The following is a 52,491-nucleotide window of genomic DNA, read 5'->3' as shown; positions in this document are numbered from 1 at the left end:
TCCAGCACCTGGCGCTGTTCCCGATGATGACCATCGCCGAGAACATCGGCTACGGGCTGCGCCGCAACGGGCTGCCCAAGCCCGAGATCGCCAGGAAGGTCGACGAGGCGCTGGAGCGCATCGGCCTGCCGGGCATCGGGAACCGCAAGGTCGACGAACTGTCGGGCGGCCAGAAACAGCGGGTCGCCATCGCCCGCTGCATGGTTCTGGAGCCTGACGTTCTGCTGCTGGACGAACCGCTGGGCGCGCTGGACCTCAAGCTGCGCGAACGGATGAAGGTCGAGCTCAAGGCGCTGCAGGCGGCCTTTGACACCACCTTCGTCTATATCACCCACGACCAGTCCGAGGCGCTGGTCATGTCCGACCAGATCGCGGTGATGAACCACGGAAGGTTCGAGCAGATCGGCACCGGGCAGGATCTTTATTACCGGCCCGCGACCTCCTTTGTCGCCGGCTTCGTCGGAGATACCAACCACTGGTCCGGGCAGGTCACCCGGGTCGAGGGCGATGAGATGGAGATCCGGACCGACAGCGGGCTGCTGCTGCGCGGGGCCAGCCACGGGCGGGCGCTGAGCACCGGCGACAGCGCGCAGATCTTTGTCCGGCCCGAGTCGATCCGCATCGCCTATGACACCGAGGAACTGACTCATTTCGACAACCGGATGACCGGGCGCGTCTCGTCGATCCTGTTCAACGGTGCCGCCAGCCGGATCATCGTGCAGGATCCCGACGGGCGCGAGGAGATCGAGGTCAACCTGCCGCAATCGGGCGAGTTTTCCACCCTCGCCCGTGGCGCCGAGGTGCATATCGGCTGGTCCGGTGCGCAGGGCAACTGTTTCGCCGCCGGAGGCCGATGAATGCGCGCACAAGCGAAACTGGGCCTGTTCCTTCTGCTGTCGCCGCTGCTGCTGTGGCTGACCCTGCTGATCCTGATCCCGCATGTGGACATGCTGCTGGTCTCGCTGCGTGAACGCATCGGCGTCGGGCAGTACCGGATCAGCCTTGCCAACTATTTCACCTTTTTCAGCGAACCGCTCTACCTGAGGACCTTCCTGCGCACCGCAGTGATGTCGATCATGGCCACCGCGATTACCCTGCTGATCGCCTTCCCGGTGTCTTACTACATCGCCAAGATGGCGCGCGGGCGAGTGCGCTCGGCGCTGTTCCTGCTCTGCCTTGTGCCGTTCTGGGTGTCGGAACTGGTGCGCACCTTCGGCTGGATGATCCTGCTGCGCGAAACCGGCGTCATCTCGAACCTGCTGCAGTTCCTCAATCTCACCGAAGGCCCGGTCGAACTGCTCTACAACGACGCCGCGATCATGGTCGGGCTGGTCTATACCTCGATGCTGTTCATGGTGGTGCCGCTGGTCACGACGCTGGAAAGCCTGCCGGACGAGGTGATCGAGGCCGGCTATGACCTGGGCGGCAACGGCTTTTCCGTGCTGCGCGAGATCGTGATCCCACACGCCATGCCGGGCATCGTCTCGGGCTGCATCGTGGTGTTCATGCTGAGCCTTGGCAATTACCTGACGCCGACCATGCTGGGCGGCAAGGACAGCCTGTGGTTCACCGAGCTGATCTACTCCCAGTTCATCGTCCGCTTCAACTGGGAGCTGGGCGCGGCCTTCGGCTTCATGCTGCTGATCCTGTCCTCGACCATCGTCTGGGGCATGCTCAAGCTGACCGGCCAGTCGCTGGAAAAGACAATGGGCTGAGGACACCGTACAAATGATCCCCTCGATTCCCCAATCCCGCTTTCTCACCGTCAGCTACACGGCCTATATTGCGCTGTTCTTCATCTTCCTCGCGTTGCCACTTGTGGTGGTCGCGGTGTTCGCCTTCAACGACAGCCAGTTCCCCTCTCTGCCGTGGGAGGGGTTCACCTGGAACTGGTTCTTCGGCACGGAACGCCCGATGATCGGTGTCTTTCACGAACGCCCGATCCTGCGGGCGATCGGCACCTCGGCCATTGTCGCGATCTTCGTGTCGATCCTGTCGGTCGGCGTCGGTCTGTCCAACGCCTTCCTGTTCAACCGCTACCGGTTCCGGGGCCAAGGCATTCTCTATGTCTTCATGCTGCTGCCGCTGGTGATCCCGGGGATCGTGCTGGGCATCTCGATCCTGGTGTTTTCCAGCCGCGCGGCCGAAGGGTTGTGGGACCTGGCACAATGGGATGTCACGGCGCTGCGGCCCGGGCTGACGCTGGTGATCCTCGGACAGTTCTCGTTCATCGCCACCATCGCCACCCTGGTGATCGCGGCGCGATTGCAGAAATTCGACAAGACGCTGGAAGAGGCGGCGCTGAACCTGGGCGCCAGCCGGTTGACGGCGGTGCGCACCGTCACCCTGCCCTACCTGGCACCGGCGATGATCGGCGCCTTTGTGGTGGCCTTCCTGATGAGTTTCGAGAACTTCAACACCACGCTGATGCTGGTGGGCTCGGACGCACCGCTGACCATCGCCATGTTCGACCGGCTGAAAGAGGGGTCCACCCCCCTGCTCAACGCGGTCTCTCTACTGCTGATGCTGGTCTCCAGTGGGCTGGCACTGATCATGATCTTCGCGCAAAAGCGCGGCTGACGTCGCGCCGGGACACCCCCGCGTCATTCCGCCCGGGGCGGCGATGGCGTGCGGGTCCCGGGCGATGGTCGGCGCGGGCATCGCCACGCCGTTGCTGCGCGAAACGCCTCGGCCCGCGCATCACACCGGTGAACCGCGGGCCGAGAGATCATCCGTTTTTTGCAGATCGGGCGGCGCTTACGCCATCCCCAGCGCTTCCTTGTACATTTCCAGCACCGCCTCTTCCTCGGCGATGTCGTCCTTGTCGCGCTTGCGCAGGGCAATCACCTTGCGCATCACCTTGGTGTCGTAGCCGCGTGCCTTGGCCTCGGACATCACCTCTTTCTGCTGGTCGGCGATGTCCTTCTTCTCGGCTTCCAGCCGCTCGAACCGCTCGATGAACTGGCGCAATTCGCCCGCGGTCACGCGGTAGTTGGCCTCGGCCGTGTTGTCGTCCACTGGGTCCATGATCCTGCTCCGCTCGATGGTCGGGATGTGAAAGTACCCGCCGGGATACCCCCCCCGCCCGGCTGCCGCAAGACGGGAATGACGCGCATCCTGCCGCAATCGTTCTTGCGTTGCGTGGCCGCAGCCCCTATCCACGGGGCTGCTTTGGTTCGGCGGCTTCGGCCGTCGTGAAAAGGGAACGCGGTTCGGTCCGGAAACGGGCCAAATCCGCGACTGCCCCCGCAACTGTAGGCGGAGAGCGGGGCCGGCAGATACCACTGAACCCGATCGGGGTTCGGGAAGGTCCGGCCCAGCGTTGACCCGCAAGTCAGGAGACCTGCCAGGGCGATCACCTTCATTTGGCGCGGGGTGCGTCAGATGGGCGGCGTTCGAACCGTAGGGGTGATGACCAACTCACCGTTTGCGGAAGAGCGCGGCCCGCCCGTGCCTTTCCAGACATTGCCGATACCTGTCCCGGAAAGGACAACGACGATGAAAAAACTGCTTCTGACGGCCTCCACGCTGTCGCTCTGCGCCGCCGGCGCCGCCCGCGCGCAAGAGGTCTTCGACCTGGACGAGATCACCGTCTCCTCGACCAAGGCGGGCACGCAAACCCCGCTCGACCGCACCGGGGCGACGGTGCAGGTGATCACGCAGGACGAGCTGGAACAGGCCGACGAAACCACGCTGGCCGAGTTTCTCGCCCGCCAGCCCGGCATCTCGGTCAGTGCCAATGGCGGCGTCGGCGCCAGCACCAACCTGCGCATCCGCGGGCTGGGCGGCGCATATATCAAGGTCTTGGTCAACGGCATCGACGTGACCGACCCCAGTTCGCCCCAGACGCAATTCGACTGGGGCGGAATGACCACCGCCAACCTCGGGCGGGTGGAGATCCTCAAGGGGTCCAGCTCGTCTCTCTACGGCTCGCGCGCGGTGGGCGGCGTGGTCAACATCTCGACCATCCAGCGCCCGGAGGAACCCGGCAGTGAAACCACCTTCGCGCTGGAGGGCGGCAGTTACGAGACCTACCGCGCGGCGGCGAGCTACGCCTACAGCGGTGAGCGCGGCGGCATGACCTTCGGCATCGACCGGATCACCACCAACGGATTCTCGGCCAAGAGCGGCGCCGGAAACACCGAGGCGGACGGCTACCAGGCCACCCAGATCACCCTGTCCGCCGATGTGATGGCGACCGATACCCTCAAACTGGGGCTGTCGGTCTATGCGCTCGATTCCGAGGGGGATTACGACGAGTTCGCCGGCGACGGCGCCGCCCCCTATGACGAGCGCAACACCACCGAGTCGCGCGGGGTCCGCGCCTATGCCGAGTTGATGACCGGCGCGGTGGATCACACCCTGTCGTTCACCTATTTCACCACCGACCGGCTGAGCAGTTCCAACGGCTTTGACACCACGTTTGACGGCGACCGCAAGCGGATCGACTATACCGGCAAATACACGGTCTCGGATGTGCTGACCTTCACCTTCGGCGCCGATTGGGAGGAAGAGAGTTTCAACACCGGCACCGATACCGGCAGCGTCGAGACCACCGGCATTTTCGGCGAGATCCTCTATGCCCCCACCGCCGATCTGGACCTCTCGGCCTCGGTCCGGCTGGACGATCATTCCACCTTCGGCGATTACGTGACCGGGCGGTTGGCCGCCGCTTACCGCGTGAGCGATGCCACTACCCTGCGCGCGGTCGCCGCAACCGGGTTCCGCGCGCCGTCACTTTATGAGCTGAACAGCACTTTCTACGGCAACGCCGCCCTGAACCCCGAGGAGAGCACCAGCTTCGAACTGGGCGTGGAGCATGAGTTCGGCGCGGGCCGCAGCGTCAAGGCCACCGCCTTTCATACCCGGATCGACAACCTGATCCAGTTCGTCTCGCTCTATGATGCGGCAGGCACATGGATCGGCGGCCAGTACCAGCAGGTCGCGGGCGAATCCACGTCGCAGGGCGTGGAGCTTTCGGGTGAATGGGCGGTGAACGACTGGCTCGGCCTCTATGGCAACTATACCTATACCGATGCCGAGGATGCCGCCGGCGCGCGGTTGCTGCGGGTGCCGACCCATGACGTGACCATCGGGTTGGGGGCGGATTTCGCCGCTGGCTGGAGCGGCGACCTGAGCCTGCGTCACGTGGCCGACCGCCCGGCGGAATACGGTGTCGTGATGGATGATTACACCGTGGTCAACGCCGGTGTAACCTATGCCTTTACCGACAACGCGGAGGGATACCTGCGCATCGAGAACCTGTTGGATGAAACCTATGAGACGGCAGCCAGCTACCAGGCGTCGGGGCGCGCGCTCTATGTGGGGCTGCGTGCGTCCTTCTAGGATCATAACCCTGCTCGCCGCGCTGGTGCTGACCGGCGCGGCGGCCGTGGCCGAAGCCGCCCCGAAACGGGTGGTTTCGGTCAATCTTTGTACGGATCAACTCGCCTTGATGCTGGCGGCGCCGGGACAGATCGTATCGCTGTCGCGCCTGTCCCACGATCCCGACAGCTCCTCGATGGCTAAGGCCGCGCGCGCCTTTCCCACCAACGGGTCGGGTGCCGAGGAGGTCTATCTGCTCAAACCCGACCTGGTTCTGGCGGGCACTTTCACCGCGGCGACGACGGTGCAGATGCTGCGCGACCTTGGCATCAGGGTCGAGCTGTTCGCCCCGGCGCGATCGTTGGAGGACGTGCCCGCGCGCCTTGCGCAGATGGGGGCGGCGCTGGGACGCGAGGCGGAGGCAGAGGCGATGATCGCAACTTTCCGCGCCGATCTCGCCCGGCTCACCACCCCGCCGGGCCGGCGTCCGCGCGCGGCGCTTTACTATGTCAACAGCTATACCGTGGGCGACCGTACGCTGGCCGGTGACATTCTGCGCGTGGCCGGGTTCGACAATATCGCCGCCGAGGCGGGGCTGGAGCGCGGCGGCACGCTGGCGCTGGAGCAATTGGTGATGCTGGCGCCCGAGGTGATCGTCAGCGGCCGCGACTATCCCGGACAGGCCCGCGCCGAAGAGGTGCTGAGCCACCCCGCCCTGCGCGCCCTGCCCGGCACCCGTGTCGCCGGCACGCTGACCGACCGCGACTGGATCTGCGGCACGCCGCTGGTGCTCACGGCGGTGGAAAAGATGCGCGATCTGCGCCTGTCGCTGGAGGCCGGGGAATGAGGTTGGCGTTGGGCCTGGTCCTGCTGGTGGCCGTGCTTTTCGTGCTGTCGCTGCTCAGCGGCCAGGCGCCGGTGGGCGCGGGCGACAGTCTGAAGGCGCTGATCGCCGGCGATGGCACGCCGCTGTCGGTGGTGATGCGCGAGATCCGGCTGCCGCGCGCGCTGCTGGCGGCGATGATCGGCGCGGTACTGGGCCAGTCCGGCGCGGCGATGCAGGGCTATCTGCGCAACCCGCTGGCCGAGCCGGGGCTGATCGGTATCTCCGGCGCCTCGGCCCTGGGCGCGGTGCTGGCCATCCAGACCGGGCTGAGCCTGATGTTCCCGCTGGCGCTGCCGCTGGCGGCACTCGGGATGGCGGTGCTGGCGGTACTGCTGATCCTGGCGCTGGCCGGGCCGCGCGGGGCCTCGATCACGCTGATCCTTGCGGGCATCGCGATCTCGGCATTGGCCGGCGCGCTGACCTCGCTGGCGCTGAACCTGTCACCCAACCCGTTTGCCGCCGCCGATATCGTATTCTGGATGATGGGCTCGCTCGCCGACCGCAGCTTTACCCATGTCTGGCTCGCGGCCCCCTTCATGGCGGTGGGCGCGCTTTTGCTGGCCAGCCTCGGGCGGGGGCTGGATGCGCTGACCCTGGGCGAGGATGCGGCCGAGGCGCTGGGGATCGGCCTCTCCGGGTTGCGGCTGCGGCTGATCCTGGGCACGGCGGCCTGTGTTGGCGCGGCGACGGCGGTGGCCGGCGCGATCGGCTTCGTCGGGCTGGTGGTGCCGCACTTATTACGCCCGGCGGTGGGGGCGCGACCCTCGGCCCTGCTCTGGGCCTCGGCACTGGGGGGCGCGGCGATGGTGCTGGCCGCCGATATCGCCGTGCGCGAGCTGTTGCCCGCCCGCGATCTCAAGCTGGGCGTGCTGATGGCGCTGGTCGGCGCGCCGCTGTTCCTGCACCTGATCTACAAGACGCGGAAGGAGATGGCATGAGCCTGATGACCTTGCGCGACCTGACCGTGCGGCGCGGCGAATGCCCGGTGGTCGATCACGTGTCCCTGAGCGTGTCAGAGGGCGAATGCATCGGGCTGATCGGCCCCAACGGCGCCGGCAAGACCACGCTGATGCGCGCTGCGCTGGGCCTGTTGCCCGCCAGCGGAGAGAGCACGCTGGCCGCCCTGCCCGCGCCGGAGCGCGCCCGCACCGCCGCATGGATGCCGCAGGCGCGCGAGATCGCCTGGCCGGTGACGGTGGAGCGGCTGATCGCGCTGGGGCGCATCCCGCACCTGCCACGCGGCGCCCGGCTGCGGTCGCAGGACCGCGCGGCGGTCGAGGCCGCCATCGCCCGCATGGGGTTGGACAGCTACCGCGCGCGCACCGCGACGCAGCTTTCGGGCGGCGAACAGGCGCGGGTGCTGATCGCCCGCGCGTTGGCGCAGGAGACGCCGCTGTTGCTGGCGGACGAGCCGATCGCCGGTCTCGACCCGGCGCATCAGATCGCCACGATGGAGGTCTTCGCGGATCTCGCGCGCGAGGGGCGCTCGGTCATCGTGTCACTGCACGACCTCGGCGCGGCGGCCCGACATTGTACCCGACTGCTGATGATGGAGCGCGGGCGGCTGGTGGCCGATGGTCCGCCCGGTGCGGTGCTGACGCCCGGGAACGTCGACCGGGTGTTCGGCGTCTCGGCATATTACGAGGACACCGCGCAGGGCCCGGTGTTCCAGCCATTGCAGGTCACGCGATGAGGGTGACGCTCGAATCCCCGTGGCTGGAACTGGACCTGGGCGCCGAGGCCCGCGTGCTGAGCTGGTCGCTGACCCGGCCCGGTTTCGTCACGGCCCGGCAGATCCTCTGGCGCGAGGTACGCAATGCCGACCTGCCCGAGGATCTCGACGTGCTGGCCTGGTTTCGCGCCGAACTGGCGGCGCGCGAGGCGGGCGACGCGGTGGCGATGCTGACCTCGCGCCACCTGGAGGCCTTCGAGACGGCGCAGGCGACGGTCGAGGGCGTGACCGGGTTTTGCCTGGCCACCGTCGGGCTGAGCAACGCCGAACGCATCGGCACCCGGCTGGATCGGACCGGCAAGGATTGGGGCACGATCAACGTCGCGCTGCATCTCGACCTGCCGCTGAGCGAGGCGGCGCTGCTGGAACTGATGTCGATCGCGACCCAGGCCCGGACGGCGGCGGTGATGGAGGCCGGGCTCGACCTGCCCACCGGGCGCGCGACCGGGACCGGGACCGACTGCATCGCCGTGGCCGCCCCCGCCGGCGATACCCCCTTTGCCGGGCTGCACACCCCGCAGGGCGAAGCGGCCGGCCGCGCGGTGCACGAGGCGGTGCAGCGCGGCGCGCAGGTCTGGATGGAAACTGTGCGCCGCCCGGACGACCCCTAGGGGCGGGAGGCTCCACTACCTGAACTGGCACAGCCGCCCGTCATCCACAGGTGCCATCGCCGCCCCCCTTTCAATCCCGCATCCGCTGTCCTCCCCGCGCAGGCGGGGATCTTCCACTTTGGGTGCGCGGTTGCGCGGCCCTCCGCTTTCGCGGGGGTGACAGGCAAACCTGAGTAACAGGCGCACCGGGGACAGCGGACCGCCCGACATGCGCCCCGTCCTCCCCGCGACCTGTCATCCCCGCGCAGGCGGGGATCTTTCGCCGTGGGAACCGATGGTGCGAGGCCCTCGCTTTCGCGGGGGTGACATGGGATTGTGATGACAGTCAAAGGGGCGCGGTACGACACCGTCCCACATATCCTTGCACCAACCGGCCCGATCCGATACCGGCAGGGACAATTCGAAACCGGGAGGACCCCCCATGTTCGACATCATGATCTGGGCCGGCGTGGCAATGTCGCTGGCCGGGCTGGCCGGGCTGATCTGGTGCATCCTGCGGGTTGCCCGCGCCCGCCGCGCCAAGCTGCCCGACGACCAGTTGCGCGCGGTGCTGAAATCGGTGCTGCCGATCAACCTCGGCGCACTGGGCCTGTCCGTGCTGGGGCTGATGCTGGTCGGGGCGGGATCCTTCCTCGGTTGATCGCCCGCCCCTGCCCGTCGCCCCCCTGCCCCGCGCGGACCTCAGATCGGCAAGTTGTCAAAGCGATCCTCGATCGCCTCCTCGGTCAGGGCCGCATCAAGACGGCGCAGGCGGTTCGGCACCGGCGCACCCTGTTCCGCCAGCCGTTCGAGAACCTGGCTGAACTGCGGTTGCAGCGCGAGGCGCTGATCCCGGTCGGCCGTGGAAATCCTGCTCTCCAGCCGTTCGGCCTGCGTCAATAGCTCGTGTGTGGTCATGGTATCCTCCCTACGAATCCCGATACTGCCATGAACCTGTGTCATCGGTGACAAACGAAAACTGAATCCCGGGCCTTGCCGACGACACCGGCGATTTTCCGCCCATCCCTTGTGCATTTACCGGTCCCGTCGTTCAAACTTGCGGCACCGGTGACTGCGCGCCAGACTGCCGACGGTTGCCACATGTGGCGCCAGATCCATCACGAGTTCGGCCTTGCAACATATTCATTCCAAGATATATGTTTCACGGAAGCCAATGGAGATCCCGATGACCCCCTTTGTGAAAGCCTTTTTCGACGAAGCCACCTTCACGGTGTCCTACGTCGTCCGCGACCCGAACGGAACAGCCTGCGCCATCATCGACAGCGTGCTGGATTTCGACAATGCCTCGGGGCGCACCGACACCCGGTCCGCCGACAAGATCATCGCCTATGTCCGGGACGAGGGCCTGACGGTGGATTGGATCCTCGAGTCCCACGTGCATGCCGACCACCTGTCGGCAGCGCCCTACATCCAGGAAAAGACCGGCGGCAAGATCGGCATCGGCGACCGGATCACCGTGGTGCAGGACACCTTTGGCAAGGTGTTCAACGAGGGCACCGAGTTCCAGCGTGACGGCAGCCAGTTCGACGCGCTGTTCAAGGAAGGCGACAGTTTCATGGTCGGGCAGATGCGCGGTGACGTGCTGCACACGCCGGGCCACACGCCGGCCTGCCTGACCTATGTGATCGGCGACGCCGCCTTTGTCGGCGACACGCTGTTCATGCCCGATTTCGGCACCGCGCGCTGCGATTTTCCCGGCGGGTCGTCGGAAACGCTGTACCAGTCGATCCAGAAGATCCTGGCGCTGCCCGACGAGACCCGCGTCTTCGTCGGGCACGACTACAAGGCGCCCGGTCGCGACGAATACGCCTGGGAGACCACGGTGGGCGAGCAGAAGGCGCTCAACATCCACGTGGGCCAGGGCAAGAAGATCGAGGACTTCGTGCAGATGCGCGATGCCCGCGACGCCACGCTGAGCATGCCGCGCCTGATCCTGCCGTCACTGCAGGTCAACATGCGCGCCGGCCAGATGCCACCGCCCGACGACCAGGGCGACGTCTTTCTCAAGATCCCGGTGAACAAGCTGTAGCGGCCCGCACCGGGCACAGAACAAGGACGGCGGGCCGGACCCGGGCCGCTGCCGACAGGGACCCCGGCGACCGGACCGAAAGAGCCCGCAGCCGGACAGATGCGCGAACACGATAGGGACATTTGAACATCATGGAAACAGACTGGATCTGGGGCCTGGTCGGCGGCGTGCTGATCGGGACGGGCGGCGCCGTCTATCTGCTTGGCAACGGGCGGATCATGGGCGCCTCGGGCATTCTCGGCGGCCTGGTGGACGGCAGCGGCTGGAAAACGGCCGCGGAACGGATCGCCTTCCTGGTCGGGGTGGTGGTGATGCCGCTGATCCTGTGGCCGCTCTACAACGTCGGGATCGAAACCCACATGACCAAGGACGTCTGGGTGATCCTCTCCGCCGGGCTGCTGGTCGGGATCGGCACGCGGATCGCCAACGGCTGCACCTCGGGGCACGGGGTCTGCGGCATCTCGCGGCTGTCGCTGCGCGGGATCGTGGCGACGGTCTTCTACATCCTCGCCGGCGGCCTGATGCTGGTGCTGTTCCGTCACGTTCTGGAGGTGATCTGATGCGTATCCTTCTTTCGCTGCTCGCCGGCAGCCTGTTCGGCGGCGGGCTGTTCATCTCGGGCATGACCGACACCACCAAGGTGCAGGGCTGGCTCGACGTGTTCGGCAACTGGGATCCGACGCTGGCCTTTGTCATGGGCGGCGCCATCATCCCGATGTTCTTCGCCTGGCGGCTGACCCGGGGGCGCACACCGCTGGTGGGCGGCGCGTTCCCCAGCCTGCCGCGCCCCGAGCTGGATCACCGGCTGATCACCGGGTCGATCCTGTTCGGCATGGGCTGGGGGCTGGCAGGGCTGTGCCCGGGGCCGGCGGTGGCCTCGATCACCTATAACGGGGTCGAGGGGCTGCTGTTCATGGCGGCGATGCTGACCGGCATGGGGGTCGCCCCGGTGATCGGCCGCAATCTGGACAGGCTCGCCGCCACCGCGTAAGGAAAGGCATGGATATTCGCCCCCTTACCCCCGGCTATGCCGTCTCGCCGCAGATCGACGCGGATGACCTGCCCGCGATCGCCGCGGCCGGCTTCACCACCGTGATCTGCAACCGCCCCGACCCCGAGGTCGGCCCCGACCAGTCCTGCGCCACGATGCGGCAGGCTGCCGAGGCCGCCGGGCTGACGTTTTCGGAACTGCCACTGGTGCAGGAGACCCTGACGCCCGAGAATGCCGCGCGCCAGCGGGACATGATCGAGGCCGCCAGCGGGCCGGTGCTGGCCTATTGCCGGTCGGGCACCCGCTGCACGGTGATCTGGGCGCTGGGCCAGGCCGGGCGGATGCCCACCGACGAGATCCTGCAGGCCGCCACCAAGGCGGGCTATCAGCTCGACGGGATGCGCCCGGTGCTGGAGGCGCTGGCAAAACAGGACTGAGACACACCCGGCCTCCCGGGTCTGCCTATTGCGCCGCCAGCCGTTCATCGGCCAGCGGCAGGCTGACCCGAAAGGCGCCCCCGGCCGGCCCTGACAGATAGACGATATCGCCGCCCAGCCGCTGCATGATTTCATAGGAGATCGCCAGCCCAAGCCCGGCGCCGCCGGCCTTTTCGGCGTTCACGCGAAAGAACTTCTCGAACACGGTGGATTGCACCTCGGCAGGAATGCCACTGCCGTTGTCGATGAAATCCACCACCAGTTGCCCACCCACGTCATGCACCGAGATCGTCAGCTCGGGGTTGGCCGAATCGCAGTATTTCTGCGCGTTGGCGATCAGGTTGATGAAGACCTGCGCCAGCCGGTCCAGATCGGTGCGCATCCGCACCGCTTCCTGCGCCCGGCGGCGTTTCACCGCCAGCGGCCGCTCCTCGCCGGCCAGCGCGGTCGACACCGCCCGGTCGAGCACGTCGCCCAGCACCCCGTCGCGCATGTTGAGGTTCACCTGCCCGTTCTCCAGCACGCTGAGATCCAGCAGGTCGTCGAGCAGCCGGGTCAGCCGCAGCGCCTCGTCGTGGATGATGGTGGCATAGCGCACCTTGTCGCCGGGGCCGAGCCCCTCGTTGTCGCGCAGGATCTCGGAAAACGCCCGGATCGAGGTCATCGGTGTGCGCAGCTCGTGGCTGATCTGACCGAGGAAGGCATCCTTTTGCAGCGAGATCTGGGTCAGCTTCTCGTTCGCCTCGCGCAGCTGTTTCGCGGTGCGCGCCAGTTCCGCCGATTTCACCTCGAGCTGGCTGGAATACTCCATCAGCTGGGCGCTTTCGTCCGCCACCGCCAGCAGGTCCTCGACCGAAACCGAGGAGCCGCCGACGATCTGGCCAATCATCGCATGTGCCGCCGCCGCGCCCACCGAGCCGCTGAGTTCGCGCTCCAACCGTTCCAGGAACATCGGCGTCGGCTCGGGCAGATAGCCGCGTCCGCCCTGCAACGCCGCCTCGCGCTGGAACAGGTCCTGCGCCTCGCGCGCGCCGAGGATGCGCTGCGACATGATCATCAGATCCTCGCTTTGCGCCACCGAGCCGGTCCAGCCGCGCGGCCCGGCGGAATGATCGAACACGTTGACGAACTGCGCGCCCTGCAGCCGCTCCAGCGGCGAGGGAAAGCTCAGCAGAGAGGCGGCGCAGAAGGCCACCGTGTTCAGCAGCATGCTCCACATCACCGAATGCACGATGGGGTCCAACCCCTCGATCCCGAACAGCGCCTCCGGGCGCAGCCAGCCGATGCCGAAGGGGCCGTACGCGAGCACGGATTCAGGCATCAAGCCGCCGCCGAGCCCGGGCAGAAGCAGCGTGTACAGCCACAGCGCGAAGCCCACCGTGAGGCCCGCCAGCGCACCGCTGCGCGTGGCCCCGCGCCAGAACAGCCCGCCGACCAGTGCCGGCAGGATCTGCGCGATGCCAGCGAATGAGATCAACCCGATCGAGGCCAGCGCCGCGCCGCCCCCCGACAGCCGGAAATAGAAATAGCCCAGCGCCATGATCACCGCGATCGACACCCGGCGCGCCAGCAGGATCACGTGGCGTACATCGCCCGAGACCGAGGCCCGGTCGCTTTGCGACGATAGCCAGATCGGCATCACCACGTGGTTCGACACCATGGTCGACAGCGCCATCGCGGCGACGATCACCATCGAGGTGGCCGAGGAAAACCCGCCGAGGAACGACAGCATCGCCAGCGACTCGCGGCCCTGGCTCAGCGGCACGGTGAGCACGAACATGTCCGGATTGGAGCCCTCGGGCATCACCTCGAGCCCGACCACGGCGATCGGCACGACGAACAGGCTGATCAGCAGCAGATAGGTCGGAAAGGCCCAGGCGGCGGTGCGCAGGTGGCGCTCGTCGTCGTTCTCGACCACCATCACCTGGAACATGCGCGGCAGGCAGACAAAGGCCGCCACGGCGAGAAAGGTGATCGTGGCCCAGCGGCTGCCGTTGACCTGCCATTCGCCGATCGGCGAGGCGTCGATGCGGGCCATGGTCTCGGACACGCCGCCGGACAGGCCCCAGACCACGAAGACCCCGACCGCGAGCAGAGCGATCAGCTTGACCACCGCCTCGAGCGCGATGGCGGTGACCACGCCGTGGTGACGTTCGTTGGCGTCGAGGTTGCGGGTGCCGAACAGGATCGCGAAGACCGCCAGCCCCGCCGCCACCCAGAACACCACCGAGGCATCGCTGAACCCGCTGACCGGCGCGTCCTCGAAGAAGATCGAGAACGACAGGGTGATGGATTGCAATTGCAGCGCGATATAGGGGGTGATCCCGATCACGGCCAGAATGGTGACACAGATCGCCAACAGGTTGGATTTTCCGTAGCGGGACGAGATCAGGTCGGCGATCGAGGTGACGCGTTGGCTGCGGCCGACGCGCACCAGCTTGCGCAGCCCCCACCACCAGCCCACCATCACCAGCGTCGGGCCAAGGTAGATGGTGACATACTCCAGCCCCGAGCGTGCGGCGTAGCCGACCGCGCCGTAAAACGTCCAGGCGGTGCAGTAGATCGACAGCGACAGCGTGTAGATCAGCGGCGAGCGCAACCAGGTGGCGCGCCCGGTGGCGGCCAGCCTGTCGGCGGCAAAGGCGACGATGAACAACAGCGCCACATAGGACAGGCAGACCAGCACCATCAGGTTGAGCGTGGCCATCAGCCGCGCCCCCGCCCGGGCCCCTCGGCCTCGTCCTCGCCGCGCGCCGGCCCCGACCAGCCGCGGGTCAGCCGGCCAAACCAGATGTTGCCCAGGATCAGCAGCGCCCAGACCAGGAAGATGTAAAGGATGGCGCGCGACGTGGGCAGCGGCGCCACATCGCCGCTCTCTCCGGCCGCCGGCCACATCAGCGGCACCGCGAACAGCAGCGCCCCGAGCACCGGCAGCAACCGGGCGGTATCCATCAACCGGCGCCGGCGATAGCTTTGACGTCCAAGGAAAACCGCCGGCGACCTGCGATCGGCTGTGTCCTCCTCGCCGGTCATGGCCGCGAGGCCTGCGCGTACAGGTCACGCACGGCGGTCAGCACCTCGGCATTGGAGAACGGCTTGGTCATGAAACGGTTGACCCCCGCCTTTTCCGCCATCTCGCGGTCGCGCGACTGTCCCCGCGCGGTCAGCATCAGCACCGGCAGATCGCGCAGCCCGTCGCTCTCACGCAGCTCGCGCAGGATGTCCATACCGCTCTTGCCCGGCAGCATCACGTCGAGAATGACAAGGTCCGGACGGGCGGCGCGAATGACCTCGACAGCATCGCTTCCGTCGGCGTGGATGTCCACGCGCCATCCCTCCCGCGTGAGCAGAAAGCGGATCGCCTCGGAAATATTGGCTTCGTCCTCGATCAGCAGAACATGTCGACCCATGCCAGACCATCCCTCCCCAGATGTGCGTCTCGCGATCAGGCGATCGTATCGCCTTTCAACAGTATGTCGACGCGACAGCAGAACCGCAACAACCACGGTCGCCCTTCGCCGCCCCGGTCAGAACCCCTCGCTCAGGATCGAGGGTTCGCGACGGGCCTCGCAGCCGCTGCGCGGGCAGACCCGACAGGTGCTCCCCACCGGTTGCACGGTGGCCGCGTTGCCGCCCTCGCCCGGTCGCACCGGCAGGATCAGCATGATCGAGCGGTACAGCGGGTCACGCTCGAACCCGGGCGGCCCGTCGGGCCAGGCCACTGCCAGGCAGTCGAACTCGACCGCCGTGCGCCCCTGTTGCGACACCCGGCGGCGGATCGGCACCAGCGGCCGGTTCAGCGCGGCGAACAGGGGCCACAGCGGGCAGGCCTCGCCATGGCGCGGCAGGGCAAAGCCGGTCACCGCCTTACGGAACAGGATGCTGCCCGAGGCATCGCAGATCACCAGCCCGACCTCGCCCGACAGCACCCCTTCGGGCAGCGCCGCGATGCGCCGAAAGACCGCCGGCAGATCGACATCGAAGGCCCCGGCCAGCGCCAGCGGGTCGAGGCCGACCGCCTTCACCTCGCGCTGAAAGGGCGCCAGCGGCATCTTGGCCGCATCCTCGGCGTATTGATCCAGAACGGCGCGGGCCACCTGCCGCGCGGCCCGCCCGGTCAGCTCGGGCGCCGCCGCGACGATCACCTCCGGCGTCTCGGTGCCACGTTCCAGCGCCGGAAAGTGATGGCCGTTGGCGGCCATGAAGCCCTCGACCTCCTCCTGCGGGGCGCCGCGATGATCCTCGCCCATCCGGTTGTCGTCGAGATAGTTGACCAGCGCCTTGGAACTGTCGGCGAGACGCGCACTGTCCTCGTTCAGGTTGCGGTGAAACCGGTCGCGCCATTCCGGCTCCAGCTCGCCGGTCTCGGCCAGGATCGAGGCGGTGGAGCGGATCGCCGCCGCCGTCGACAGGACCTCGTGCAGCGAGGCGGCAAGCCGGGGATCATGGGTGAGCCGGTCCGACAGCGTCTCGACCGTGCGCTCGAGCGAGGCGATGCGCCGATGCGACCAGGCCAGCACCTCGGCCCAGCCCGGAAACCGGCCGGCGAATTCCTCGGCACGGTCGGTCTCGGCGATGGCAACACCGGCCCCGGCCGCGGCCTCGCGCAGCGTGGCGATCAGCGCCGCCTCGGCCCCCTCGGTCAGCATCGACGGCTCGACCGCCAGCACCTCGGCGATATCGACCAGCAGTTTGCCGCCGATTCTGCGCCGGTTGTGCTCGATGAGGTTGAGGTAGGAGGGCGAGATTCCGACCTGCCGGGCCAGATCGGCCTGGCGCAGCCCCTTGATCGCCCGCCGTTCGCGGATACGGCTGCCGGTCAGGGTGTCACGGGGCATCGCGTCGGACCTCCTTTTTCATGGATTTTCAATGCCTTTCTGCATTGCGACATAACTTTATTTACAAGTTCGCCCGACCATCTGTTCATTTGTTGACAAATATATTGTGCTTTTCAAGGGGTTTATTGCGTCATTTTCCAAAACCTCACCATAATAAATTTGCACAATACGTGCATGCGCCGCACAGGGAATGAGGAGCTCTGCGGCGCAATACATGAAATGGGAGGATTTCAATGTCCAAGACTGATGTCACACGTCGTGGCGTGCTGAAAACCGGCGCGATCGCCGGGGCCGGCGTTGCGCTGCCGACGATCTTCACGGCGTCGTCCGCGGCCGCCTACATGAACGAACCGACCGGCGGTACGGTCACGCTGGGCTTCAACGTGCCCCAGACCGGCCCCTATGCGGACGAGGGAGCGGACGAGCTTCGCGCCTATGAACTGGCGGTCGAGCACCTGAACGGTGGCGGTGACGGCGGCATGATGAACACCTTCAGCTCCAAGGCGCTGCAGGGCAACGGCATCCTGGGCAAGAAGGTCGATTTCGTCACCGGCGACACCCAGACCAAATCGGACGCCGCCCGCGCATCGGCCAAGTCGATGATCGAAAAGGACGGCGCCATCATGATCACCGGCGGTTCGTCCTCGGGCGTGGCCGTCGCCGTGCAGGGCCTCTGCCAAGAGGCCGGCGTGATCTTCATGGCGGGTCTGACCCACTCCAACGACACCACCGGCAAGGACAAGAAGGCCAACGGCTTCCGCCACTTCTTCAACGCCTACATGTCGGGCGCCGCGCTGGCGCCGGTGCTCAAGAACCTCTACGGCGCCGACCGCAAGGCCTATCACCTGACCGCCGATTACACCTGGGGCTGGACCCAGGAGGAATCGATCGTGGCCGCCACCGAGGCACTGGGCTGGGAAACCGTGAACACGGTGAAGACTCCGCTGGCCGCGACCGACTTCTCGTCCTACATCGCGCCGGTGCTGAACTCGGGCGCCGACGTGCTGGTGCTGAACCACTACGGCGGCAACATGGTCAACTCGCTGACCAACGCCGTGCAGTTCGGCCTGCGTGAAAAGATGGTCAACGGCAAGAACTTCGAGATCGTCGTGCCGCTCTATTCGCGGCTGATGGCCAAGGGCGCCGGCGAGAACGTGAAGGGCATTCACGGTTCGACCAACTGGCACTGGTCGCTGCAGGACGACGCATCCAAGGCCTTCGTCAAGTCGTTCGGCACCAAGTACGGCTTCCCGCCGAGCCAGGCAGCACACACCGTGTATTGCCAGACGATGCTCTATGCGGATGCCTGCCAGCGCGCCGGTACCTTCAACCCCTGCGGTGTGGCCGAGGCGCTCGAAGGTTTCGAGTTCGACGGGCTGGGCAACGGCAAGACGCTCTATCGTGCCGACGATCACCAGTGCTTCAAGGACGTGCTCGTGGTGCGCGGGAAGGAAAACCCGACATCCGAGTTCGACCTGCTGGAAGTCGTCGAGGTGACCCCGGCCGCGCAAGTGACCTATCCGCCGGATCATCCGATGTTCGCCGGCGGCAACCTGGGCACCTGTAACCCGGGCGCCTGATCACGGCTGGTCCGGGCCGCCTTAGGGCCCGGACCGCTTTTCAACTTTTCCGGGAATTCGGTTGAACCTGCCGGCGGTCCGCAAGGTCCGCTCCGGCGCGGTGTTGCCAATCCAAAATTACGGTGGGGACCATGGACGCACTCCTGCTGCAGATTCTAAACGGGCTCGACAAAGGCTCGGCCTATGCGCTGATCGCGCTTGGCCTGACACTCATCTTCGGCACGCTCGGCGTGGTGAACTTCGCGCATGGCGCGCTGTTCATGATCGGCGCCTTCTGTGCGGTCACGGTACAACGTTTCCTGAACCTGAGTTTCGAGACCATCGACGAGACCCAGAAGGATTTCCTGGGCAATGCGCTCAAGGTCAAGACACCCTATGTCGAATCCTGGTTCGGCCCCGACATGGGGGCGGCCATCATCGACTGGTCGGTACCACTGGCGATCCTGTTCGCGATCCCGATCATGATCCTTGTCGGGGTCGTGATGGAACGCGGACTGATCAAGCATTTCTACAAACGCGAACACGCCGACCAGATCCTCGTGACCTTCGGCCTGGCCATCGTGCTGCAGGAAGTGGTCAAGTATTTCTTCGGCGCCAACCCGATCCAGACCCCGGAGCCCGACGCGATGCGCGGCTCGGTCGATCTGGGCGTGATGATCGGGTTCCAGGTCAACGCGATCATCTACCCGATCTGGCGGCTGGTCTATTTCTTCTTCGCCCTCGCGATCATCGGCGGCGTCTTCGCCTTCCTGCAGTTCACCACCTTCGGGATGGTGGTGCGCGCCGGCATGGCCGACCGCGAGACGGTGGGCCTCCTGGGGATCAACATCGACCGCCGGTTCACCATCATGTTCGGCGTCGCCTCGGCGGTGGCCGGCCTCGCCGGGGTGATGTACGGCCCGCTGAACCCGCCCAACTATCACATGGGCATGGATTTCCTGGTGCTGAGCTTCGTGGTCGTGGTTGTCGGCGGCATGGGCTCGCTCCCCGGTGCCGTGCTCGCCGGGTTCCTGCTGGGCATCCTGGAAAGCTTCGCCTCGACCACATGGGCGACGACGACGATCCCGGGCATCAACCAGATCATCATCTACCTCGTCGCGATCATCATTCTGCTGACCCGCCCACGGGGCCTGATGGGCCGCAAAGGCGTGATGGAGGACTAATACATGCTCGGACTCAACAAGAAAGACACCACGCTCCTGCTCGTGGTCGCGGTGCTGACGCTGTTCGCGCCCTTCATCCTCAACCCGTTCCCGACCGACAGCGCCATGGCGCAATTCAACGCCGGCTACCCGGACCTGATGCAACGCTTCATCATCTTCGGGATCTTCGCCGTCGGGTACAACATCCTGTTCGGGCTGACCGGCTACCTCTCCTTCGGCCACGCGGCCTTTCTGGGGGTGGGCAGCTATTCGGCAGTCTGGATCTTCAAGCTGTTCTCCTACAACGTGCTGCCCGCGATCGGCCTCAGCGTGGTGGTCGCAGCGATCTTCTCGCTGTTGATCGGATTCGTCAGCCTGCGGCGCTCGGGCATCTACTTCTCGATCCTGACGCTGGCCTTCGCGCAGATGTCCTTCGCACTGGCCTACTCGGTGCTGTCGAACCCCAAGTTCAACCTGACCAACGGCGAGACCGGGTTGCAGGTCTATGCCGATGATCCGCAGTGGTTCCACCGCGACGGGCTGCCGGACCTGCCGCACCTGTTCGGCCTGTCCATGCGCTCGACCTACACGCTGGACCTGGGCGCCTGGAGTTTCGACTTCAACGCCGGATACTACCTCTGCGCGGTGATCCTGATGATCGTCTTCTACCTGGCGATCCGCATCTTCCGCTCGCCCTTCGGGATGATGCTGCGGGCGGTCAAGTCGAACCAGCAGCGGATGAACTACACCGGTCTCAACACACGGCCCTACACCCTCGCGGCCTTCGTCATCTCGGGCATGTACGCCGGGCTGGCCGGTGGCCTGATGGCGGCGATGGACCCGCTGGCCGGCGCCGAGCGGATGCAGTGGACCGCCTCGGGCGAGGTGGTGCTGATGACCATCCTCGGCGGCACCGGCACGCTGATCGGTCCGATCCTGGGCGCCGGTTTCATCAAGTACTTCGAGAACATCTTCTCGAAGATCAACGATACCGTCCTGCACAACTGGTTCGCCTTCCTGCCGGACGGGATCGAGGATTTCGTGGTCTTCATCGTGCACCCCTTCATCGGCAAGGGCTGGCACCTGACGCTGGGCCTGCTGTTCATGCTGGTCGTGATCTTCCTGCCCGGCGGGCTGGTCGAGGGCGGACAACGGTTGTCGCGGCTGTTCAAGCGGCGCAGCGCCAAGGCCAAACCCGAAGATCCCGAACATCACCCCGAAGAAAAACCCCACGTGGCCGAGTGAAAAGGACGCTGATATGGGCATTCTCGAAGTCAAGAACGTCAACAAGAACTTCGGCGGCCTCAAGGCGCTGAGCGAGGTGAACCTGAGCGTACGCGAGAACTCCGTGCACGCCATCATCGGCCCCAACGGCGCCGGCAAGTCCACCCTGCTCAACTGCCTCGTGGGCAAACTGATCCCGGACACCGGCAGCGTCATGTTCGACGGCCAGTCGGTGCTGGGCCGCTCGCCCTACGAGATCAACCAGATGGGCATTTCTCGCGTGTTTCAGACGCCCGAGATCTTCGGCGACCTGACGGTGATGGAAAACATGCTGATCCCGATCTTTGCCCGGCGCGACGGGTCCTTTCGCATGCACGCCTATGAATCTGTCGCCAACGAGCGCGAGGTCATCGAACAGGCCGAGCATGTGCTGGAGGACATGAACATGGCCGACAAGCGTCACATGCACGCCGCCTCGATGTCACGCGGTGACAAGCGGCGGCTGGAGATCGGCATGTGCCTGAGCCAGGAGCCGCGCCTGCTCCTGCTGGACGAACCCACCGCCGGCATGGCGCGGGCCGATACCAACAACACCATCGACCTGCTCAAGCAGATCAAGGCCGAGCGTGACATCACCATCGCCATTATCGAACACGACATGCACGTGGTGTTCAGCCTTGCCGACCGGATCACCGTGCTGGCGCAGGGCACCCCGCTGGTCGAGGACGATCCGCAGAACATCAAGGGCAACCCCAAGGTGCGCGAAGCGTACCTGGGCGAGTCGGCGTAAGGAGGAAGACAGATGAACGTCAAACCGGACTTTTCCAAACACGCCAACCACGCCGAGACCGCGCCCGCCTTTCTCTCGGTCTGGGACATGCATGCCTATTACGGCGAGAGCTACATCGTGCAGGGCGTCAACTTCAACGTGCACGAGGGCGAGATCCTGGCGCTGCTGGGTCGCAACGGCGCCGGCAAGACCTCGACGCTGCGTGCCATCGCCCGCACTGGCAGCCCCGAGGTGACCCATGGCGAGATCTGGCTCGACCATCAACCGCTGCACAAGATGAGCTCGCACGAGGCGGCCAGCGTCGGCCTGGGGCTAGTGCCCGAGGACCGGCGCATCATCCCCGGCCTGACGGTCGAAGAGAACCTGCAACTGGCCCAGATCGCCCCGCCCGTCGGCTGGTCGATCGAGCGCCTGTACGAGTTGTTCCCGCGCCTGGGCGAACGCCGCAAGCAGGAAGGGGTGACGCTCTCGGGCGGCGAACAACAGATGCTGGCCATCGCCCGGGCTCTGGCGCGTGACCTCAAGGTCCTGCTGCTGGACGAACCCTACGAGGGACTGGCGCCGGTGATCGTCGACGAGATCGAGAAGACGCTCCGCATCATCAAGGAGCAGGGCATGACCACGATCCTTGTCGAACAGAACGCGGTGCGCGCGCTGCAACTGGCCGACCGCGCCATCATCCTCGATACCGGCACCATCGTCTTTGACGGCACCGCCGCAGAGGTGCTGGAGAACGCGGAACTGCGGGCAGAGTACCTGGCGATCTGACCCCCCCTTCCCCGCCGGCCGCGATCATGCGGCAGCAGGTTGGCCGGTCCCCCCAGGGGGCCGGCCTTTTCGCGTCTCTCACGGGCCGGTTTCGCTTGTTCCCGGGCTGCGTCCCCCGCAAGGTGCCTGGATGAGTATCTGCGCGATCACGATGGTCTACCGCGATCACTGGGCCCTGTCCCAGTGGTACGATCATTACGCCCGCCACCTGGGGGCAAGGAACCTGTTCGTCCTGGCCCATGGCGCCGACCGGGCGCTGCCGGCGCTGTGCCCCGGCGCCAACATCCTGACCCTGCCGCGCGACCGGCTCGACGGATTCGACGGGCTGCGCGACCGGGTGCTGAACGGATTTCAGGCCGGGCTGGGCGCGGTCTATGACTGGGTGATCCGCACCGATGCCGACGAGTTGATCTGCCTCGACCCCGATGTTTTCCCCAGCTTTGCCGCGTTGCTGGGCGCGCAAGAGCGTGACGTGGTCTTTGCGCTGGGCCTGAACGTGACCGAACGCCCGGACGATCCGCCGCTGGACAAGGGGGCATCGGCCCTGTCCACGCGCTCCGGCGCGGTATTCTCGGGCCTCTACAGCAAGGCGTGGGCGGTGCGAAAGGGGTTGCCGCTGCTGCGGCACGGGGTGGGGCTGCGCCGCAAGGTGCTGGAGAATTACCCGCTGACCCTGCCGCCCGGGGTCTACCTGGCGCATCTGAAATATGCCAACCGGGCCGCGCTGCGCCGATCAAACCGCCACCGGCGCGAGATCGCCAACAGCGGCGGCAAGGGGCTGCCGGGCGCGGCCTGGCAGAAACCGCTGCTGGCCGAGCGCAAGTTCTATGCCCGGTTCGAGGAGCTACCGGAACAGCCGTGGGACTCTTGCGCGACCGATGCCCTGGCCCGGATCGCCGCCGAGCCGGTCCGCGACATGGGCAAGGGGGTCTTGCGCGCGCAGAACATCCAGTTCGACACGCGGACCACCCTGCCCGGACGCATCCGCCGGTTCTGAACCGCGCTATTGCGCGGTCCAGCCTCCGTCGACCGGGATCGCGGTGCCGGTGATGTTATGGGCCACCGGGTTGCACAGCCACAGCGCCAGTTCCCCGATCTCCGAGGGGTCGGACAACCGCTGGCTCGGTTGTTTCTCGGACAGAAGATCGGCGATGCCGGCATCTCGGTCGCCGCCGAACTGCGCCGCCCGTGCCTCGACCTGCGGTTCGATGATCGCGGTCTCGGTCCAGCCGGGGCAGATGCAGTTCACCGTCACCCCGCCCTTGGCCCGCTCGCCCCGGGCGGCATATTCCAGCGCCGCCACCCGGCTGAGGCCGACCAGCCCGAACTTGGCCGCCACGTAGGGCGCCTTTTCCTTGCTGGCGACCAGCCCGTGCACACTGGCGATGTTGATGACCCGGCCATAGCCCCGCTCGGCCATGCCCGGCATCGCCGCGCGCATGGTGTCGAAGGCGGCGCTGAGGTTGACCGCGAGGATCGCGTCCCAGGTCTCGCGCGGCATCTCGGAGAGCGGTGCGGTGTGCTGGATACCGGCGTTGTTGACCAGGATATCGGGCCCGCCCCATGTGCCCACCGCCTCCATCAGGTCGGCGATCCGGTCGGGGTTGCGCAGGTCGCCGTCAAAGAACTCGGCCTGCGGCGCGCCAAGCTCGCGCAGGTGGGTGCAGGCCTCGTCGATCTGGGCGTCGCCCGCGATCCCGTGCACGGCGATGCGCGCCCCGGCCCGGGCCAGCGACTCCGCGATGGCCAGCCCGATGCCTTGCACCGATCCGGTAACCAGGGCGGTCTTTCCACTAAGATCCGTCATGCGATCTCCTCCAGCATTTTTCGCAGCTCGGTCTTGAGGACCTTGCCATAGTTGTTCTTGGGTAATTCGGCGATTGAAACGTAGGCTTTGGGGCGCTTGAAGCGGGCGATGTTGGCGTTGCAGAGCGCGTCGAGATCGGCCTCCGCCACCTCGCCCACGACAAAGGCCACCACCTCCTCGCCCCAGTCGGGATGGGGACGCCCGACGACCGAGGCCTCGCGCACCTCCGGGTGGGTCAGCAGCACCTCCTCGACCTCGCGCGGATAGACGTTGGAGCCGCCGGTGATGATCATGTCCTTGGAGCGGTCCTGCATGGTGACGAAACCGTCGTCGTCCATGAACCCCATGTCGCCGGTCATCAGCCAGCCGTTCACCAGCGTCTTGGCGGTGGCCTCCTCGTTGCGCCAATAGCCGGGCATCACCACGTCGCCGCGCACCATGATCTCGCCGTGTTCGCCGGCGGGCAAGGGATTGCCCTGCGCATCGCCGATCTGCACCTCGACCGGCGATTGCGCCCGGCCGACGCTGAGCAGGCGCTCGCGCCAGCGCGGGTGGCTGCGGTCGGCGACCAGGTCGCGCGACAGGGCGGTGATCCCCATCGGGCATTCGCCCTGGCCGTAGATCTGTACGAAAATCGGCCCGAATTGTACGATCGCCTCCTCGATGTCGGCCAGGTACATCGGCCCGCCGCCATAGACCACGGTGCGCAGCCCCTCGCCGGTCTCGCCCGTCGCCTTGGCGGCGGCGGTCATGCGATGCACCATGGTCGGCGCGGCGAACATCTGGATGTTACGGTGATGCCGCGCCAGCGCGAAGATCTCCTCCGGGTCGAACCCGCCCGAGACCGGGCAGACGTGGCGCGCGCCGACCAGCACGTGCACCATGTTGTAGATCCCCGCGCCATGGCTCATCGGCGCGGCGTAAAGGATCGCGTCCTCCGCCGTCGCCGCATCCACGTCGACCAGGTAGGCCAGCGACATGTCCACCAGCATCCGGTGGCTGATCCGCACCCCCTTGGGCCGCCCGGTGGTGCCCGAGGTATAGAACAGCCAGGCCAGATCGTCCGGCGCGCGCGCCGCGGGGGCCGCGACCGGCGGCTGTGCCAGTGCCGCGGCGAATTCCGGCCCGGTACAGTCGATGAACCGGCCCGGCGCATCCGCCTCCTCCAACGCCTCGGTCAGGCCGGGCGAGGTAAAGCACAGGGCGGCCTCCGAGTTCTCGAGGATATAGGCCGCCTCGCGCCCGTGCAGCTTGGCATTGATCGCCACCGCCACTGCGCCGGCATACCAGATGCCGTATTGCACGATCAGGTAGTCGGGGCAGTTCTTCATGAAGATCCCGACCCGGTCGCCGGGGGCGATGCCCTGCGCGGCCAGCCAGCCGGCCACGCGCGCGGCGCCATCATGGAACCCGGCGTAATCGGCCACCTGCTCGGTGCCCGTGAACAGCGCCGGGCGGTCCGGGTTGAGCCGGGCCTGCCGTTGCAGCCAGTTCCCGAGGTTCATGCCTTCACGCCCTCGAGGATCGAGGCATAGTTGGCCACGCCCGAGCCGCCCATGTTGAACACCAGCCCCAGCTCGGCGCCGGGGTGCTGCATCGCGTCCGCCTGGCCCACCACCTGACGGGCGATCAGCGCGTGCATGGAAACGCCGGTGGCGCCGACCGGGTGTCCCTTGGCCTTGAGCCCGCCGGAGAGGTTCACCGGAAGACGCCCACCGGCATGGACCACCCCGCCCTCGAGCAGGTCGGCGGCATGGCCGTGGGCGGCCAGCCCCATCGATTCGTAGATCAGCAGCTCGGCGATGGTGAAACAATCGTGCACCTCGGCCACGTCGATGTCGTCGACGGTGATCCCGGCGCGGTCATAGGCGCTGTGGATCGCCCGGCGCGGCCCCTCGAAGGCAATCAGGTCGCGCTGGGACATCGGCAGCAGGTCGTTGACCTGGGCGACGCTGCGCATCTTGACCGCCTTGTCGACACCGGGAAGGACATCCTCGGCCACCAGGACGATGGCCGCCGCCCCGTCAGAGACCAGCGAGCAGTCGGTCTTTTTCAGCGGCGCGGAGATCATCGGATTGCGGTCCGAGACCGTGGCACAGAACGCCTCGTCCATCGGTTTTTGCAATTGCGCCAACGGGTTGTTGACCGAGTTTCCGTGGTTCTTGGCGGCGATCCGGGCCAGCGCCTGGCTGTGATCGCCGTATTTTTCGAAATAGGCCTGCGCAAATTGCGCGAAGGCCCCGGGAAAGGACAGCCCCGCCTCTTCCTTCTGATAGGCGGCATGACCAAGCGCGGCGGTCACCTCGGCGCCGGGCAGATGGGTCATCTTCTCGACCCCGATCACCAGCGCGACCTTGGCCTCGCCCGCCAGGATTGCCTGACGCGCGGCAAAGACCGCCGCCGACCCGGAGGCGCAGGCATTTTCCAGCCGCGTCGCGGGCTTGTAGCGCAGCCCCGGGTCGATCCCCATGGCCAGCGAGGCGGGGAACCCGTCGGGCACCATGCCGGCGTTGAAATGTCCCATCCAGATGCCGTCGACATCCACCCCGGCGACGCCGGCATCGGCCAGCGCCTCTCTGCCCGCCTCGGTGATCAGGTCCTCAAGGCTCTGATCAACCAGTTTGCCGAATTTCGTATGGCCCCAGCCAGCGATGTAAACCATGGTCTTCCTCCCATTGAAATTGCGCCAAAGCGTAACGCCCGGCCCATGCCCCCTTCAATTCCGTAGTAATACCCGGCAAAGTGGTCCGCCATGAACAGCAGCAATGCCGATATCGCCTTTTTCCATGCCCCGATCGGGCTGGTCGAGTTGGAGAACCGGGTGATCCGGCGCGCCAACCGGCGGTTTTCAATGATTTTCGGCGGGACGGCGGCGGAGTACGCGGACCGCCCGCTGCGCGATTTCTACCCTTCGGAGGCCGAGTTCGAACGGATCGGCGCGCGCGGGCTGGCGGTGATGCGCCGGACCGGCGAGTATCATGACGAGCGGATCATGCGCCGCGCCGACGGGGATCTGTTCTGGTGCCGCGTGCGAGGGCAATCGCTGACCCCCGAGGATCCCTTTCGGCACGGAATCTGGTCGTTTGCCGACATCTCGGACGAGCGGCCGTTGGTCCAGCTGACCCCGCGGGAGCGCGAGGTGGCGATCCTGACCTGTCGCGGGCTTTCGGCCAAGGAGGTGGGGGCGGACCTGGGCCTGTCGTATCGCACGGTCGAAGCGCACCGGGCCCGTCTGCTGGACAAGTTCGGCGCCCGCAAGCTGCCCGAACTGGTGGCCAAACTGTCGGGAATGCCCCTGTGATCGGCACACGAGACGGCTGGCCCTTGCCGCAGGGGCACCGGATCAGGTAACGGCGCTTTTCACAGTTCCCGCCATGGCCTATAAGCGCGAGGAAATTACAGGCCCGCGCAGCCGAATGGCGCGGGCGTAACCGGTCGAGGATACAGATGACAGAAAAGACAACCGACGCGGACGTGGCATTCATCAAGGCGCTGGCCGAGTTGCTGCGCGAGAACGACCTGACCGAGTTGGAGGTCAAGCGCGAGTTCGGCGAGGACGACAGCCTGAACGTCCGGGTGAGCCGGGCCGCCCCCGTCGCGGCACCGGTCGCACCGGCACCGGCCCCGGCCGCCGCCAGTGCGGCGCCGGTCGCAGCCGCCCCCGCGGCAGCGCCCGCCCCGGCCGCCGCCGCCGAAGATCCCGCGAGCCACCCCGGCGCCGTCACCTCGCCCATGGTGGGCACGGTCTATCTCCAGCCTGAACCGGGCGCGCCGGCCTTCATCAAGGTGGGCAGCACGGTGTCGGAGGGCGACACCCTGTTGATCGTCGAGGCGATGAAGACGATGAACCACATCCACGCGCCCGCCGCCGGCACGGTCAAGCGCATCCTGGTCGATGACGGCGCGGCGGTGGAATTCGGCACACCGCTGGTCATCATCGAGTAAGGGGCGCAGATGTTCGACAAGATCCTGATTGCCAACCGCGGCGAGATCGCCCTGCGCGTGGTACGTGCCGCGCGCGAGATGGGAATCGCCACCGTCGCGGTGCATTCCACCGCCGACAGCGACGCGATGCATGTGCGCATGGCCGACGAATCGATCTGCATCGGTCCGCCGCCCAGCCCGCAAAGCTATCTGAAGATCCCCGCCATCATCTCGGCCTGCGAGATCACCGGCGCGCAGGCGATCCATCCCGGCTATGGCTTTCTCTCCGAGAACGCCAGTTTCGTGCAGATCGTCGAGGATCACGGCCTCACCTTCATCGGCCCGACCGCCGAGCACATCCGCCTGATGGGTGACAAGATCACCGCCAAGGAAACCATGAAGGCACTGGGGGTTCCCTGTGTGCCCGGCTCGGACGGCGGCGTGCCGGACGTCGAGACCGCCAAGCGGCTGGGCGGCGAGATCGGCTATCCGGTCATCATCAAGGCCACCGCCGGCGGCGGCGGGCGCGGCATGAAGGTGGCCCAGACCGAGGCCGATATCGAACGCGCCTTTCAGACCGCGCGGGCCGAGGCCAAGGCCGCCTTTGGCAACGACGAGGTCTATATCGAGAAATACCTGACCACGCCGCGCCACATCGAGATCCAGGTCTTCGGCGACGGCAAGGGCAAGGCGGTGCATCTGGCCGAACGCGACTGTTCGCTGCAACGGCGCCACCAGAAGGTGCTGGAAGAGGCACCGGGCCCGGCGATCAGCCCCGAGGAACGGGCGCGCATCGGCAAGACCTGTGCCGAGGCGGTGGCCAGGATCAACTATATCGGCGCCGGCACCATCGAGTTTCTCTACGAGAACGGCGAGTTCTATTTCATCGAGATGAACACGCGGCTTCAGGTGGAGCACCCGGTGACCGAGGCGATCTTCGGCGTCGATCTGGTGCGCGAACAGATTCGCGTCGCCGCCGGAGAGCCGCTGTCGTTCGGGCAAGACGACCTTGTGTTGAACGGGCACGCCATCGAGGTGCGGATCAACGCCGAGAAGCTGCCCAACTTCGCCCCCTGCCCCGGCGACATCAGCCATTACCACGCCCCCGGCGGCCTTGGCGTGCGGATGGACAGCGCGCTTTACGACGGCTACCGGATCCCGCCTTATTACGACAGCCTGATCGGCAAGCTGATCGTGCATGGTCGTGATCGGAACGAGGCGTTGGCGCGGTTGAACCGGGCCCTGGGCGAGTTGATCGTGGACGGGGTGGACACCACGGTTCCGCTGTTCGACGCGCTGCTGCGGGAGCCGGACATCCAGCGCGGCAGCTACAACATCCACTGGCTGGAAAAGTGGCTTGAGGACAATCTGGACGCCTGAGCAAAGACCTGGTTCGGGGCGCGCATGACTGCGATCAGCCCCGAACTGCTGTTGCGTGGCTATGCCATGGGGGTGTTCCCGATGGCCGAGCACCGGGACGACCCGGAGATCTTCTGGGTCGATCCCAAGCGGCGCGGGGTGGTGCCGCTGGACGGGTTCCACATCTCGCGCTCGCTGGCCCGCCGGATGCGCCGGGGCGGGTTCACGGTGACCATCGACCGCGATTTCGCCGGCGTGGTGGATGGCTGCGCCGACCGGGCCGAGACCTGGATCAACGCGGAGATTCGCGCGCTCTACCTCGACCTGCACGCGCGCGGCCACGCCCATTCACTCGAGGTGTGGGAGGGTGAGGCGCTGATCGGGGGGGTCTACGGGGTGGTTCTGGGCGCGGCGTTTTTCGGGGAAAGCATGTTCTCGCGCCGGACCGATGCGTCAAAGATCGCGCTGGCCTACCTGGTCGATCGGCTGCGGCGGGGGGGCTTCCGGCTGTTCGACACGCAGTTCCTGACCGATCACCTGGCTAGCCTCGGCGCGGTGGAAATCACCCGCGCGGAATACCACAGGCAGTTGAGCGTCGCGATCGAGAGGGGGGCCGATTTCACCGGCCCGTCGCCGGCCACCGCTCAGGGCGTGATACAGCGCAATACCCAGATGTCGTAGCGGCTGTGGTCGAGCGCGTTGAGTGCCGGTGACGAGGCGATCATCCAGCCCTCGAAGGCCGCCTGCGCGGCGCCGCGTTCCCAGATGGTCAGATAGGCGAAAGCATCGCCGGTGGGGTTCTCGGCCGGGTAGCGGCAATCGCTCAGTGCGATGTCGAGGCCAAAGACGGTGCCGGTTTCGCCGCGCCCGATCTCGATGTCGCGGCTCTCGCCGTTGACCTTGTCGAGGCCGCGCAGCACCGCGCCGGTACCGGATTCAACTGCGGTCTCCTGCGCAGCGAGAGGCACGGCAAAGGGCGCGGCCAGCCCGAGGGCAAGAACCAGACCGGCAAGCCGACGGATCAATTGCCTGCCCCGCTGCTGGCCCCGCTGTCGGGACCGCTGCCGCCGGAGACGAATTTGAGAAGAAGCGACACCAGGCTGACCGACCCCTGGGTATCGAGAATCTCGTCCCCCGGCACGAAATAGCCAAGCGACCCGCCCGGCATGATCTCGACGAAGTTGCCGCCAAGCAGCCCTTCGGAAGAGACAACCGCCGAACTGTCGTCGGGGATCTGGACGCTGTCCTGCACCGAAATGGTGGTGTCGGCGCGATAGGTCTCGGGGTTCAGTTCCACGCCGGTCACCGTGCCGATCTTGACCCCGGCAAGGCGCACGTCGGTGCCCACCGTCACCCCCTCGAGCGAGCGGAAGGACGCGCCAAGTTCATAGCCACGGCTGCTGGTGGTGAGGCCGGTCGACTGCCCGGCATAGACGCCAAAGGCGATGGCGGCGGCCAGAACCGCGCCCCCGACAAGAACCTCGGTCGTGTTGTGCGACATTGCGCGCGCTCCGTTCAATCGGGGCCGGTTATTCCGGGCTCCAGGCGTCGTAATCGCTGCGCTCGACCGGGTGCGGCTTGCGGATCGAGCCGGCCGGCGCATAGGCCAGCGCGGTGCCGGTCAGGTTCTCGTGGTGGGGCTTTTCCCACGGCTTGTGCGCCATCGGCCGATCGGTCGGCGGCTCGTCCCAGGTGCGGTGCAGCCAGCCGTGCCAGTCAGGATCGACGCGCGATGCCTCGATCTCGCCGTTGAAGATGACCCAGCGGCGGCTGTCATCGGCATTGCGATAGAACACATTGCCCTGATTGTCCTCGCCGACCCGGATCCCCTTGCGCCAGGTATGAATCTGGGTGTTAAGCGTCTGCCCGTTCCACCAGGTCACGGCGCGCAGAAGAGTGTTCAGGATTCCCATGGGTGCCTCCGGCAATTCGCTGTCGGCAGGTATGGACCAAGCGCGCGGCAAGGTCCAGTACCCAAGCAGCGGATCGGCCGTGCCTTGCGCGCCATGCGGAAAACAGCGCCGAAGGGAAAGCGGTCGGCCCCTCTGTGCCGACCGCCCCGCCGTTCCCGCCTACTGCGGCACCAGCTTGTAGATGGCGTTCTCCAGATCAGAGGTGACATAGACCGTTCCATCCTGACCCACGGCGATGCCGGTGGCCAGATAGGTCGGCGGCGTACCCGCGGCGGCCGGCAAACCGATCGGCAGCCCCTCGGCCAATACGGTGATCGCACCGTCGGCCGGATCGACCGACACCACACGCTGTGCAGCGACCTCGGCCAGCACCAGCGTGCCGTCCGGGGCCATATCCAGCCCCTCGGGGAGAGCCAGGCCACTTGCGACCACCGTTCTTTCACCGCTGGCAAGGTCGATGCGCGACAAGGTGCCCGCCCCGGCCTCGGTCACATAGACGGCATCCTGCCCCTCGAGCACCATGCCCAGCGGCGCCACCAGCCCTTCGGCAACGGTCTCGCGCGTCTCGCCCTCGGGGCCGGAGACCCGGAGCAGCTTGCCGGTGGCCAGTTCCGTCACCAGCAGGCTGCCGTCGGCCAGTTCTACCGCGTCCTGCGGTGCCGCGAACCCGTGCAACATGTGCAGGCTGTCGCCGGTCTTGCGGTCCATTACCTGCACGGTGCCGGTAAACCAGCTCGACAACAAAACGTGATCGGCATTGGCCCGGGCGTTGAACGGGTATTCCAGATGATCGGCCTGCATTCGCGCCACCGCCCTGACGGCGCCGCTCTTTGCATCAACTGTCCGATAGGCGAATGAGTCGGCGACATAGAGGGTTTCCCCCGCGTCGTCCGCCACCAGATCCAGCCCGCCGGGGAAAGCCAACGCGCCCTTGACCACCTGACGCACCGCACCGGTGTCTGGATCGACCTCCTGAATGCCGTTGTCAGCCATGTTGGAGACAAAGATCCGGTCCTGCGCGTCGATCGCCAAATTGTCGAGCGAGGTGTCGAGCTGCGCCACGACCTTCCTGGTCTTGCCATCGGGGCTGACCTTGACCAACTGCCCCAGGGCGGTGTCGACGACCCAGATGTTGCCTTTGGAATCAAGGTTCACCGCCGCCGGCACCTTGAAGCCATCCGCGATCACCTCGATCTCTGCGGTATCCACATCGACACGGACCACCTGCCCCTTGAACCAGAGCGGGCCGTAGATCTTGCCGTCGGGGCCGAACTGGAAGCCGTTAAGCCCCCCCATCCCCTCCATGATCTTGCGGGCGGGCTGGGTGCCGCTGGTGTCGATCTCATACAGCGCATCTCCCAGGAACACCTGCGACGCAAACAACCGCCCGTCATCGCGATAGGCCAGCGAATTGAGGCCCGGGAGGCCACTGGCCAGCGTCCGCACCTCGCCATCGGCGCCGCGCGCATAGAGATCGCCGAGCAGGAAGGCCGTCCAGGCCATGGTGCCGTCAGGCGCAAAGGCCAGGTCGTCGGCCATGCCCTGCGGCGCCGGGATCTCGACCGCCACCGCACCGGAGGCGCGATCAACGCGGTAAAGCGCCTGGCCCACGACGCTGCCGGCAAAGAGCGCTCCGTTGGAATCGACGCCCAGCCCGTGCACCCCATGAAACGCCGATCCCGGGACCAGCGTTTCCACCTTGTACTCCCGCGCGGCGGCCGGCATTGCCAACCCGCACAGCAGCGCGACGGCGGATACGGACCGCACCGCCTGTTTAACTAGTGTCATGATCTCCTCCCAAATCTCATGGCCTCAGCCATGCTCCCATCTGTCGCGGCCTCCCCGCCGCGTGCAGTGAACAACCATAAGCACGGGTTGATGCACCTCCGGGATTTACGTTGCGTAAATTCGAAATGGGATTTCGACAGGCGGAAGGGGTTTAAGAAGAGGTTTTACGGAAGCAGCGCGGTGACCTCGATCTCGATGCGGTATTTCGGGTCGATCAGCCCGCATTCCAGCATCGTCGCCGCCGGCGGATTGTCGCCGAACGCCGCGCGCAACTGCGGCCAGCAGACTTCGAACTCTTCCCGGTCGGGGAGGTAGTAGACCACCCGCACCACGTCGGAAAACCCTGCCCCGGCCTCGGAGAGCGCCTTCCCGATAGTCTCCAGCGCCGAGCGGCATTGCGTGACCACGTCGTCACCCTGCCCCACGGTGCCGGCCACGTGAACGAAGCCGCCGGCAACCACCGCGCGGCAATAGCCGGCCTTGGCCTCATACTCGCCGCCGGAAGAGATGCGCTTGATGGTCATTGAAGCCCCCCTAAAAGAAAACGGCGCGGGAGGGTCCCGCGCCGCGTATTCATCCGATCGCGCGCCGCGATCAGCCCGCCGACGCGGATTCCTTGTCGGAGTCGGCGTAGATCTTGAGCGGCTGTGCGTCCGAGGTCACCGCCTCTTCGTTCACCACGACCTTGGTCACGTTCTCCATGCCGGGCAGGTCGAACATGGTGTTCAGCAGGATATCCTCGAGGATCGAGCGCAGCCCGCGCGCGCCGGTCTTGCGTTCGATGGCGCGCTTGGCGATCGCCTTGAGCGCATCGTCGGTGAACTGAAGCTCGGTATCCTCCAGTTCGAACAGGCGCTGGTACTGCTTGACCAGGGCGTTCTTGGGCTTGGTCAGGATGGTGACCAATGCGTCTTCGTCCAGATCCTCGAGCGTCGCCAGAACCGGCAGACGGCCGACGAATTCCGGGATCAGGCCGAATTTCAGCAGATCCTCGGGCTCCAGATCCTGGAAGATCTCGCCAACGCCGCGTTCGTCGTTGTCACGCACATCGGCGCCAAAGCCCATGGCGCTACCCTTGCCGCGCTGCGCGATGATCTTGTCCAGCCCGGCGAATGCGCCGCCGCAGATGAACAGGATGTTGGTGGTGTCGACCTGCAGGAATTCCTGCTGCGGATGCTTGCGCCCGCCCTGCGGCGGCACCGAGGCGACGGTGCCCTCCATCAGTTTGAGAAGCGCCTGCTGCACCCCCTCGCCCGAGACATCGCGGGTGATCGAGGGGTTTTCCGACTTGCGGGTGATCTTGTCGACCTCGTCGATGTAGACGATGCCGCGCTGCGCCCGCTCGACGTTGTATTCACTGGCCTGCAACAGCTTGAGAATGATGTTCTCGACATCCTCGCCCACATAGCCCGCCTCGGTCAGGGTGGTGGCGTCGGCCATGGTAAAGGGCACGTCGAGGATTCGCGCCAGCGTCTGCGCCAACAGAGTCTTGCCGCAGCCGGTGGGGCCGATCAGCAGAATGTTCGACTTTGCCAGCTCGATATCGCTGCCGGCCTTCTGGGCGTGGTTGAGGCGCTTGTAATGGTTGTGCACCGCGACCGAGAGCACGCGCTTGGCCATCGCCTGACCGATCACGTAATCGTCAAGAACCTCGCAGATGTCCTTGGGCGTCGGAACACCATCGGTGGATTTCAGCCCGCTGGCCTTGGTTTCCTCGCGGATGATATCCATGCACAGTTCAACGCATTCATCACAGATGAACACGGTCGGGCCCGCGATAAGCTTGCGCACCTCGTGCTGGCTTTTGCCGCAGAAGCTGCAGTAAAGCGTGTTCTTGCTGTCGCCGCTTGAGTTCGTTGCCATGATTTACCTTTCGGCTTCGAGTTCCGCGTTGCCCTGCTGCCGGGCGGATTCCCGGTATTTCCGGCCAGCTTAGGACAGCGATCCGGGCTCCACAATGTCAAATCGCCAGTGCCGCCCGCCGGGACCCATCCCCAACGGGCAAGGGCCTGATTAGTCGTCGTCGCCGGGTTTGACGCGGCTTTCGACGATCTCGTCGATGTGGCCCCATTCCTTGGCTTCTTCCGGCGACATGAAGTTGTCGCGATCCAGCGCCTTTTCAACCGCCTTCTTGGACTGGCCGGTATGCTTGACGTAGATGTCGTACAGCCGGTCCTTGAGCTTCTGGGTCTCGGCCGCATGGATCATGATGTCGCTGGCCTGGCCCTGGTAGCCGCCCGAGGGTTGGTGCACCATGATGCGGCTGTTGGGCAGCGAGAAGCGCATGCCGGGCGCACCGCCCGCCAGCAGGACCGAGCCCATCGACGCCGCCTGGCCGATCACCAGGGTCGAACATTTCGGCTTGATGTACTGCATGGTGTCATAGATCGACAGCCCCGAGGTCACCACACCGCCCGGCGAGTTGATGTAGATGCTGATTTCCTTGTTCGGGTTCTCGGCCTCGAGGTGCAGCAACTGGGCCACGATCAGGTGGCTCATCCCGTCATGGATCGGACCGTTGATGAAGATGATCCGCTCCTTCAGCAGGCGCGAAAAGATGTCATAGGCCCGCTCACCGCGGCTGGTCTGTTCGACCACCATCGGGACCAGGGTATTCATGTAGGTTTCTGTCGGATCGAACATGTAAACGGCCTGCCTTCTGAGGGATCGGGACCCTGCCCGAAACTGCGTCCCCAGAGTCTTAGTGGTGCCGCCGGGGGGCTGCAAGGGGGGCAAGGAACATCTGTTCTTTCCCAAGCGCCCTGCCCCGGCGTTGCGGGACAGGGAGATCGTTTTCAGGTTGCGCCAGGGTCCGCCGAACATGTTTCGCGTGATCCCGGCAGAGCAGCCCGTGCGTGCCGCGAGGGAGGCCGCGCGCGGACCGGCGTTCCCGGTCGGACCGCGCACGGGCGTCTTATTCGAAGGACTTCAGATAGGCGATCACCGCCGTGATATCGTCATCCTTGCGCAGGCCAGCGAAGGTCATCTTGGTCTTTTTCATGTAGGCCTTGGGCTTGGCAAGGAAGGCGTGCAACTCGTCCTCGGTCCAGACCAGCCCCTCCTCACCCGCCTTTTTCATCGGCTTGGAATAGCGGAAATCCTCGACGGCGGCGGCGGCATGGCCGACGATTCCGGTGAGGACCGGACCGGTGCGGTTCTTGGCCCCTTCACCGACCTGGTGGCAGGCCTTGCACTTCTTGAAGACCTTTTCGCCCGCCTTGACCAGTTCCGGGTCGAGTGCCGCGGCCTCATCGGCTGCCGGTGCATCTGCCGCCGGTTCTTCGGCAGCCGGCTCTTCGGTGGCAGGTTCTTCGGTCGCCGGCGCCACGGCGGCCTGTTCAACCACGGCAGCCCCCTCGACCGGCTTGTTGGCCGGGTTGGTGGCGTCGATCATCTCCTGCACCTTGCGGGCCTTGGTCTCTTCCGGGGTCACATCCAGAACCGCCGCCTTCATGGTGATTTCCACGCTCTCCTTGCAGTTCTCCATGCAGGCCTCGTCCTGCCAGAAATGCGCCTCGGCGGTTTCGCGGTCATCCACGATGAACCCGTCGGCATTGGGCATTTCCACGTCGAGGAAATTCTCCTTCGACAGGACGAAATCATCTTCGACGATGTAATTGGAATACAGGATATAGGCGACGATGGCATAGACCTCGTCCGGCGACAGGGTCTGTGCGTTGCCGAAGGGCATCGAGCGGTGGACGTAATCCCAGGTGGTGCTGAGGTACGGCCAGTAGGAGCCGACGGTCTTCAGCGGGTCCTTGTCGGCCAGCGTGCCTTCGCCCCCGGCCAGCTTGGGCCAGTTGCCGACGCCCTCGGCGAAATCGCCGTGGCAGACCGCGCAGTAGTCGACGAACAGCCCCTCGCCCTCCTCGACCGAGCCGGACCCTTCCGGCAGGCCGGTGCCATCGGGGCTGACATCGAGATTCCAGGCCGCGATCTCCTCGGGCAGGGCCGGACGACCGAGGCCGAGCTTTTCGGCCAGCGCGGGTCCGGCAGTGAGCGTTGCCGCCAGCGCGGTGGTGGCGATCAGCTTACGATACTTCGACATTCTCGGCCTCTCCGTTCGGTTGGACCCACCAGGTCTGAATGCAGTTGTTGTGATAGATCGAGTTCTCGCCGCGCACCTCGCGCAGCTGGGTCTTGGTGGGCTGGACATAGCCGGTTTCGTCCATGGCACGCGATTGCAGCAGCATCTCCTCGCCGTTCCACTCTGTATCGAGGTAAAAGCGGGTCAGCGCCATCTTTTCGCCCGGCGCGGCCAGCCGCGCGGTTTCCCAGGTCTTGCCGCCATCCTTGGAGACGTCGACGCGCTTGATCGCGCCACGACCCGACCAGGCCAGCCCGGTGATGACCAGCGGCCCGTGCCCGTGCTTGATCGGCGATTGCGGGCTGGGGCTGGTGACAACGGATTTGGCATCCATCGCCCAAGTCCACTTGCGGCTGGTGCCGTCGGCCAAGGTGTCGGTGTACTTGGAGGTTTCCTCGCGGCTCTGTACCGCCTGGTCGGTCACCTCGATCCGGCGCAGCCACTTGACCCACATGTTGCCTTCCCAGCCCGGCACGCAGAGCCGGACCGGATAGCCGTGTTCCTTGCGCAGTGCCTCGCCATTGGCCTTGAAGGCGACAAGGCAGTCGTCCAGCGCCTTTTCCATCGGGATCGAGCGGCCGTTGGACGAGGCATCGGCGCCCTCGACGTAAACCCACTTGTCCTTGAGATCGCCCGCCGCGTCCAACCCGGCCTCTTCCAGCAGGGTGCGCAGGGTCACGCCGGAATATTCCATGTTGTGGATCATGCCATGAGTGAACTGCGCGCCGTTGAGCTGTGCGCCGGCCCATTCCATGCCGGTGTTGGCGGCGCATTCGCAGAAATAGACGTGGTTTTCGCGCGGGAACCGCTCCAGATCCTCATAGGTAAAGACCAGCGGCGTATCGACCAGCCCGTTGATCATCAGCCGATAGTCGCGCTTGCGCAACTCGATGGCGCCCGAGTGGTGCCGTTCAAAGGCGCAGCCCTGCGGCGTGATGGTGCCGTCGAGCGCATGGATCGGGGTAAAGTTGATCGAACTGATCGGATCGGCGGTGAGCCAGGGCACGTTGCGGCGCACCACGTCGGCCTCGTACTTGATCGGCAGGCCGTAGGGGGTGGCGTCCACCCCCTCGCCGGTGATCGTGGCCCATTCCTGAACCTCGGTGATCAGCGGATCCGGTCCGGCGGCCCGGGCCGCGCCCGCGGCCACCGCCCCGGCGCCCACCGCCGCAGCCCCGGACAGGAACTGCCGGCGCGAGGGCTTTTTGTCCTTGAAACCAAACGTCATGCGTTTTGCCTCCTTCGAAATCGAAAAATGACGTGATCGGCCGTGAATGGCGGGGTCAGACCCCCGCCACCTTGACCGAGGTATTCGGCGAGACACTGACGGTGCCCTGCTTGCGGATATGGCTTTCCACCACGTCCCAGATCTGCGGCCCCTCGGTGCCCTCGTTGACCGAGGCCCAGCCGGCGACGACATAGCTCTTGGCCGGGTCGATCGCCTCGCCGGACTTGAGGAGGGTCATCTCGCTGATCCGCTCGCCCTGAGGTTTGGAAATGTCGATCCGGAAGCCGAGGCCGCCGACCCGCACCATGTCGCCGCCCTGCTGGTAATAAGGATCGGGGTTGAACAGGTTGTCGCCCACGTCCTCCAGCACGACCTTGATGAACTCGCCGGTCATCTCGGTGCGATAGGCCTTGCCGTAGGTCATCGAGGTGACGTTGAAGATATCCTCGCGGGTGATGTCCTGCCCGGGCAGGATCGACGGCCCCCAACGCACCCCGGGCGACATGGCGATATCCGCCTCGCGCTCGGAGATCAGCGCGTCGCAGATCAGATCGTCCCAGGTGCCGTTGAAGTTGCCGCGCCGGTACAGCAGGCTGTCGGTCTGGCCGATCACCTCTTCCAGCTCGGCCTTGAAGGGCGCGCGCTGTTCGTCGATCAGCCGGGTGACCGCGGGATCGGGCGCGATCACGTCCGAGAACACCGGGATCAGCTTGTGCCGCAGCCCCATCATCCGGCCGTCGCGCACGTCGAGATCGACGCGACTGACGAACTTGCCGTTGGAACCGCTGGCGATGATGAAGGTATTGCCCACCTGCACCGGCTCGGGCAGCGCATCGTGGGTGTGGCCCGACAGGATCACGTCGATGCCCTTGACCACGCCGGCCATCTTCTTGTCGACGTCGAAGCCGTTGTGCGACAGGCAGACCACCACGTCGGCGCCCATGCCGCGCACCTCGTCGACCATCTCCTGCATGTGCTCGTCCCGGATACCGAAGGAGTATTCAGGGAACATCCAGCCCGGGTTCGCGATCGGCATATAGGGGAACGCCTGGCCGATCACCGCCACCTTGGCGCCGCCGCGCTCGAAGAACTTGTAGGGTTTGAACAGTTCGGCCGGTTCGTCCCACTCGGCGTCGAAGATGTTCTGGCCCAGCGCCGCAAAGGGAAGCCCCTCGACGATCTCGTTCACCCGCTCGCTGCCCAGCGTGAACTCCCAGTGGAAGGTCATCGCGTCAGGCTTGAGCGCGTTCATCACGTTGACCATGTCCTGCCCTGCCGTCTTGTAGCAGGTCATCGAGCCGTGCCAGGTGTCGCCGCCATCCAGCAGCAGCGCATCGGGGCGGTCGGCGCGGATCGCGTTGATCACGGTGGACATGCGGTCCAGCCCGCCGACCCGGCCATAGCCCCTGGCCAGCGATGCGAAATCGTCATGGGTCAGCGCATAGGCCGAGGGCGAGCCGTCGGCGATGCCGTAGAGCTTGCGGAAATCGGCGCCGGTGACATGCGGCACCTGCCCCTTGTTGGCCCCGACCCCGAGGTTGATCTCGGGCTCGCGGAAGTAGATCGGCTTCAGCTGCGCGTGAATGTCGGTGATGTGGATCAGGCTGATATTGCCGTAGGTATCAAATTGCAGCAGCTGATCCTGGGTCAGGGCCTGTTGCGCGGCCAGCCGCGCCCAGTTGCCGAACCCCGACGCCCCGACCAGTGCCGAGGCCGCCATCGAAACCTGAAGGAAATCACGACGTGAGATCATCGAAAACAGCTTTCCGTTGCTTGCGGCACACACATTCGCATATGTGAATGCCTATTGCGAAAACGGCCCCGCGCGGCGGTATCACGCTGCGCGGGGCCGGGTTGATTCAGTTGCGGACCGAGGGTCCTTCGACCGACAGGCCATTGCCGCGGCTGGCGACATAGAGTTCCAGCGCGACGAACTCGGCCGAGCCCGGGCTGTAGGTTTCCGCGCGGGTGTCACGGACACAGCCCTTGAACCGCGCATGCACAGTGTTCAGCTTGGCGTTCTTGAGGCGATAGGTCGGGAAGCCGTTGATCTGGCCCTGGCTGAGGTGGTCGGCACGGATCATGTTGCCATAGTTCAGCTCATGGCAGGAGGCACAGGACAGGTCGAGTTGGCCGGTGCGGGTATAGTAAAGCTCCTTGCCCTGTTCCCAGACCGGTTTGACTGGGCCGTCGATCGCCACGTTCACCGGCATGCCGCGCGATTGGACGCTGATTAGCGCCTCCATCGAGGCCATGTCGCCGCCGGTGTACTTCCACTTGTCGGCGCCCATCTGGTTGACGCGGCAGTCGTTGATCTGCATCGCCAGGGTCCGAACCTCGCCGGCGGTCTCGTTCCACTTGGGATAGACCGCGCGAACGCCCTTCAGGCTGGACGGATCGTCGTGGCAGGAGGCACAGGACTTGCCCTCGCTGCCCTCGACCGCCGCCCAGGAGTCCAGCGCCTTGTCGACGAAGATCATGCCCGGGTTGTCGAAATCGTCCATCTCGAGCGCCTGGGTCTCGTCGGCGCGGAAATGCCAGCCCGACATGATGGGGTCGATCCCGGTCTCCTCCATATGCGCCGGTGCCGCGGTCTTGGTGATCATCTCGACCTCGCCGTTGATCACCAGCTTGTCATCATCCGGATCGGCCGACGACAATGTCGGCAGTGCTGCCGCAAGGGCCGCAACCGTCAGTGCCTTGAACTTCATGAAACATCCTCCCTATGGATCCCCCCGCCCCCGGCTCGGCGGGGACAGGGGACGGTTTCTTGTTTTATTTAGCCGACCGCGACCGACTTGCTGGTTTCGTAGACCGACCCGTCGTCGTCGTACCAGGTGAACTTCATGTCACCGGCCTCGGGAATCGTGGCCTCGAATTCGAAGTACGGGTTGGTCGAGATCGCCGGGAACAGTTCCACGTCGATCACGTTCTGGCCGTTGAAGTCGCAGGTGAAGCGGTTGATGATCGACCGCGGAATGACGTTGCCGTCGCCGTCCTTGCGCTGACCGCTTTCCATCTTGTGGCTGATCAGGGTCTTGATCGTCACCACATCGCCGGCTGCGGCGCTTTTCGGGACTTTGACGCGGGGTTTAACACCAGATGCCATGTTCAGGTTCTCCTTGTCTCGGGATGGATGACTGCGCGGCGATCAGCCGCCACAGCCCCCGATGGTGACTTTCACGGTCGACGCGGCGCGGGCAAAGCTGCCATCGGCCATCTTGGCGATGGCGACCACATCCTGCGTTCCGGCCAGGCGGATGCGGGTCGAGGCGCTCTGGCTGCCGGCCAGCGGACCGAACTTGAAGGTGGCGACACCCGGCGTCGGGTTGCCGGCGGCCAGCACCATGATCGCGGTTGCACCCGGCGCGCTGACCTCGATCGGCACCGTGTTGCCGTTCTCGGCGATCTCCGGCGCGGTCAGCTCGATACCGGTGTCGGCCATGTCGGCCCCGCCGGTGAAGGCTTCGATCGCGGCATCCGCCGAGGCCGATGCGCGGAACGGAACCATGCTGAGAACCGCTGCGCCCAAGCCCATGGCCAGGGTATCGCGACGTGTGAACTCCATTTGCTCTCTCCTTTACGTTTCGCAGCGCCCGGGATCGCCCGGGCGGGCTGTCATTCTTCTTTCATGGTCGCCAGGAAGGCGACGACATCCTCGATCTCCTGCGCCGACAGCAGTGGCGGCAACGGTTCGGTCCCGGCCTTGCCGGTATAGGCGTTGCCCGGACGGGTGAAGCCGTCGACCTTGTAGAAGGACGGCATCACCGAGCCCTCGAACATCATCTTGGCGTTGACCACCAGGCCGCGCAGTTCCGCCGTGCTCCAGCGATCCCCGGCCCCGTCGAGGATCGGGCCGACATTGCCCTGGAAGGGCACATCGCTCAGCGCGGATATCTCGTGACAGGCGACGCAGTTGCCCTTCGACTTGGTGCCCATGATCACGGCCCCCTTGGCCGGATCGCCCGCCACCCCGGTCAGGGACATCTCGATGGCCATGTCGTCGTTGAACTTGACCTCCTTGGGGCCGACCTCGGCCGCGAAGGCCGAGCCGGCAACCAAGGTCGCGGCCACTGTCAGATAAGTAAGTTTCATGGTTCCTCCCGTCGCTGCCGCGCAGACAGGCGCGGTCTTCTGTCGTTTTTCTGTCTGCATACCGTAGGCTACCGGCCGCAGTGTCGCAACAACAAATTCATGATTGTGAATTATTCAGGAAATGCCGCTACACGCGCCCGAAACCTCAGGAAATTTCACCGAGGCCGCCCCGACATGCCGAATCATTCCGTGCTGCCGTCGTTGCGCTCTCGAATCCTGCGCGCGTGGTAGCGTTGGAAATCCTCCTCGGACTGGTCGAGATAGCGCTCTTCGGCGACCCAGGTCAGCATGTCAAAGGTCGTCCCCGGACCGAAAGCCCCCGGCATGATCGCCACCGCCTGTGCCGCCGCCGGCTTGCTCTCGTCCAGTTCGGGCGGGAAAAAGATCATCGTCGGCGTGAACAGTACGTTCCATTTCCGCGCCGCCGCCTTTTCCGACAGCGCCTCGCCATCGGTATCGACGATCTCGGTATCGCCATGCAGGTTCAGCTGGATCGGGAAATAGGCCTCGTGCAGCAGCTTCTGGATACGCGGATCGGGAAAGGTGTTCTCGTGCATGTCGCGGCAATAGATGCAGCCGCGCTGTTCCACGATCACCACCACGCGCTTGCCCTCGGCCTTGGCCTCGGCGAAATCCTCGCGCAGGTCCTTGAAGGTGTCGCGCATCCAATCGGCCTTGTGCAGGCCATCGTCGCCCAGTTCCGCCGCCGCGACCGGGATCGCCAGCAGCAGCGCAGCCATCGCCGCAAGAATATGTCTCATCTCAAGTCTCCTCCACTCATTGACATCAGCCGACGCTGGCAAAGCCCGGGAACCACCGGATCATGGCGTCGGCGATCAGGTTCACGCCCCCCGTCGCGATCAGGATAGCAAAGACGATCAGCATTGCCCCCATGCCTTTTTCGACCCATCCGAAAGCGGCGCGATGGCGCTGAACCCAGGCCAGGAACGGCCGCGCGAAAAAGGCCGCCACGATGAAGGGGGCGGTCATCCCGGCGCCGTAGACGAACAGCAGGAGCGCGCCGCGCCAGATGTCGCCCATGCCGCTGGCGATCATCAGGATCGAGGCTAGTGCCGGACCGACGCAGGGGGTCCAGCCAAAGCCGAAGGCCAGCCCCATCAGGTAGGCGCCCAGGATCGTGCTGGCCTCGGCGCTGCTTTCCACCCGCGCCTCGCGATACAACAGCGGCACCCGGATCACGCCAAGGAAATGCAGCCCGAACACCAGCAGGATCGCCGCCGCGACATAGGCCAGCGTATCGAGGTATTGCCCGAACATGGAACCCAGCGCGGTGGCGCCCATACCCAGCAGCATGAAGATCGTGGTCACCCCGAGCGCAAAGAACAACGCCGAGACGATCAACCGCTTTTGCGCCCCCGGCGCGATCTGGCCGTCACCGCGCAACTCGGCCATGCTCAGCCCGCCCATGTAGGACAGGTAGAACGGGACCATCGGCAGGATGCAGGGCGTAAAAAAGCTCAACAATCCGGCGGCAAGTGCCCCGAACAGCGAAATTTCCAGCATTTGATTCCCCTCCCAGGACCGCGCCCGGATCGCTTCGGGCTTCGGCTTGAAAAATTCATATATTCAAATTATCTTGTTCGACGATACCGGGTCAATGGGGGCAGCATGTTTCGTGCGAAGGTTTTTGGCGGAGTTCTCGCGGCCCTGTTGATGGCCGGCCCCGCCCTTGCGGCCGAACTGGTGATGGTCGAACAGGTCGGCTGCGCCTGGTGCGCCCGCTGGAACGACGAGATCGCCCCGGCCTATCCCAAGACCGACGAGGGCCGCTTCGCGCCGCTGCGCCGGGTCGACCTGCACCGGATGCCCGAGGACCTTGAGATCACGCGCCGCGTCACCTTTACCCCGACCTTCCTGCTGGTCGAGGACGACCGCGAAATCGCCCGGATGGAGGGATACCCCGGCGAGGATTTCTTCTGGCCGCTGCTGGAGAAGATGCTGGTGGAGCACACCGCCTATGCCCCGTCGGAGACGGCGGGCAACGGGTAAGGAAAAAATGAACCGTGCCCCAACGACACGGCTGACACGACCGGGATCACGCTGATACTCGGTGAACCGCGACAAACACGAGGACACAGACCCATGACGCTTCCGCAATTCTCTACCGACATGTCGGAAGAAGAGCTGGACAAGATCGCCGCGAACGCGACCGACGCGTCGAATTTCCTCAAGGCGATCAGCCACGAGGGGCGGATGATGATCCTGTGCCACCTGGTCACCGGCGAGAAATCGGTGACCGAGCTGGAAGAGCTTCTTTCAGCGCGCCAGGCGGCGGTCTCGCAACAGTTGTCGCGGCTGCGCCTCGAAGGGCTGGTGGTGCCTCGCCGCGAGGGCAAGGCGATCTATTACCGCCTTGCCGACGAAAAGCCGCGTCGCCTTCTCGAGGTGGTCTACGACCTGTTCTGCGACGCCGATTGATCCCTGCCCCTTGCAGGGGCTTCGGTTTTCCAACAAGCTGAACCCGGCGCTGACCGCGCCATGGGGAGGAAACTGATGCCGGAATGGCTGAGCGAAAGCCAGGCCGTGGCGCTTGTCGGGATGTTCGGAGGGCTCCTGCTGGGTCTGGCCGCCCGCCTCGGCCGGTTCTGCACGTTGGGCGCGATCGAGGATCTGCTCTACGGCGGCAGCGACACCCGGCTGCGGATGTGGGCGCTGGCGGTGGGCGTCGCCGTCACCGGCAGCTTTGCCCTGATCGGCGCCGGGCTGCTGGACGAAACGGAAAGCTTCTATCTCTCGATCCGCTGGATGCCGATGGCCTCGATCCTCGGCGGGCTGATGTTCGGCTATGGCATGGCACTGGCGGGCAACTGCGGCTATGGTGCCATCGCCCGGTTGGGGGGCGGCGACCTGCGCTCCTTCGTGATCGTGCTGGTGATGGGGGTCTCCACCTATGTGGTGCTGGCCGGGCCGCTCGCACCGCTGCGCAACTTCTTCTTCGAACAGGTGGACGTCACCACCGACATGCCCCCCGGGCTGGCCCATCACGCCGCCGCGCTGACCGGGCTGCCGCTGCATGTGATCGGCATTGCCGTGGGGCTTGCGATCACCATCGCCGCGCTCTGGGCACCGGCGCTGCGCCGCGACCCCAAGGCACTGTTCTGGTCGGTCGTGGTGGGGGTGGCCATCGTCTCGGGCTGGGGCGGCACGCAATACGTGGCCACCAACGGGTTCGAGGCGCTGCCGGTGGTCTCGCACAGTTTCTCGGCCCCGGTGGGGGAAACCATCCTCTGGGCCATGAGCGGCAGCCTGCGCCCGGTGTCCTTCGCGGTCGGCTCGGTCGGGGGGATCTGGCTGGGCGCCTTCGTCGGTTCCCTGATCAAGGGGCATTTCCGCTGGGAGGCCTGCGAGGATCCGCGCGAGCTGCGCCGCCAGATCATCGGCGCCGCAGTGATGGGTGCGGGCGCGGTGCTGGCCATGGGCTGCACCGTGGGCCAGGGCATGTCGGCCTTTTCGCTGCTGGCGATCAGCGCCCCGGTGACCTTCCTGTCGATCTTTGCCGGCGCCGCCCTTGGGCTGCGCCAGCTGATCGAGGGGTTCAAACCCGCCGAGTAGAGTAGACGGCAAAACAGGCGTTCAAACCGCCCGGGGTTTTGCCGGTCCGACGTGCATGCCGGACCGGCAAATCGGTCAGTGCGCGGCGCAGGCGGCGAAGCCCGCCCCGAGGTCGCGGATCAGCGCCGGATACAGCCCCTTGCCCAGCTCGTGACGACGGCCCAGCGGATCAAGCTCGAGGATCGGGATATCGCGCCCGGCGACGGCGGCCTCGAGCAACCCGGTGTCGAACTGCGGCTCGGCAAAGGCGCAACGCACCCCGAGATCGACCAACCGGTCGCGCAGCTGCGCCAGTTGTGCCGGGCTCGGGTCGGTGGCGTCGCCGGGGGTCACGGTGCCCACCAACGTCAGGCCGAACCGCTTTTCAAAGTACTGGAACGCATCGTGGTAGGAGACAAAGGCCACCCCCTGCATCGGGCGCAGGGCCTCGGTCACCTCGTCCACGGCGGCGGCGATCTCGGCCTGCCCCTTGGCGGCATTGGCGCGGTACAGATCGGCGTGTTCGGGATCGAGCGCCGCCAGCTTCTCGGCGATCACCTCCAGCCAGACAGCACCGTTCTGTGGGTCGAGCCAGGCGTGCGGGTCATAGGAGCCGTGGTGGTGGTGATGCCCCGCCTCGTCATGCCCCTCGTCATGCTCTTCCTCGTGGGCGTCATGACCGTGACCGTCGTGGTCATCGTGACCTTCTTCATGGGCGTCGTGGTCGTGATCGTCGTGATCATCGTGGCCTTCTTCATGGGCATCGTGGTCGTGGTCATCGTGGCCCTCTTCATGGTCGTGATCGTCATGATCATCGACCGCGTGGTCATGATCGGCGTGCTCGGCCTCTGCCGCCGCCAGCACGTCATCGGCGCCCCGATAAGGCAGCTTGATCGTGCCCTCGGCCTCGATCAGCTCAAGCATCTCGCCCCGCCCGGCCAGCGACTCCAGCGGTTTTTCCAGCCAGGGGGCCAGCCCCTCGCCGACCCAGACCACCAGATCGGCATCCTGCAACGCCCGCGCCTGCGACGGGCGCAGCGCGTAACTGTGCGGCGACAGCCCGGGCTTGACCAGCAGCACCGGCGTTCCGACCCCGTCCATCACCGTGGAGGTCAGCGCGTGGACCGGCGCGATATCGGTGACCACCTGCGGCGCTTCGGCCCAGAGCGGGCCGGCCGCCAGCGTGGCGCAGGTTGCGAGAAGGGGGAGTTTCGACATGATACCCTCAGTTTTGCGTTATGTTATAACAGAGAAGGCCTGTTGATAGAGGGAATGTTATACTATATCAACCCCTGGCCGACAGGAAAGCGCCCCCATGACACAGACGAAATCACAGACCACCTCCGTCGGGTTCGACCCGCATGACCACAGCCATTGCATCGCCGACGCCCTGCAGACCGCCGAGGACATATGCCGCGCGCAGAAGCTGCAGTTCACCCCGGCCCGCCGGCGGGTGCTGGAGATCCTGCTGGAACGGCATCGCGCCATGGGAGCCTATGAGATCCTCGACATCCTCGCCGCCGAGGGGATGGGATCGCAGCCGCCGGTGGTCTACCGGGCGCTGGATTTCCTCACCGGTCACGGGCTGGCGCACCGGATCGAGCGGATGAACGCCTATGCCGCCTGCACCCACCCGGGGGCAAGCCATGTCCCCGCCTTCCTGATCTGCCGCCTTTGCAAGGCCGTGGCCGAGGTCGAGACCGGGCTCGACAGCGGCCGGCTGGGCGACGCGGCGCGAAACACCGGGTTCACCATCGAAAAGGTGGTGGTCGAGGCTGAGGGGCTCTGCCCCGGGTGCGCGGAGGCGGCGGCATGAGCGCGCCCCTGATCGCCGCGCGCGACCTCACCCTCCGTCTGGGTGGCAAGGTGATCCTCGACGACGTGAACGTCGAGATCACTGCGGGCGAGATCGTCACCATCGTCGGACCTAACGGCTCGGGCAAATCCACCTTTCTGCGGGCGCTGATCGGGGCCGTGCGCCCCTCGTCCGGCAAGATCGAGCGCGCGCCGGGGCTGCGTGTGGGCTACGTTCCGCAAAAGCTCGCCATCGACCGCTCCATGCCGATGTCCGTGCGCCGGTTCCTTGGCCTGCCGCGTCGGATCAAGCGGGCCGAGGCCGACCAGGTGCTGGAACGCGCCGGGGCTCCCGGGCTGGGTGATCGCCAGATGACCGACCTGTCCGGTGGACAGTTCCAGCGGGTTCTGCTGGCCCGCGCGCTTCTGGAGCGGCCGCAACTCCTGTTGCTCGACGAGGCGACGCAGGGGCTGGACCAGCCCGGCGCCGCTGCCTTTTACCGCCGCATCGAGGAGGTGCGGCAAGAGCTTGGCTGCGCCGTGGTGATGGTGAGCCACGACCTGCACGTGGTGATGGCCGCCTCGGACCGGGTGATCTGCCTGAACGGTCATGTCTGTTGCCAGGGCACGCCCGAAATCGTCGCCGACGCGCCGGAATACCGGGCGCTGTTCGGCACCGGCACCAAGGGCGCGCTGGCGCTCTACCGGCACCGGCATACCCACGATCACGACCATGATCATGACCACGCACACGACCACAGCCACGAGGACGTACAGGCATGAATTTGCTGGATGATTTCCTGGTACGCGCGGCGCTGGCCGGGCTGGGGGTGGCGCTGGCCGCGGCGCCGCTGGGCTGTTTCGTGGTCTGGCGGCGTATGGCCTATTTCGGCGAGGCGACGGCGCATGCCGCCGTGCTTGGCGTGGCGCTTGCGCTGGGGTTGGGGCTGGCGGTGATGCCGGCGGTCCTGGGCGCCGCGCTGTTGATGGCGCTGGCGGTCTCGGCGATGACCGGGCGGGGCTTCGCCATGGACACCGCGCTCGGGGTGATGTCGCATACCGCGCTGGCCGCCGGGCTGGTGGCGGTGACGCTTCTGGCCGATGTAAGGCTGGACCTGATGGCCTTTCTCTTTGGTGACATCCTTGCCGTAACCCGCTGGGATATCGTCACAATCTGGGGCGGCGCCGCATTGGTCGTGGCCCTGACCGCCTGGCGTTGGCCGGCGCTTCTGCTGTCCACGCTGAACCCCGACCTGGCCCGCGCCGGCGGCATCGACCCGCGCCGCGAAGAGCTGGTCCTGACCCTCGCGCTGGCGGTCGTGGTGGCGGTCGCGCTCAAGGTAGTGGGGGTTTTGTTGATCGCGGCGCTGCTGGTGATCCCGCCGGCGGCGGCGCGGCCCTTGGCGGCGACGCCGGAGGGGATGGCGGCAGGTGCGGCGGGGTTGGGGGCGACCTCGGCATTGGGGGGGCTTTGGGCCGCCTTCGTGTTCGACACGCCGACCGGACCCAGCATCGTGTGCACGGCGGCGGTGCTCTTCGTGCTGACGAGCCTTGTGGGCGGGCTGCGCAAACGCGGCTGACGCCACGGAAAACCGTCAAAACATCAATGGGTTACTTGCCGCCCATGGCCCACGCCACGGCGCGAGAGACGGGAAAGCCCAGCCCGAACCCCACCGCCACGGAACCGGCCAGCGGCCCTGCCCCGCCCCAACCGGCGACGAGCAGGATGACGATGCCGACCCCGGCGAGGGTGGCGCCGATGAAGAGATGCAGGATCAGGACAAGGGGGCTCATGCCCGCCGGATTAGGCCACGTGGGCGCGCCGTGCCTTGATCCAGGTCACGTGAGATCGGGGAGTCCGGGCGGCATTTCGTACGAAATGCCCCCCTGCCGCCAAGGCCCGAAAGGCCCGTTCGGGGAATTTCGGGGCCGTTTTGTACCAAAAGGGAAAACGGGGCGGTAGGCGAGGTTTCGATCTGGTTAACCGGCGTCCTCCGGACCGGACCCCGGGTCAAGCTCGGGGTGACAGGGGGGGGGTGATGGAGACTCCGGCTGTCATCCCGGACCTGATCCGGGATCGTGGGAGAGGTGTCGGGAGGCCCCGGGTCAGGCCCGGGGTGAGGAAGGCCCCCTGCCCTAGCCCGCGCGTTTCATCCGGGACATGATGTCGGTCTTGAGCACGAATTGCTGGTAGAGCGCGCCGGCGATGTGCAGCGCCACCAGCGCCAGCAGCAGGATCCGCATCAGCCCGTGCGCCCCGGCCGCCGGGCCGACGCCACCGAACCACGCCACCGCGCCGGAGATCGGCATCAGCACCATCAGCCCGTAAAGACCGATATGGGTGGCGGCGGCGACGAGTTTCAGCGGCGCGGGTTCCTCCTCGGGCAGCGGCGGCGCGCCGCGCGTGAGCCGCAGCACGATGCGCCAGACCACCAGCGCCAGGATCAGCAGCCCGCCGAAGACATGGCCCGCGATCAGCGGTGAAAAGGTGAAATCGCCGGTTTCGCGCAGGCTGTCCCATGCCTCGGTGATCCATTCATGGAACAGGTATTGCAGGGCGATCAACAGGAAGATGACCCAATGCAGGGCGATCTGGGCGCGGGAATAATGGCTGGGCATGGGAACCTCTGGCGTCGATGGGTGTACAACGCCAGGTTACACGGCCCCCGCGGCGGAAATCGCGCGAAAACCGGGACGCGCGCGCAGATGTCGCGCCCCGGGTCATGACGGCTCAGGGTCGGACGTAAGCGTAGCCCTGCTGTTGCAGTTCGACCAGACGGACCACGCCGGAGGGCACGACCCCGGCCTCGTCCAGCAGGGCGACCTTATGGCCGGCCTTCTCGCTCATCTTGCGGTGGGTGTTGCCGCAAGCGGCGAAGGAGAGCCCCTCGATCTCGAGGCTCATCGCCGAGATGCGATCGGCCACCGGGCTTTTTCCCGCCACCAGCATGTTGAAGCCGGGGCCATAGGTGACCACCTCGATCACGGTGGTGTCGCCCTGTGACTGGTAGTACTTGTTGACGTTGGCGACGTTGTTGAGCGCCATGTTCATCACCTGTGGGTCGTTCTGGTTGACGTGGAACGCGATGTGATGGGTCTGGCCCTCGGCCCAGGCGGCGCCGGCGGCCAGCGTCGTGCCGAGTGCGAGCGCAGCGGCGGTGATCAGATGTTTCATGGTTTCCCTCCCTTGGTGTGATCGGGAGGATAGGACAAAATGACGCAATCGGATAGTTTTTTATGAATATGTGAATATGGGGACGGTTCCCCGGGTGCCCCCGGCCCGCTGTCATCTTCGCGCAGGCGGGGGCCACCAAGCAAGGCCCCCTGCGTCGTCAGATCCCCGCTTTCGCGGGGATGACAGGACGCACGGGGTGACGGGGGCGCAGGGGTGACAGGACGCGCGGGGGAACAGGGAGACGGGCCGCGGGCCGCGCATGGGTCTTGCCGCCGGGCGCAGGGCGGGCCTATATCGCGTATCGAGCGAGCAGATGGAGAAATGCGATGACGCGAGTGTTTGTGTTCGGCCTTGCCCTGCTGGCACTGGCCGCCTGCGAGACCACCAAGGGCGCCGGGCGCGACCTGAAAAAGGCGGGTGACGCCATCGAGGACGTGGCCGAGGACGTTCAGAAGAAACTCTGAGCCTCCGCTTCAGGGGGCCGTCCTGCGGCCCCCACCCTGCCCTGACCTGCCTTGTGGCCTCAGCGTTTCTTGACGAACTCGGTCAGGATGACGATGCGCTGGCCCTCGACGCGGCCCTCGATATGGGCGGGGTTGTCCTGCACCAGCGAGATGCCGCGCACCGCCGTGCCGCGCTTGGCGGTGAAACCGCCGCCTTTCACCGGAAGATCCTTGATCAACACCACGGTGTCGCCCTGTGCGAGCGGCGCGCCGTTGCTATCCTTGTGCGCGCTTTCCTGCGGCACGTTCTCGACCCAGGCGCGGGTGTCGTCATCGAGCCAGAGCTGGTCGGACAGGTCGCGCGCCCAGTCGTGATCGGAGAGGCGGTTCAGCATGCGGGCAGCCAGCACCTGGGTGGCGGTATCCTCGGACCACATCGACGACGACAGGCAGCGCCAGTGGTTCGGCTCCGGCTCGCCCTCGATCTGGGCGATGCAGGTGTCGCAAAGCTCAACGCTGGCGCCCTCGGGGCCGCCGGAGACGGGATAGGCGGTGAGGGGCGCGTCGGCAGAACAAAGGGCGCAGGGCATGGATAGGGCTCCGGATAGGTTGTGTTGGATTGCCTATAGGGGGTGAGCGCGGGGATGGGAAGGGGGTGGGCTGCGGCGGAGTGGCGGGAAGAGGCCCCCGCTTTCGCGGGGGTGACAGGGGGATTCTCACGGGGCAAGACGAGGACGTTAAGAAAGGTTGCCAAAAGATTAACAACCAGGGTGGCATCGGATAGGCTGCCCCCATGCACGAACTTGCCCTCGCCGCCATCTTCTGCACCTTGATGATCCGGGGCACCCCCGAGGTCTCCCACCCCTATTCGGTGGGCTACGATCTTCACCGGATCCGCGTGGATTGCGAAACGGAAACGCAGGTGATCGAGGTTGGCCTGGACAAGCGCAGCTCCATCGACAGCGTGCAC

At 66.0% G+C, this 52,491-nt stretch carries 61 protein-coding genes and 1 riboswitch (2 of these 62 cut by a window edge); of the genes, 31 read left to right on the top strand and 30 right to left on the bottom strand.

What is annotated here, in order from left to right; all coding sequences use genetic code 11:
• The 3 genes in view from ABWV23_RS04080 to ABWV23_RS04070 are tightly spaced (at most 13 nt apart) and all read left to right on the top strand, a layout consistent with a single transcriptional unit that may run on beyond the window.
• A protein-coding gene (locus tag ABWV23_RS04080; protein WP_353345195.1) for an ABC transporter ATP-binding protein crosses the window boundary here: on the top strand, positions 1-857 show its 3' portion. Its footprint begins 244 nt before the window's first position; only the last 857 of its 1,101 coding nucleotides appear in the window; the start codon falls outside the window, past its left edge; its stop codon occupies positions 855-857.
• Positions 858-1,715, top strand: coding sequence for an ABC transporter permease (locus ABWV23_RS04075; protein ID WP_353345193.1), 858 nt, complete (start codon positions 858-860; stop codon positions 1,713-1,715).
• A 13-nt stretch (positions 1,716-1,728) separates the two neighbouring features.
• A complete protein-coding gene (locus ABWV23_RS04070) occupies positions 1,729-2,580 on the top strand; it encodes an ABC transporter permease (protein ID WP_353345191.1) in 852 nt (283 codons plus the stop codon).
• 177 nt (positions 2,581-2,757) lie between these two features.
• Here ABWV23_RS04070 and ABWV23_RS04065 read toward each other — a convergent pair whose 3' ends face one another.
• The gene (locus ABWV23_RS04065; protein WP_353345189.1) at positions 2,758-3,027 is read right to left on the bottom strand and encodes a DUF2312 domain-containing protein; all 270 of its coding nucleotides are present in this window, start codon (positions 3,025-3,027) and stop codon (positions 2,758-2,760) included.
• A 128-nt stretch (positions 3,028-3,155) separates the two neighbouring features.
• A riboswitch (cobalamin riboswitch) is annotated at positions 3,156-3,365 on the top strand.
• Between the two features lie 133 nt (positions 3,366-3,498).
• Here ABWV23_RS04065 and ABWV23_RS04060 point away from each other — a divergent pair.
• From ABWV23_RS04060 to ABWV23_RS04035, 6 genes are all read left to right on the top strand, one after another.
• Positions 3,499-5,346, top strand: a complete 1,848-nt coding sequence (locus tag ABWV23_RS04060; protein ID WP_353345187.1) for a TonB-dependent receptor plug domain-containing protein — start codon at positions 3,499-3,501, stop codon at positions 5,344-5,346.
• On the top strand, positions 5,333-6,172 hold the full coding sequence (locus ABWV23_RS04055; RefSeq protein ID WP_353345185.1) for an ABC transporter substrate-binding protein: 840 nt from the start codon (positions 5,333-5,335) through the stop codon (positions 6,170-6,172). The genes ABWV23_RS04060 and ABWV23_RS04055 overlap by 14 nt, the downstream gene beginning before the upstream one ends.
• The gene (locus ABWV23_RS04050) at positions 6,169-7,149 is read left to right on the top strand and encodes a FecCD family ABC transporter permease (protein ID WP_353345183.1); all 981 of its coding nucleotides are present in this window, start codon (positions 6,169-6,171) and stop codon (positions 7,147-7,149) included. Before ABWV23_RS04055 ends, ABWV23_RS04050 begins: the two co-directional genes overlap by 4 nt.
• Complete coding sequence (locus ABWV23_RS04045) at positions 7,146-7,904, top strand: ABC transporter ATP-binding protein (RefSeq protein WP_353345181.1); 759 nt, start codon at positions 7,146-7,148, stop codon at positions 7,902-7,904. The genes ABWV23_RS04050 and ABWV23_RS04045 overlap by 4 nt, the downstream gene beginning before the upstream one ends.
• Positions 7,901-8,554, top strand: a complete 654-nt coding sequence (locus tag ABWV23_RS04040) for an adenosylcobinamide amidohydrolase (RefSeq protein ID WP_353345179.1) — start codon at positions 7,901-7,903, stop codon at positions 8,552-8,554. Before ABWV23_RS04045 ends, ABWV23_RS04040 begins: the two co-directional genes overlap by 4 nt.
• Positions 8,555-8,975: 421 nt before the next feature.
• Positions 8,976-9,194 carry a hypothetical protein gene (locus ABWV23_RS04035; protein ID WP_353345177.1) on the top strand — a complete coding sequence of 73 codons (219 nt, stop codon included), beginning with the start codon at positions 8,976-8,978 and terminating at the stop codon, positions 9,192-9,194.
• Between the two features lie 41 nt (positions 9,195-9,235).
• Here the strand turns inward: ABWV23_RS04035 and ABWV23_RS04030 are convergent, their stop codons facing one another.
• Positions 9,236-9,451: a hypothetical protein gene (locus ABWV23_RS04030; RefSeq protein ID WP_353345175.1), complete on the bottom strand. Its 216-nt coding sequence runs from the start codon at positions 9,449-9,451 to the stop codon at positions 9,236-9,238.
• Between the two features lie 268 nt (positions 9,452-9,719).
• On the opposite strand from ABWV23_RS04030, the gene ABWV23_RS04025 reads away from it, so the two are divergent.
• The 4 genes from ABWV23_RS04025 (at position 9,720) to ABWV23_RS04010 (ending at position 12,011) form a co-directional block, all read left to right on the top strand.
• Complete coding sequence (locus ABWV23_RS04025) at positions 9,720-10,583, top strand: MBL fold metallo-hydrolase (protein WP_353345173.1); 864 nt, start codon at positions 9,720-9,722, stop codon at positions 10,581-10,583.
• Positions 10,584-10,714: 131 nt separating this feature from the next.
• On the top strand, positions 10,715-11,143 hold the full coding sequence (locus tag ABWV23_RS04020; RefSeq protein ID WP_353345171.1) for a YeeE/YedE family protein: 429 nt from the start codon (positions 10,715-10,717) through the stop codon (positions 11,141-11,143).
• A complete protein-coding gene (locus ABWV23_RS04015; RefSeq protein ID WP_353345169.1) occupies positions 11,143-11,574 on the top strand; it encodes a DUF6691 family protein in 432 nt (143 codons plus the stop codon). The genes ABWV23_RS04020 and ABWV23_RS04015 overlap by 1 nt, the downstream gene beginning before the upstream one ends.
• An 8-nt stretch (positions 11,575-11,582) precedes the next feature.
• Entirely contained in the window at positions 11,583-12,011 is a 429-nt protein-coding gene (locus tag ABWV23_RS04010; protein ID WP_353345167.1) for a protein tyrosine phosphatase family protein, read from the top strand.
• 25 nt (positions 12,012-12,036) lie between these two features.
• Here ABWV23_RS04010 and ABWV23_RS04005 read toward each other — a convergent pair whose 3' ends face one another.
• The 4 genes from ABWV23_RS04005 to ABWV23_RS03990 all read right to left on the bottom strand — a co-directional run bounded on the left by ABWV23_RS04005 (position 12,037) and on the right by ABWV23_RS03990 (position 16,849).
• Positions 12,037-14,718, bottom strand: a complete 2,682-nt coding sequence (locus tag ABWV23_RS04005) for an ATP-binding protein (protein ID WP_353345165.1) — start codon at positions 14,716-14,718, stop codon at positions 12,037-12,039.
• Positions 14,718-15,044: a hypothetical protein gene (locus ABWV23_RS04000; protein ID WP_353345163.1), complete on the bottom strand. Its 327-nt coding sequence runs from the start codon at positions 15,042-15,044 to the stop codon at positions 14,718-14,720. Before ABWV23_RS04000 ends, ABWV23_RS04005 begins: the two co-directional genes overlap by 1 nt.
• Positions 15,041-15,421, bottom strand: coding sequence for a response regulator transcription factor (locus ABWV23_RS03995; protein ID WP_353345161.1), 381 nt, complete (start codon positions 15,419-15,421; stop codon positions 15,041-15,043). The genes ABWV23_RS04000 and ABWV23_RS03995 overlap by 4 nt, the downstream gene beginning before the upstream one ends.
• Before the next feature lie 117 nt (positions 15,422-15,538).
• Positions 15,539-16,849, bottom strand: a complete 1,311-nt coding sequence (locus ABWV23_RS03990) for a helix-turn-helix domain-containing protein (protein WP_353345159.1) — start codon at positions 16,847-16,849, stop codon at positions 15,539-15,541.
• A gap of 233 nt (positions 16,850-17,082) precedes the next feature.
• On the opposite strand from ABWV23_RS03990, the gene ABWV23_RS03985 reads away from it, so the two are divergent.
• From ABWV23_RS03985 to ABWV23_RS03960, 6 genes are all read left to right on the top strand, one after another.
• Complete coding sequence (locus ABWV23_RS03985) at positions 17,083-18,429, top strand: substrate-binding protein (RefSeq protein WP_353345157.1); 1,347 nt, start codon at positions 17,083-17,085, stop codon at positions 18,427-18,429.
• Positions 18,430-18,560: 131 nt separating this feature from the next.
• Positions 18,561-19,592, top strand: coding sequence for a branched-chain amino acid ABC transporter permease (locus ABWV23_RS03980; RefSeq protein WP_353345155.1), 1,032 nt, complete (start codon positions 18,561-18,563; stop codon positions 19,590-19,592).
• A 3-nt stretch (positions 19,593-19,595) separates the two neighbouring features.
• Positions 19,596-20,816, top strand: a complete 1,221-nt coding sequence (locus tag ABWV23_RS03975) for a branched-chain amino acid ABC transporter permease (protein WP_353345153.1) — start codon at positions 19,596-19,598, stop codon at positions 20,814-20,816.
• A gap of 13 nt (positions 20,817-20,829) precedes the next feature.
• On the top strand, positions 20,830-21,585 hold the full coding sequence (locus ABWV23_RS03970) for an ABC transporter ATP-binding protein (RefSeq protein WP_353345151.1): 756 nt from the start codon (positions 20,830-20,832) through the stop codon (positions 21,583-21,585).
• 12 nt (positions 21,586-21,597) lie between these two features.
• Positions 21,598-22,353 (top strand): ABC transporter ATP-binding protein, encoded by a 756-nt coding sequence (locus ABWV23_RS03965; RefSeq protein ID WP_353345149.1) that lies wholly within the window; start codon positions 21,598-21,600, stop codon positions 22,351-22,353.
• Between the two features lie 130 nt (positions 22,354-22,483).
• Positions 22,484-23,350 (top strand): glycosyltransferase family 2 protein, encoded by an 867-nt coding sequence (locus ABWV23_RS03960; RefSeq protein WP_353345148.1) that lies wholly within the window; start codon positions 22,484-22,486, stop codon positions 23,348-23,350.
• 6 nt (positions 23,351-23,356) lie between these two features.
• Here ABWV23_RS03960 and ABWV23_RS03955 read toward each other — a convergent pair whose 3' ends face one another.
• Genes ABWV23_RS03955 through ABWV23_RS03945 form a run of 3 tightly spaced genes read right to left on the bottom strand, consistent with a single transcriptional unit; the run spans position 23,357 to position 26,822 of the window.
• The gene (locus tag ABWV23_RS03955) at positions 23,357-24,160 is read right to left on the bottom strand and encodes a 3-hydroxybutyrate dehydrogenase (RefSeq protein ID WP_353345146.1); all 804 of its coding nucleotides are present in this window, start codon (positions 24,158-24,160) and stop codon (positions 23,357-23,359) included.
• A complete protein-coding gene (locus ABWV23_RS03950) occupies positions 24,157-25,665 on the bottom strand; it encodes an AMP-binding protein (protein ID WP_353345144.1) in 1,509 nt (502 codons plus the stop codon). The genes ABWV23_RS03955 and ABWV23_RS03950 overlap by 4 nt, the downstream gene beginning before the upstream one ends.
• A complete protein-coding gene (locus tag ABWV23_RS03945) occupies positions 25,662-26,822 on the bottom strand; it encodes an acetyl-CoA acetyltransferase (protein ID WP_353345142.1) in 1,161 nt (386 codons plus the stop codon). The genes ABWV23_RS03950 and ABWV23_RS03945 overlap by 4 nt, the downstream gene beginning before the upstream one ends.
• A gap of 90 nt (positions 26,823-26,912) precedes the next feature.
• Between ABWV23_RS03945 and ABWV23_RS03940 the strand changes: the two genes are divergently transcribed.
• The 4 genes from ABWV23_RS03940 (at position 26,913) to aat (ending at position 30,124) form a co-directional block, all read left to right on the top strand.
• The gene (locus ABWV23_RS03940; protein ID WP_353345140.1) at positions 26,913-27,461 is read left to right on the top strand and encodes a LuxR C-terminal-related transcriptional regulator; all 549 of its coding nucleotides are present in this window, start codon (positions 26,913-26,915) and stop codon (positions 27,459-27,461) included.
• Between the two features lie 146 nt (positions 27,462-27,607).
• Positions 27,608-28,105, top strand: coding sequence for an acetyl-CoA carboxylase biotin carboxyl carrier protein (accB, locus tag ABWV23_RS03935; protein WP_353345138.1), 498 nt, complete (start codon positions 27,608-27,610; stop codon positions 28,103-28,105).
• Between the two features lie 9 nt (positions 28,106-28,114).
• Complete coding sequence (gene accC, locus ABWV23_RS03930) at positions 28,115-29,464, top strand: acetyl-CoA carboxylase biotin carboxylase subunit (protein WP_353345136.1); 1,350 nt, start codon at positions 28,115-28,117, stop codon at positions 29,462-29,464.
• A 24-nt stretch (positions 29,465-29,488) separates the two neighbouring features.
• Entirely contained in the window at positions 29,489-30,124 is a 636-nt protein-coding gene (gene aat / locus ABWV23_RS03925) for a leucyl/phenylalanyl-tRNA--protein transferase (RefSeq protein WP_353345133.1), read from the top strand.
• Here aat and ABWV23_RS03920 read toward each other — a convergent pair.
• The 16 genes from ABWV23_RS03920 to ABWV23_RS03845 form a co-directional block, all read right to left on the bottom strand.
• A complete protein-coding gene (locus ABWV23_RS03920; protein WP_502901591.1) occupies positions 30,088-30,465 on the bottom strand; it encodes a DUF2155 domain-containing protein in 378 nt (125 codons plus the stop codon). The two genes, aat and ABWV23_RS03920, sit on opposite strands and share 37 nt — an antisense overlap.
• The gene (gene mlaD, locus ABWV23_RS03915; RefSeq protein ID WP_353345131.1) at positions 30,465-30,944 is read right to left on the bottom strand and encodes an outer membrane lipid asymmetry maintenance protein MlaD; all 480 of its coding nucleotides are present in this window, start codon (positions 30,942-30,944) and stop codon (positions 30,465-30,467) included. Before mlaD ends, ABWV23_RS03920 begins: the two co-directional genes overlap by 1 nt.
• Positions 30,945-30,972: 28 nt before the next feature.
• The gene (locus ABWV23_RS03910; protein ID WP_353345129.1) at positions 30,973-31,356 is read right to left on the bottom strand and encodes an NADH:ubiquinone oxidoreductase subunit NDUFA12; all 384 of its coding nucleotides are present in this window, start codon (positions 31,354-31,356) and stop codon (positions 30,973-30,975) included.
• Positions 31,357-31,515: 159 nt separating this feature from the next.
• Positions 31,516-33,144 carry a Vgb family protein gene (locus tag ABWV23_RS03905; protein WP_353345127.1) on the bottom strand — a complete coding sequence of 543 codons (1,629 nt, stop codon included), beginning with the start codon at positions 33,142-33,144 and terminating at the stop codon, positions 31,516-31,518.
• Between the two features lie 164 nt (positions 33,145-33,308).
• A complete protein-coding gene (locus tag ABWV23_RS03900) occupies positions 33,309-33,668 on the bottom strand; it encodes a RidA family protein (RefSeq protein ID WP_353345125.1) in 360 nt (119 codons plus the stop codon).
• 70 nt (positions 33,669-33,738) lie between these two features.
• Entirely contained in the window at positions 33,739-35,007 is a 1,269-nt protein-coding gene (gene clpX / locus ABWV23_RS03895; RefSeq protein WP_353345123.1) for an ATP-dependent Clp protease ATP-binding subunit ClpX, read from the bottom strand.
• A gap of 150 nt (positions 35,008-35,157) precedes the next feature.
• Positions 35,158-35,787 carry an ATP-dependent Clp protease proteolytic subunit gene (locus ABWV23_RS03890; protein WP_353345121.1) on the bottom strand — a complete coding sequence of 210 codons (630 nt, stop codon included), beginning with the start codon at positions 35,785-35,787 and terminating at the stop codon, positions 35,158-35,160.
• Positions 35,788-36,058: 271 nt separating this feature from the next.
• Positions 36,059-37,195, bottom strand: a complete 1,137-nt coding sequence (locus ABWV23_RS03885) for a c-type cytochrome (protein WP_353345120.1) — start codon at positions 37,193-37,195, stop codon at positions 36,059-36,061.
• A complete protein-coding gene (gene soxC, locus ABWV23_RS03880) occupies positions 37,179-38,462 on the bottom strand; it encodes a sulfite dehydrogenase (protein ID WP_353345118.1) in 1,284 nt (427 codons plus the stop codon). The genes ABWV23_RS03885 and soxC overlap by 17 nt, the downstream gene beginning before the upstream one ends.
• Positions 38,463-38,517: 55 nt before the next feature.
• A complete protein-coding gene (gene soxB / locus ABWV23_RS03875; protein WP_353345116.1) occupies positions 38,518-40,215 on the bottom strand; it encodes a thiosulfohydrolase SoxB in 1,698 nt (565 codons plus the stop codon).
• Between the two features lie 106 nt (positions 40,216-40,321).
• Positions 40,322-41,173 carry a sulfur oxidation c-type cytochrome SoxA gene (soxA, locus tag ABWV23_RS03870; RefSeq protein WP_353345114.1) on the bottom strand — a complete coding sequence of 284 codons (852 nt, stop codon included), beginning with the start codon at positions 41,171-41,173 and terminating at the stop codon, positions 40,322-40,324.
• Positions 41,174-41,241: 68 nt separating this feature from the next.
• Positions 41,242-41,571, bottom strand: coding sequence for a thiosulfate oxidation carrier complex protein SoxZ (gene soxZ, locus ABWV23_RS03865; RefSeq protein ID WP_353345112.1), 330 nt, complete (start codon positions 41,569-41,571; stop codon positions 41,242-41,244).
• Positions 41,572-41,613: 42 nt separating this feature from the next.
• Positions 41,614-42,030, bottom strand: coding sequence for a thiosulfate oxidation carrier protein SoxY (soxY, locus tag ABWV23_RS03860; protein WP_353345110.1), 417 nt, complete (start codon positions 42,028-42,030; stop codon positions 41,614-41,616).
• Positions 42,031-42,080: 50 nt separating this feature from the next.
• Positions 42,081-42,557 carry a sulfur oxidation c-type cytochrome SoxX gene (gene soxX, locus ABWV23_RS03855; RefSeq protein ID WP_353345108.1) on the bottom strand — a complete coding sequence of 159 codons (477 nt, stop codon included), beginning with the start codon at positions 42,555-42,557 and terminating at the stop codon, positions 42,081-42,083.
• Positions 42,558-42,739: 182 nt separating this feature from the next.
• Entirely contained in the window at positions 42,740-43,318 is a 579-nt protein-coding gene (locus ABWV23_RS03850) for a thioredoxin family protein (protein WP_353345106.1), read from the bottom strand.
• A gap of 25 nt (positions 43,319-43,343) precedes the next feature.
• Positions 43,344-44,081, bottom strand: coding sequence for a cytochrome c biogenesis CcdA family protein (locus ABWV23_RS03845; RefSeq protein ID WP_353345104.1), 738 nt, complete (start codon positions 44,079-44,081; stop codon positions 43,344-43,346).
• Between the two features lie 105 nt (positions 44,082-44,186).
• Here ABWV23_RS03845 and ABWV23_RS03840 point away from each other — a divergent pair, with 105 nt between their 5' ends.
• The 3 genes from ABWV23_RS03840 to ABWV23_RS03830 all read left to right on the top strand — a co-directional run bounded on the left by ABWV23_RS03840 (position 44,187) and on the right by ABWV23_RS03830 (position 46,130).
• Positions 44,187-44,567, top strand: coding sequence for a hypothetical protein (locus tag ABWV23_RS03840; protein WP_353345102.1), 381 nt, complete (start codon positions 44,187-44,189; stop codon positions 44,565-44,567).
• Between the two features lie 93 nt (positions 44,568-44,660).
• On the top strand, positions 44,661-44,996 hold the full coding sequence (locus ABWV23_RS03835; RefSeq protein ID WP_353345100.1) for an ArsR/SmtB family transcription factor: 336 nt from the start codon (positions 44,661-44,663) through the stop codon (positions 44,994-44,996).
• 75 nt (positions 44,997-45,071) lie between these two features.
• Positions 45,072-46,130: a YeeE/YedE family protein gene (locus tag ABWV23_RS03830; protein WP_353345098.1), complete on the top strand. Its 1,059-nt coding sequence runs from the start codon at positions 45,072-45,074 to the stop codon at positions 46,128-46,130.
• Between the two features lie 75 nt (positions 46,131-46,205).
• Here ABWV23_RS03830 and ABWV23_RS03825 read toward each other — a convergent pair whose 3' ends face one another.
• Positions 46,206-47,327 carry a zinc ABC transporter substrate-binding protein gene (locus ABWV23_RS03825; RefSeq protein WP_353345096.1) on the bottom strand — a complete coding sequence of 374 codons (1,122 nt, stop codon included), beginning with the start codon at positions 47,325-47,327 and terminating at the stop codon, positions 46,206-46,208.
• Between the two features lie 97 nt (positions 47,328-47,424).
• On the opposite strand from ABWV23_RS03825, the gene ABWV23_RS03820 reads away from it, so the two are divergent.
• From ABWV23_RS03820 to ABWV23_RS03810, 3 genes are read left to right on the top strand one after another with little or no spacing between them, the layout of a single operon-like run.
• Positions 47,425-47,925 carry a Fur family transcriptional regulator gene (locus ABWV23_RS03820; RefSeq protein WP_353345094.1) on the top strand — a complete coding sequence of 167 codons (501 nt, stop codon included), beginning with the start codon at positions 47,425-47,427 and terminating at the stop codon, positions 47,923-47,925.
• Positions 47,922-48,686: a metal ABC transporter ATP-binding protein gene (locus ABWV23_RS03815; RefSeq protein ID WP_353345092.1), complete on the top strand. Its 765-nt coding sequence runs from the start codon at positions 47,922-47,924 to the stop codon at positions 48,684-48,686. The genes ABWV23_RS03820 and ABWV23_RS03815 overlap by 4 nt, the downstream gene beginning before the upstream one ends.
• A complete protein-coding gene (locus ABWV23_RS03810) occupies positions 48,683-49,483 on the top strand; it encodes a metal ABC transporter permease (RefSeq protein WP_353345090.1) in 801 nt (266 codons plus the stop codon). The genes ABWV23_RS03815 and ABWV23_RS03810 overlap by 4 nt, the downstream gene beginning before the upstream one ends.
• A 31-nt stretch (positions 49,484-49,514) precedes the next feature.
• Here ABWV23_RS03810 and ABWV23_RS03805 read toward each other — a convergent pair whose 3' ends face one another.
• From ABWV23_RS03805 to ABWV23_RS03795, 3 genes are all read right to left on the bottom strand, one after another.
• Positions 49,515-49,697, bottom strand: a complete 183-nt coding sequence (locus ABWV23_RS03805; protein ID WP_353345088.1) for a CTP synthetase — start codon at positions 49,695-49,697, stop codon at positions 49,515-49,517.
• A 342-nt stretch (positions 49,698-50,039) separates the two neighbouring features.
• Positions 50,040-50,522, bottom strand: coding sequence for a cytochrome b (locus ABWV23_RS03800; protein ID WP_353345086.1), 483 nt, complete (start codon positions 50,520-50,522; stop codon positions 50,040-50,042).
• A 112-nt stretch (positions 50,523-50,634) separates the two neighbouring features.
• Positions 50,635-51,078: a DsrE family protein gene (locus ABWV23_RS03795; RefSeq protein ID WP_353345084.1), complete on the bottom strand. Its 444-nt coding sequence runs from the start codon at positions 51,076-51,078 to the stop codon at positions 50,635-50,637.
• Between the two features lie 326 nt (positions 51,079-51,404).
• Between ABWV23_RS03795 and ABWV23_RS03790 the strand changes: the two genes are divergently transcribed.
• Positions 51,405-51,542, top strand: a complete 138-nt coding sequence (locus ABWV23_RS03790) for an entericidin A/B family lipoprotein (RefSeq protein WP_353345082.1) — start codon at positions 51,405-51,407, stop codon at positions 51,540-51,542.
• A 59-nt stretch (positions 51,543-51,601) separates the two neighbouring features.
• Here the strand turns inward: ABWV23_RS03790 and ABWV23_RS03785 are convergent, their stop codons facing one another.
• Positions 51,602-52,111, bottom strand: coding sequence for a PhnA domain-containing protein (locus ABWV23_RS03785; protein ID WP_353345080.1), 510 nt, complete (start codon positions 52,109-52,111; stop codon positions 51,602-51,604).
• A 203-nt stretch (positions 52,112-52,314) separates the two neighbouring features.
• On the opposite strand from ABWV23_RS03785, the gene ABWV23_RS03780 reads away from it, so the two are divergent.
• Positions 52,315-52,491, top strand: the start of a protein-coding gene (locus ABWV23_RS03780) for a hypothetical protein (protein WP_353345078.1). The gene runs 216 nt beyond the window's last position; only the first 177 of its 393 coding nucleotides appear in the window; it begins with the start codon at positions 52,315-52,317; its stop codon lies off the right edge, out of view.

Origin of the sequence: Aquicoccus sp. SU-CL01552, assembly GCF_040365005.1 — a bacterium.
Classification (GTDB): Bacteria; Pseudomonadota; Alphaproteobacteria; order Rhodobacterales; family Rhodobacteraceae; genus Antarcticimicrobium.
The sequence above is the reverse complement of the archived record's forward strand: the minus strand, read 5'-3'. Positions and strand labels throughout refer to the sequence as shown.

What these genes read in the sequence shown, in the direction of transcription:
- ABWV23_RS04075 (WP_353345193.1), top strand. Translation starts at nt 858, where the DNA reads ATGCGCGCACAAGCGAAACTGGGCCTGTTCCTTCTGCTGTCGCCGCTG.
- ABWV23_RS04070 (WP_353345191.1), top strand. Translation starts at nt 1,729, where the DNA reads ATGATCCCCTCGATTCCCCAATCCCGCTTTCTCACCGTCAGCTACACG.
- ABWV23_RS04065 (WP_353345189.1), bottom strand. Translation starts at nt 3,027, where the DNA reads ATGGACCCAGTGGACGACAACACGGCCGAGGCCAACTACCGCGTGACC.
- ABWV23_RS04060 (WP_353345187.1), top strand. Translation starts at nt 3,499, where the DNA reads ATGAAAAAACTGCTTCTGACGGCCTCCACGCTGTCGCTCTGCGCCGCC.
- ABWV23_RS04050 (WP_353345183.1), top strand. Translation starts at nt 6,169, where the DNA reads ATGAGGTTGGCGTTGGGCCTGGTCCTGCTGGTGGCCGTGCTTTTCGTG.
- ABWV23_RS04045 (WP_353345181.1), top strand. Translation starts at nt 7,146, where the DNA reads ATGAGCCTGATGACCTTGCGCGACCTGACCGTGCGGCGCGGCGAATGC.
- ABWV23_RS04040 (WP_353345179.1), top strand. Translation starts at nt 7,901, where the DNA reads ATGAGGGTGACGCTCGAATCCCCGTGGCTGGAACTGGACCTGGGCGCC.
- ABWV23_RS04035 (WP_353345177.1), top strand. Translation starts at nt 8,976, where the DNA reads ATGTTCGACATCATGATCTGGGCCGGCGTGGCAATGTCGCTGGCCGGG.
- ABWV23_RS04030 (WP_353345175.1), bottom strand. Translation starts at nt 9,451, where the DNA reads ATGACCACACACGAGCTATTGACGCAGGCCGAACGGCTGGAGAGCAGG.
- ABWV23_RS04025 (WP_353345173.1), top strand. Translation starts at nt 9,720, where the DNA reads ATGACCCCCTTTGTGAAAGCCTTTTTCGACGAAGCCACCTTCACGGTG.
- ABWV23_RS04020 (WP_353345171.1), top strand. Translation starts at nt 10,715, where the DNA reads ATGGAAACAGACTGGATCTGGGGCCTGGTCGGCGGCGTGCTGATCGGG.
- ABWV23_RS04015 (WP_353345169.1), top strand. Translation starts at nt 11,143, where the DNA reads ATGCGTATCCTTCTTTCGCTGCTCGCCGGCAGCCTGTTCGGCGGCGGG.
- ABWV23_RS04010 (WP_353345167.1), top strand. Translation starts at nt 11,583, where the DNA reads ATGGATATTCGCCCCCTTACCCCCGGCTATGCCGTCTCGCCGCAGATC.
- ABWV23_RS04005 (WP_353345165.1), bottom strand. Translation starts at nt 14,718, where the DNA reads ATGGCCACGCTCAACCTGATGGTGCTGGTCTGCCTGTCCTATGTGGCG.
- ABWV23_RS04000 (WP_353345163.1), bottom strand. Translation starts at nt 15,044, where the DNA reads ATGACCGGCGAGGAGGACACAGCCGATCGCAGGTCGCCGGCGGTTTTC.
- ABWV23_RS03995 (WP_353345161.1), bottom strand. Translation starts at nt 15,421, where the DNA reads ATGGGTCGACATGTTCTGCTGATCGAGGACGAAGCCAATATTTCCGAG.
- ABWV23_RS03990 (WP_353345159.1), bottom strand. Translation starts at nt 16,849, where the DNA reads ATGCCCCGTGACACCCTGACCGGCAGCCGTATCCGCGAACGGCGGGCG.
- ABWV23_RS03985 (WP_353345157.1), top strand. Translation starts at nt 17,083, where the DNA reads ATGTCCAAGACTGATGTCACACGTCGTGGCGTGCTGAAAACCGGCGCG.
- ABWV23_RS03980 (WP_353345155.1), top strand. Translation starts at nt 18,561, where the DNA reads ATGGACGCACTCCTGCTGCAGATTCTAAACGGGCTCGACAAAGGCTCG.
- ABWV23_RS03975 (WP_353345153.1), top strand. Translation starts at nt 19,596, where the DNA reads ATGCTCGGACTCAACAAGAAAGACACCACGCTCCTGCTCGTGGTCGCG.
- ABWV23_RS03970 (WP_353345151.1), top strand. Translation starts at nt 20,830, where the DNA reads ATGGGCATTCTCGAAGTCAAGAACGTCAACAAGAACTTCGGCGGCCTC.
- ABWV23_RS03965 (WP_353345149.1), top strand. Translation starts at nt 21,598, where the DNA reads ATGAACGTCAAACCGGACTTTTCCAAACACGCCAACCACGCCGAGACC.
- ABWV23_RS03960 (WP_353345148.1), top strand. Translation starts at nt 22,484, where the DNA reads ATGAGTATCTGCGCGATCACGATGGTCTACCGCGATCACTGGGCCCTG.
- ABWV23_RS03955 (WP_353345146.1), bottom strand. Translation starts at nt 24,160, where the DNA reads ATGACGGATCTTAGTGGAAAGACCGCCCTGGTTACCGGATCGGTGCAA.
- ABWV23_RS03950 (WP_353345144.1), bottom strand. Translation starts at nt 25,665, where the DNA reads ATGAACCTCGGGAACTGGCTGCAACGGCAGGCCCGGCTCAACCCGGAC.
- ABWV23_RS03945 (WP_353345142.1), bottom strand. Translation starts at nt 26,822, where the DNA reads ATGGTTTACATCGCTGGCTGGGGCCATACGAAATTCGGCAAACTGGTT.
- ABWV23_RS03940 (WP_353345140.1), top strand. Translation starts at nt 26,913, where the DNA reads ATGAACAGCAGCAATGCCGATATCGCCTTTTTCCATGCCCCGATCGGG.
- accB (WP_353345138.1), top strand. Translation starts at nt 27,608, where the DNA reads ATGACAGAAAAGACAACCGACGCGGACGTGGCATTCATCAAGGCGCTG.
- accC (WP_353345136.1), top strand. Translation starts at nt 28,115, where the DNA reads ATGTTCGACAAGATCCTGATTGCCAACCGCGGCGAGATCGCCCTGCGC.
- aat (WP_353345133.1), top strand. Translation starts at nt 29,489, where the DNA reads ATGACTGCGATCAGCCCCGAACTGCTGTTGCGTGGCTATGCCATGGGG.
- mlaD (WP_353345131.1), bottom strand. Translation starts at nt 30,944, where the DNA reads ATGTCGCACAACACGACCGAGGTTCTTGTCGGGGGCGCGGTTCTGGCC.
- ABWV23_RS03910 (WP_353345129.1), bottom strand. Translation starts at nt 31,356, where the DNA reads ATGGGAATCCTGAACACTCTTCTGCGCGCCGTGACCTGGTGGAACGGG.
- ABWV23_RS03905 (WP_353345127.1), bottom strand. Translation starts at nt 33,144, where the DNA reads ATGACACTAGTTAAACAGGCGGTGCGGTCCGTATCCGCCGTCGCGCTG.
- ABWV23_RS03900 (WP_353345125.1), bottom strand. Translation starts at nt 33,668, where the DNA reads ATGACCATCAAGCGCATCTCTTCCGGCGGCGAGTATGAGGCCAAGGCC.
- clpX (WP_353345123.1), bottom strand. Translation starts at nt 35,007, where the DNA reads ATGGCAACGAACTCAAGCGGCGACAGCAAGAACACGCTTTACTGCAGC.
- ABWV23_RS03890 (WP_353345121.1), bottom strand. Translation starts at nt 35,787, where the DNA reads ATGTTCGATCCGACAGAAACCTACATGAATACCCTGGTCCCGATGGTG.
- ABWV23_RS03885 (WP_353345120.1), bottom strand. Translation starts at nt 37,195, where the DNA reads ATGTCGAAGTATCGTAAGCTGATCGCCACCACCGCGCTGGCGGCAACG.
- soxC (WP_353345118.1), bottom strand. Translation starts at nt 38,462, where the DNA reads ATGACGTTTGGTTTCAAGGACAAAAAGCCCTCGCGCCGGCAGTTCCTG.
- soxB (WP_353345116.1), bottom strand. Translation starts at nt 40,215, where the DNA reads ATGATCTCACGTCGTGATTTCCTTCAGGTTTCGATGGCGGCCTCGGCA.
- soxA (WP_353345114.1), bottom strand. Translation starts at nt 41,173, where the DNA reads ATGAAGTTCAAGGCACTGACGGTTGCGGCCCTTGCGGCAGCACTGCCG.
- soxZ (WP_353345112.1), bottom strand. Translation starts at nt 41,571, where the DNA reads ATGGCATCTGGTGTTAAACCCCGCGTCAAAGTCCCGAAAAGCGCCGCA.
- soxY (WP_353345110.1), bottom strand. Translation starts at nt 42,030, where the DNA reads ATGGAGTTCACACGTCGCGATACCCTGGCCATGGGCTTGGGCGCAGCG.
- soxX (WP_353345108.1), bottom strand. Translation starts at nt 42,557, where the DNA reads ATGAAACTTACTTATCTGACAGTGGCCGCGACCTTGGTTGCCGGCTCG.
- ABWV23_RS03850 (WP_353345106.1), bottom strand. Translation starts at nt 43,318, where the DNA reads ATGAGACATATTCTTGCGGCGATGGCTGCGCTGCTGCTGGCGATCCCG.
- ABWV23_RS03845 (WP_353345104.1), bottom strand. Translation starts at nt 44,081, where the DNA reads ATGCTGGAAATTTCGCTGTTCGGGGCACTTGCCGCCGGATTGTTGAGC.
- ABWV23_RS03840 (WP_353345102.1), top strand. Translation starts at nt 44,187, where the DNA reads ATGTTTCGTGCGAAGGTTTTTGGCGGAGTTCTCGCGGCCCTGTTGATG.
- ABWV23_RS03835 (WP_353345100.1), top strand. Translation starts at nt 44,661, where the DNA reads ATGACGCTTCCGCAATTCTCTACCGACATGTCGGAAGAAGAGCTGGAC.
- ABWV23_RS03830 (WP_353345098.1), top strand. Translation starts at nt 45,072, where the DNA reads ATGCCGGAATGGCTGAGCGAAAGCCAGGCCGTGGCGCTTGTCGGGATG.
- ABWV23_RS03825 (WP_353345096.1), bottom strand. Translation starts at nt 47,327, where the DNA reads ATGTCGAAACTCCCCCTTCTCGCAACCTGCGCCACGCTGGCGGCCGGC.
- ABWV23_RS03820 (WP_353345094.1), top strand. Translation starts at nt 47,425, where the DNA reads ATGACACAGACGAAATCACAGACCACCTCCGTCGGGTTCGACCCGCAT.
- ABWV23_RS03815 (WP_353345092.1), top strand. Translation starts at nt 47,922, where the DNA reads ATGAGCGCGCCCCTGATCGCCGCGCGCGACCTCACCCTCCGTCTGGGT.
- ABWV23_RS03810 (WP_353345090.1), top strand. Translation starts at nt 48,683, where the DNA reads ATGAATTTGCTGGATGATTTCCTGGTACGCGCGGCGCTGGCCGGGCTG.
- ABWV23_RS03805 (WP_353345088.1), bottom strand. Translation starts at nt 49,697, where the DNA reads ATGAGCCCCCTTGTCCTGATCCTGCATCTCTTCATCGGCGCCACCCTC.
- ABWV23_RS03800 (WP_353345086.1), bottom strand. Translation starts at nt 50,522, where the DNA reads ATGCCCAGCCATTATTCCCGCGCCCAGATCGCCCTGCATTGGGTCATC.
- ABWV23_RS03795 (WP_353345084.1), bottom strand. Translation starts at nt 51,078, where the DNA reads ATGAAACATCTGATCACCGCCGCTGCGCTCGCACTCGGCACGACGCTG.
- ABWV23_RS03790 (WP_353345082.1), top strand. Translation starts at nt 51,405, where the DNA reads ATGACGCGAGTGTTTGTGTTCGGCCTTGCCCTGCTGGCACTGGCCGCC.
- ABWV23_RS03785 (WP_353345080.1), bottom strand. Translation starts at nt 52,111, where the DNA reads ATGCCCTGCGCCCTTTGTTCTGCCGACGCGCCCCTCACCGCCTATCCC.